The organism is Streptomyces sp. NPDC024698, from assembly GCF_055559015.1.
In genome coordinates, this window is the sequence record NZ_JBVHLK010000019.1 from 57,672 (window position 1) to 113,076 (window position 55,405).

Here is a 55,405-nt window from a genome sequence, read left to right on the forward strand (position 1 = left end):
CGGCTGCCCCCGCGTACGGGCTGATCCGGCGGTCGGCTCAGCGAGGATGGATCGCGCCGCTCCGCGCGCTCAGGGGCACGCCGGTGCCGCCCCGGCGCACCGCGACGATCTCCGCCGCGACGGACACGGCCACTTCCTCCGGCGTACGGGCTCCGAGGTCGAGGCCGACGGGGGAGCGCAGCCGGGACAGTCCGCTCTCCGGGACGCCGGCCGCGCGCAGCCGCTCCAGGCGGTCCTCGTGGGTGCGGCGGCTGCCCATCGCCCCGATGTAGGCGGCCGGGCGGCGCAGCGCCTCCTCCAGCAGGGGCACGTCGAACTTGGGGTCGTGGGTGAGCACGCAGACCACCGTGTGCTCGTCGGTCCTCGTACCGCTCAGATAGCGGTGCGGCCAGTCCACGACGACCTCCACGTCCTCCGGGAACCGCCTCGGGACGGCGAAGGCGGGGCGGGCGTCGCACACCGTGACCCGGTAGCCGAGGAAGGTGCCGACGCGGGCCACGGCGGCCGCGTGGTCGATCGCGCCGAAGACCAGCATGCGCGGCGGGGGCGCGAAGGAGTGCAGGAAGACGGCGACGCCGTCCGGCCCGTAGTGACGCCGCCCGGTGAACCCCCGCGCCGCCCCGCCGCACACGTCCGCCACGACGGCCCGATCCACCCCGGCCACCCCGAGCGACCCGAACACGTCACACTCCGTGCCGGTCGCCGGGCCGTCCGGGTCTGAGGGGTCGGTCGGACGGGGCGAGGCCGCCGGGCCTGCCAGGTCTGCGGGGCCGCCCGGATGGGGCGAGCCCGGGCCTGCCGTGTCCGGGCCTGCCGTGTCCGGGGGTGCCGTGTCCGGGGGTGCCGTGTCCGGGGGTGCCGGGGCGGACGCGAGGGGGACGAAGCCGTCCCCGGGCCGGTCCGGGCGAGGCCGTACGGCCAGGGTCGCTCCCCGTGGGGCCGGGCCGTCGACCACCGTCGCCAGTGTCACCGGGCGGCCCGCCGCCACCGCCCCGGCCACCGCCGGGAGTGCCCGATCGCCCGGAGCCGACACCCGGCGCACCAGCACGGTGATCTCTCCGCCGCAGGTCAGCCCCACGGCGAAGGTCTCGTCCTCGCTGTACCCGAACGTCTCCACCCGGGTCTCCCCGGAGGCGATCACCTCCCGGGCCAGTTCGAGGACCGCTCCCTCGACACAGCCGCCGGACACACTGCCCACGATCTCCCCGCCCGGCCCCACGGCCATGGCCGCACCCGGGTCGCGGGGCGCGCTGCCGCCCACCGCCACCACCGTGGCCAGCCCGAAGGGCGATCCGGCCGCATACCACGCGTGCAGCGCGGGGAGGATGTCGCGCATCGTCCGCTCCTCTCGCCGTCGGTCAGGCCCCACGAGGATCCGGTCACCTTCGAGGATCAGGATCCGGCCACCTTCAAGGATCCGCCCCGCGGCGAGATTTCGTTGAGCGTTAATACGTTGCCGTCCCGGGCGGCCCACTGCTGCACTGGCGGGAACACGTTCACCAGGACCGAGGAGCACCCCATGCGCGCACCGTTCATGTCCCCCCAGGAAGGAATCTCTCTCATCTCGAAGGACATGACACCCGGTGCATATGCTCAACCTGGGAATCCTGGCGCACGTAGACGCCGGTAAGACAAGCCTGACCGAACGGCTGCTGTACACGGCCGGGGTCATCGACGAGATCGGCAGCGTCGACGACGGGAACACCCGGACCGACTTCCTCGCGCTGGAGCGGCAGCGCGGCATCACCATCAGATCCGCCGTCGTCTCCTTCGCGGTCGGCGACCTCACCGTCAATCTCATCGACACCCCCGGTCACCCGGACTTCATCGCCGAGGTGGAACGGGTCCTCGGCGTGCTCGACGGCGTCGTCCTGGTCGTCTCGGCCGTCGAGGGCGTACAGGCGCAGACCCGCGTGCTGATGCGGACGCTCCAGCGGCTGCGCCTTCCCACGCTGATCTTCGTGAACAAGATCGACCGCCGTGGAGCCCGGCACGAGGAGATCCTGGAGAAGATCTCCGAGCGTCTCACGCCGGCGATCGTGCCGATGGGCGAGCCCGGCGAACCGGGCACGCCCGCCGCGTACTTCACCCCCTACTCCGCGGATCGGCTGCGACCGCGCCTCCTCGACCCGCTCGCCGGGCACGACGAGGAACTGCTGGCCGCGTACGTCGAGGACGGCGTGCCGGACGCGCGCCTGCGCGCCGCGCTCGTCCGGCAGACCGGGCAGGCCCTGGTGCACCCCGTGTTCTTCGGATCGGCCACGACGGGCGCGGGCGTCACCGAACTGATCGCCGGTATCCGCGAGTTGCTGCCCCCGGCGCAGGCGGACAGCGAGGGGCCGATGTCGGGCACCGTCTTCAAGGTCGAACGGGGAGCGGCCGGGGAGAAGATCGCGTACGCGCGGATGTTCTCGGGAACCCTGCGGACCCGTGACCGGATCGTCCTGCGCGACGGGGAGGAAGGGAAGGTCACCGCGATCAGCGTCTTCGACCAGGGGACGGCGGTCCGTGAGGCGTCCGTGACGGCCGGACGCATCGGCAGGCTGTGGGGGCTCGGCGCGATCCGGATCGGCGACACCATCGGCGCGCCGCGGCCCTCGGAGGCGGGCGGGCATCACTTCGCCCCGCCGACCCTGGAGACCGTCGTCTCGCCCGGCCGTCCGGCCGACAGGGGGGCGCTGCACACGGCGCTCACCCAACTCGCCGAGCAGGACCCGCTGATCGGCCTCCGGCACGACGAACGGCGGGGAGAGATCTCCGTATCGCTCTACGGGGAGGTGCAGAAGGAGGTGCTCCACGCGACCCTTGCCGACGAGTACGGCATCGACGTCCACTTCCGGGAGACGACTCCGCTGTGCGTCGAACGGCCCCTGGGCACGGGCGCGTCGGTCGCGTTCAACAAGAAGGACGCGCATCCCTTTCTCGCGACCGTCGGACTGCGGATCGACCCGGCGCCGGTCGGCTCCGGTGTGCGGTTCCGGCTGGAGGCCGAGCTCGGATCGATGCCGTACGCGTTCTTCAAGGCGGTCGAGGACACCGTCGAGGAGACCCTGGGGCAGGGACTGCACGGGTGGCAGGTCACCGACTGCGTGGTCACGATGACGCACTCGGGCTACTCGCCGCGCCAGAGCCATGCCCACCAGGGATTCGACAAGAGCATGTCCAGCACGGGCGCCGACTTCAGGGGCCTGACCCCGCTGGTGCTCACCGCGGCCCTGCGCGAGGCGGGCAGCCAGGTGTACGAGCCGATGCACCGCTTCCGGCTGGAGGCGCCCGCGGACACGCTCGGCGCCGTGCTGCCGGAGCTGGCCAGGCAGCGGGCCGTGCCGGGGACCACGAGGATCGACGGGTCCTCGTGTGTGCTGGAGGGGGTCCTGCCGGTGGCGCGGGCGCACGAACTGGAGCAGCGGCTGCCGGGGCTGACGCGCGGGGAGGGCGAGCTGGAGTGCGCCTTCGACCACTACGCGCCCGTGGCGCACGGATCGGTCCCGGACCGTCCGCGGACCGATCTGAACCCGCTGGACCGCAAGGAGTACCTGCTGAACCTCACCCGCAGGGTCGGCGGGTGAGGCGAAGGACGCGCCCGCGGCACCGCGGGCGAGGGCGGTGAAACGAGAAACTTACTCGGGAGTCAGAGGTGTTGACGCCTTCCGGCACCGGCAGGACTGTTGTGTACATGACGAAGTTACGTGCGCGTCTGCTCGGCGTCCTCGTACTCCTCACCGGATTCCTCACGGCTGCGGGCACCCGGCCCGCCGCCGCGGACGGACTCCCCGACTCCCTCTGGTTCGACCAGCCGGCCGCCGCCACCCTCACGGTCACGAACGGCCGCTTCCTCGACGGCCTCGGCCGGGAGGTCGTCCTGCGCGGTTACAACGTCTCCGGCGAGACCAAGCTGGAGGAGAACGGCGGACTGCCCTTCGCCTCGGTCGCCGACGCGGTGAAGTCCGCGACGGCGCTGCGCGCCCTGGGCGGCGGCAACTCCGTGCGCTTCCTGCTCTCCTGGGCGCACGCCGAACCGGTCCGCGGCCAGGTCGGCACCGCCTATCTCGCCGCGGCCACCGACCAGATGCGGGCCTTCCTCGACGCGGGAATCCGTGTGCTCCCCGACTTCCACCAGGACCTCTACTCCCGGTACCTGTTCAACACGGGCAGCTGGTACTCCGGCGACGGCGCCCCCAAGTGGGCCGTGACCGCGGGCGGTTACCCCCAGGAGTCCTGCGGCGTCTGTCTCCTCTGGGGCCAGAACATCACCCAGAACAACGCCGTCAAGGCGGCACAGTACGACTTCTGGCACAACTCCTACGGGCTCCAGGACGCCTTCCTGACCACGGCCCAGGCCACCATGACCTACGTCGCCCAGCACCTCACCCCCGCCGAGTTCGCGGGCGTCACCGGCTTCGACCCGTACAACGAGCCCTACGCGGGCAGTTACGACTCCGGCCAGACCAGCCGCACCTGGGAACGCGACCTTCTCTGGCCGTTCTACGGGAGGTTCCGGGCCCGCATGGACGCGGCAGGCTGGCAGGACAAGCCCGCCTTCGTGGAACCGAACCTCTTCTGGAACGCCAACATCAGCTCGCAGAAGCAGGAGGGCGGACTGCTCGACGCGGGCACGCTCGGCCCGCGCTACGTCCTCAACACCCATTTCTACGACCAGAAGGCCATCTCGGGCATCCTCATGTGGGGCAAGGCGGGAGACGGCCAGTACACCGGCGACCTCGGGACGCTGCGGGACCGGGCCGGCGCCGCCGGGACGGCGGCCGTCGTCTCCGAGTTCGGCCACCCGCTCTCCGGCACGGTCTCGGACAAGGCCCCCACCGTCGACAAGGCGATGTACCAGGCACTCGACTCCCGTCTCTCCGGCGCCGCCTGGTGGTCCGGGGCGGCCTCCTCCGGACCGGTCCTGTCGGGCGCCCAGTGGCAGTGGGACCTCTACAGCGGCCGTCACCACGAGCTGATGAACGACAACCCCGGCAAGGTCCTGACCTCGGGCGACGCCTGGAACGACGAGGACATGTCCGCCGTGCGCCTCGACGACACGGGCACGGCCGTCCTGCGCCAGGACGCCCGGCTCCTCGACCGGCTCTACCCCGCCGCCACCGCGGGCTCCACCCTGGCCTTCACCTACGAGGACCGCTCCCGGGACGGCTCCACCACGCTGACCTGGAACCCGGTTCCCCCGACCCTGCCCCAGGTCTCCCAGCTCGTGGGGACGGGACAGTACGGTCTGCTCGTCTGGCGCTCCGGCCCCGGCACCGCCCCGACCGAACTCCATCTGCCGGCCTCCTTCCCCACGGCGGCCACGACCGTGGTCTCCGACCTCGGGGCGATCCTCTCCCCACCCGCCTACACCCCGGCCACGCCCGTCGCCGTGGTTCCCGAACCGGGCGGCACCGGAAGCCGCCGCCTCCTGCTCACCGCCTCCGGCTCGGGAACCGTGCACTACGCGCTGGTCACGAACGGGGCGAGCGCCCCCTCCGCCGCCCTGCTGAACGGGGCCCGGACGGAACTCACCGCCTGGGCCGCCGCCCGGTTCAGCTGACAGGGCGTCAGCTTCCGCTCGGGCCGGTCCAGTTCGCCTGAACATGGCCGAGCCGGACCCGCTGGGGGTGATCGCCGACCGGCACCGACACCGTCTTCAGCCCCGTCTCGAAGTCGATGGCGGTGACCTGGTCGGCGCCGCTCTCGGAGACGACACAGTCCTTGCCGTCACCGCTGACGGTCGCCCAGTACGGCTTCGAGGCGGGGACCAGCGGCCCTTCCTGGAGGGTCGCGCGGTCGACGACCGTCGCGTAGTCGTCCATCGTCCCCGCGACGCACAGCTTGGTGCCCGAGGGGTTCATCGAAATGCCGTGGTGGCGCGAGTCGTTGACCCATGTCGTGCGGTCACTGCTGGTGGCGGGGTTCTTCGGGAGGGTCTTCACCCGGGTGATTCTGTCGGTGGCCACGTCGTACTCCAGGAAGCCGTTGAAGAACGACACCTGGAAGTACAGCTTGGACTCGTCCGGCGAGAAGACGGCCGGGCGGACGGCGTCGGAGAAGTCCCTGAGGCCGATCGCGTCGAGGCGCTGACGCATGTCGATCACCTTGACCTGCTTGAAGGTGGACGCGTCGACGACCGTGATCTTCCGGTCGCCCTTCGTCCAGTCCAGCCACGGGTCGTCGAGCGCGGTGGTGACGTCCCCGATGGCCATGTTCCAGATGTACTTGCCGTCACGGGTGAAGATGTTCTCGTGCGGCTTGTCTCCGGTGGTGAACGAGCCGAGCTGTCCGCCCGTCGCGATGTCGAGCACATGGACGGTGTTCGCGGTGGAGGCCGACACCGCGACCCGGGCGCCGTCGGGTGACACGGCCATGTGGTCCGAGCGGTAACCCGCCACGGGGAAACGCCAGTTGATCCGGCCGGTGGCGAGGTCGATCGAGACGACGTCGGCGAAGCTCGGCCGCGAGACCACCACCGACCTGCCGTCCGGCGTGGAGTACATGTCGTCGACGAACTGGTCGTGTCCCTCGCCGACGCCGTTGCGGATGCCCATGAAGTAGGCCCACTTGATGGGATCGGCGTTGATCGCGGCGAGCCGCGCGGCCTTGTCCGGGATGACGTCGATGCGGCCGACCTTCGCGAAGTCGCCGGAGGACCTGATGACGTCCGCCGTGCCTTCCCAGTTGTTGCCGACGAACATCACCTCCCGCAGATCGGTGGGCTGCGCCTGCGCGCCGACGGCGGAGGCGGCGGTCGCCGTACCGCCGAGGGTGAGCGTCAGGGCGGCGGCGAGCGTGCAGAGGTGTCTGACTCCGTGGACGGACATGAGCAGGTCCCTGTCGTAGTGGGGGAGTGCGGGTGGCGGCGCGGTGGACCAGGAGCGTGCTGTGTCGCGCTGTGCTGTTCGCGAGATGCGGAGAGGACAAATTAGTGTCAGGATCATGACAAGTCAAAATCTGAACACGCCCGCTTTCAAAGTGCACTTACTGGAAAGTAAGGACTGGGGGAGTCTCCGCACAAGGGGCGGTGCGCGAGAAAATCGCCGAAGGGGCGAACGCCGGTTCGTGCCGGCGGCGAGGGGAGGTAGGCGTGGCGGGCAGACTCAGACAGCCCACCGGGCGGTACGGCGGCAGGACGGCCGAGGAACGGCAGGCCGAGCGCCGCGCCCGCTTCCTCGACGCCGGGCTCCAGCTGTTCGGCGCGGGACCCGGCTACCGGTCCACGACCGTGGCGGCCCTCAGCGAGACGGCGGGACTGTCCACGCGCCAGTTCTACGAAGCCTTCCGCGGCCTGGAGGACGTACTGGCGGCCCTCCATCTCCAGGTGAACGACTGGGCCGAGCAAGCCGCGCTGGCCGCCCTCGCCGAGGCCCGTGACCTCCCGCTCGCCGAGCGGGCCACCGAGCTCTTCCGCGCCTACGCGGCGAACGTGACGAGCGATCCGCGCCGCATCCGCATCACCTTCGTCGAGATCATCGGCGTGAGCGCCCGGCTGGAGGAGCAGCGGCTGGCCCGCCGGGCCCGCTGGGTGCAGTTCATCTGCGGCGAGGCGGCGGGTGCCGTCGCCCGCGGAGAGGCCGCGCCGCGCGACTACCGGCTGGCCGCCACCGCCTTCATCGGCAGCGTGAACGGTCTGCTGCACGACTGGAACGCCGGCTGGGTGGACGCGACCCTGGACGAGGTGGTGGAGGAACTGGTCCGCCAACTGCTCGGAATGCTGCGCCCCGCCGCCGCCGGGGACTCGGAGGGGGCCGTGACCCCGTAGGCGTCGGGGACGGGGTCGTGACCCCGTTGGCGAATGAGCCCGCGAGGGGGCGGCACGCCCCCCGGGCGGGGGAGCTGCCGCGACCGCCGCTTCCGTCGGCGCGGAGCCCTCAGGGGCGTCCGGGGTGTCCGAGCCGGGCCAGTGTCTCCGCGACCGGGGGCACGCCGTCCTCGGTGCGCAGGCGTTCCGCCAGGATCCCCGCGTTCCGCCGGAACGCGGGTTCGGTGACCGCCCTGACCAGGGCCGGTGCCAGCCGTTCGGCGCGGAGCCCCCGGGGCGACAGGACGCCGGGCGCGACCCCGAGCGCCACCAGCCGTGCCGCCCAGAAGCCCTCGTCGAACTGGACCGGCAAGGGCACCGCCGGGACCCCGGCCCGCAGGCCCGCCGCCGTCGTACCCGCCCCGGCGTGGTGCACGACCGCCGCCACCCGGGGGAACAGGAGCGAGTGCGGCACCTCGCCGACCGTGAACATGTCGTCGCCGGTCGCGCGCAGCTCCCCCCATCCCCGCTGGATCACCCCGCGTAGCCCGGCGGCGCGCAGGGCGCGCACGATCTCGCCGCTCAGCCGGCCGGGATCGGGGACGGTCGCGCTGCCCAGGCCCACGTAGACCGGAGCCGGGCCCGCGTCCAGGAAGTCCGCCAGCGCGGAGGGGAGCCGGGCGTCCTCGCCGACGTAGGGCCACCAGTACCCGCGCACGGCGAGCCCCTGCCGCCAGTCCCGCGGCCGGGGCACCACCAGGGGGCTGAACCCGTGGTGCACCGGCCAGGCGCTCCGCTCCCGGGCGCGCCGGGCCGTGAGGGGCCCGAGGGGCGGCAGACCGAACTGCCCGCGCAGATCCCGCACCGTCCGGGCGAAGACCCGTTCGACGGCCAGATTCACCCCGTGCCCGGCCGCCCGGTTGACGGCGGGACCCCAGGACCGGACGCCGGCCACGGGCGGGGGGAACTCCCGCGTCGGCGCCAGCGGCTGGAGGTTCACTCCCATGCTGGGCAGGTCCAGGCACTCGGCGACACAGTGGCCGAGCGGACCCAGCGAACCGGACAGCAGGAGCGCGTCGCTGGAGCGGGCGGCCGCGATCATGTCGCCGGTCAGCCGCCCTGCGAGCGACCGGGCCAGTTCCGCAAGCCGGAAGATCTTTCCTGCTCCGGTCACGCTCCGGTGGAGGCTACGCCCTTGCTCGGACTCCAGTTCGGCCCGCGGATCGACGGGCAGCGCGTGGAAGTCCACCCCCGAGCCCGCGACCAGCTCCGCGAAGCATCCGTGCGTCACCAGGGTGACCTCGTGCCCCGCCCGCACCAGACCGTGGCCGAGACCGGTGAACGGCGCCACGTCGCCCCGCGAACCCGCGGTCATGATCGCTACTCGCACGGGGGCCAGTATGGCGGGGGTTCCCGGCCGGCGCCCCCGAGCTTCACCCGCGGGAGAGTGTTCCCCAATAAACCGGCCATGGCGCAACGTTGCTCTGGCTCGCCATCATGGCGAATGATCGAATCGGTGCTCGAACAGGGGAGTGGTGGGGGTGGGCTGCGTGCGAGCGAAGTCGTACAGGGAGCTGCACGGGGAGATGTCCGCGGACATCGAGGCGGAGCGGAAACGGGCGCTCGACCTGCTGGGTCCCGCGGCCCCGTCCGTCCGGGCCGCGGTCGCCGAACTCCTGGAGCACCGGACCTTCGCCTACCCCCACTCCGTGCTCCCGGTGATCGTCCACGCCGTGGAGACGGGGGCGCCCGGACCGGCCGTACCGCTGGCCGTCGTCCATGAACTGTGGTGGACCTCCGCGTGCTACCTGGACGACCTCGCCGACGGTCAGGCCGTCTTCGCCGCCGGCGGTCTTCGGGAGAGCGAGGCGCTGCTCGCCACGGTCATCGGCGGAATTCCCCTCCCGCTGCTCGTCGTTCAGTCCCCGCGGATCCCCGAGGAGGCGCGCGCCCCGCTGTCGGCGGAGGTCGTGAGGTGCTGGATCGGTGCCACCGAGGGGCAGTTGAGGGACCTTCGCGCGGACGTTGACACGGCCACACGCGACGCCGTGGTCGCGTCGTACCTCGGGAAGTCCGGCGCGCCGTACAGCATGGTCACGGCCATGGCGGCGCGGCTGGCCGGCCGTCCGGACGAACGTGTCGAGCTCTGGCGGGAGTTCGGCAATGTCTTCGGTGTCCTGTGGCAGCTGTTCAACGACCAGCAGGACATCCTGTCCGGCCGCAACGAGGACCTCGCGAACGGCACGGTGACCTACCTGCTGGCGTGCGCGCTGGAGAGCGCGGGCCGGGAGGCCGCGGTCCACGTCCTGGAACTGCACGCCGCCGCACGTCGTTCGCCCGACGCGGCGGCGGCGCTCATCGGCGTCCTTCTCGCACCGGACGTGCTGCGCCGCTACGCGGAGGGCATCGGTGCCTTCCGCGACAGGGCTCACGGTCTGCTGCGCGAACTCGGGGGCGACGCGGGCTATTCGGCGCTCCTGCACGACCTCGTCGACCGGGCCTCCCCGATGGTCCTGCGGGCGGCGGAACCCGTCTCGGGGGCCGTTCCGACCCAGCTCTGAAGGCGGCCCGGCCGTCGTCGAGCCGGCCCGGCCGTTCTCGAAGAGGGCTCGGCCGTCCCCGAACGCGGCGCGCGCCGGCCGGTGCGGCTCAACGGCGCCGGATCCGCAGCCTCCGGGGAGCGGGAGGAACCGGCGGGCGGGGACGCGTACGGGCGGTCCGCAGGATCGAGTCCAGCAGGGAGGCGGACGCGCGCAGACCCGCCGCGGAGACCGTGTGCCGCCGGGACCGGTCAGGACGGGACCTCCCCAACGCGGCCCCGGCCGAGAAGGTCCAGGTCACACGAGATGTGACCTGGACCTTCGGCCAGTTCCTCCCTACTCGTCCCATGCCTGTACCAGCGTCTGCTCGATGATCTTGCCGTCGCGCAACGACATCATCGACGTGCTCATCACCCGCACCCCGTCCCCGTACACGCAGGTCTCGGTGTAGGCGACGTGGTCGCCCTGGACGACGCACTGGTCCATCCTGTGCGTCATGTCCCGGCTGTAGACGTCGTTGAGCATCTCGGCGATCTCGGCACGGCCGTGCTTGACCATCGGGTGGCTGGGCTGGGTGTTGCGGTCCACGATGCGCAGTTCCGCGTCGTCCGCGTAGAGCGACAGCAGATCCGCCGCACTGTGTCCTTCGATGCCCCGGCGCAGCGCCTCGGTGTCGAAGGCGGGGGTTGTCGCTGTGCCCATGAGTGACCTCCTCGGGCGGTGTCCTCCTCAGGAAGGCGCGGGCCGGTCACGAGCCGGCCGCGAAACGCCTCAGTATCGAGCGTCCTCCGCCTCGCGGCCGACGGCAAACGCAGGCGCGCGATCCGCCTCTCGGGTGAGCGCGGGCGCCGGGCCGTGTCCGCCGCGGGGCCCGCGGCGTTGCTGATTGCATGATCTCAACACGACGTATCGTCGCCGCCGTTGGTCTCGCCGTCGGCGTCACCGGGCTCGCCGCGCCGATGGCGACGGCCGCGGGCTCCGAGGCCCACGACGCCGGGAAGCTGAACCCCATCACCACGCTGGACTCGCTGGCGACGAGCGACCTCCCCGCCGCCGCGCAGGCCCAGCTTCCGCGGCCCTCCTCCCAGCTCGCCGGTCTGAACCGGCTGAACGACCTGAACCAGTTGCACCAGGTGACCGACCTCGCCGCTCCCGTCACCGGACTGCTCCCGGGCATCCAGGGCTAGCGAAAGCCGAAAGCCGAGCCGAAAGCCGGATCAGTCCACCCGTCCGCGGACCGCCGTGCGGAACGCGATGGGTGGCTGTCCGGCCCGCTGGTGGAAGTACTTGGCGAAGTTCGTGGCGCTGGAGAAGCCCAGCCTGTCGGCGATGCGGGCGGCGGCCAGGTCGGTGTGGGCGAGCAGCCGCTTGGCCTCCAGGATCACCCGGCGGTCGATGAACTCCTTGGCGCCGATCCCCGCCGATTCGAGGGCGGCCCGGGACAGGGTGCGGGCCGAGTAGCCGAGGGTGAGCGCGTAATCGTCCACCCGGCGGGTGTGGGCGAAGTCCCGTTCGACGCTCGCCCGGAAGCGAAGAAAGGTTTCGCTGGGCAGGGTGGCCCGGACGCCGGCCCCGTCGAGATGGGTCAGTCGCAGGACCAGCACGTCCAGCAGATGACGCAGAACGGCACCGTGCGCCTCGCGCGGCAGCCGCCCCGGTGACCCGAACTCGTGCTCCAGATGCGCTGCCGCCACCCGCAGCGAGGTGGCGGCCTCGCCTCCCGGGGTGCGCAGCACCCGGGCGTGCGGATCGTCGAGCAGGGCCGCACGCACGGTGGCCGGGCCCGGGAAGTCCCGCTCGAAGGCGATCAGCGTCCCCTCGGCCCGGGCGAGGTCTCCCCACTGCACCACCTGCCCCGGGCGCGTCCACAGCCAGGAGTCCCGCCCGACCTCGTACCCGGTGAAGTCCACCGTCTGGCACAGGGTGCCGGAGGCGAGCGTGAGTATCTGGTGGAAGGCGGGACGCTGCGGCGCGCCGAGATCGGCGCCCCGGGCACGGGCTCGGGCGCGCAGTGCGGCCAGGGAGATCACTTCCAGGCCGGCGGGTGTGCCGACGGGGGCCGCGAAGATGATCCCGGGAACGGCCTGTCCGGCCGTGTGTCGGTCTTTGACCATGATCAGTCGCCTGTGGATCGGGTGGGACGTGCCTCGCCGCCCGGTCGGGGCCGGTCGCGTCTGGAAGACGACCGCCCCCGTGGCGGAAAGAAGGCATCACCTTAGAGGAGAGCCGGGCCCTCGCCAAGCAACCCTCGCGGGCTTTTTCGCCGGAGCGCGGTGCCCGCCCGCGGCCCCGGTGCCCGGCTCACCCCGCGGTCGCGAGGAACTGGGTGGCGGCCAGTTCGGCGTAGAGCGCGTCCGCCGAGACCAGTTCACGGTGGGTGCCGACCGCGCGGACACGGCCCGCGTCCATCACGACGATCCGGTCGGCCGAGGTGACGGTGGACAGCCGGTGCGCGACCACCAGAACCGTCGTCGTACGGGCCACTTCGGCCACCGTGTCACGCAGCGCGGCCTCGTTGACGGCGTCGAGCTGCGAGGTGGCTTCGTCCAGGAGCAGCAGCCGGGGGCGGCGCAGCAGGGCCCGCGCGATCGCGACGCGCTGGCGTTCGCCGCCGGACAGCTTGGTGCCCCGATGACCGACGAGCGTGTCCAGGCCGCCGGGCAGCCGGGCCACGAGGCCGTCGAGGCGCGTCGTCCCGAGCACCCCGGTCAGCTCGTCCTCGTCGGCCTGCGGGTTGCCGAGCAGCAGGTTGTCGCGCAGGGAGCCGGACAGTACCGGCGCGTCCTGCTCCACATAGCCGATGGAGGACCGGAGCCGGGGCAGCTCCCAGTCGTCGAGCGCGAGGCCGTCGACGCTGATGAGGCCCGCCTCGGGCTCGTAGAACCGCTCGATGAGCGAGAACACCGTGGTCTTGCCGGCGCCGGAGGGGCCGACGAACGCGGTCAGGCCCCGGGCGGGGACGGCGAACGTCACGCCCCGGTGCACATAGGGCAGGTCGTCGGCGTACCGGAAGCGGACGTCCTCGAAGGTGAGCGCCACGGGTTCCGCGTCCGGCGCCGGCAGCGGCGCGGGCAGGGCGGCCGGTTCGGCGGGCAGTCGCAGGGCCTCCTGGATACGGGCGAGCGCGGCGGCGCCGGTCTGGTACTGCGTGACCGCGCCGACGACCTGCTGGATCGGGGACATCAGATAGAACACGTACAGCAGGAAGGCGACCAGGGTGCCGACGTGGATGGCGCCGGTCGCGACCCGGGCGCCGCCCACCGCGAGGACCGTGATGAAGGCGATCTGCATCGCCAGACCGGCCGTGTTGCCCGCGGCAGCCGCCCATTTGGCCGCCCGCACGCTCTGCCGCCAGGATTCCTCGGCGGCCTCGTGCACGGTCCGCTCCTCACGGTGCTCGGCGCCCGACGCCTTGATCGTCCGCAGTGCGCCGAGGGTCCGCTCCAGTGAGGCACCCATCGCCCCGACGGCGTCCTGGGCGCGCCTGCTGGCCCGGTTGATGCGGGGCAGGATCAGAGCGAGCACCGTGCCCGCGGACAGCACCACGCCCAGCGTGACACCGAGCAGCACCACGTCGACCAGGCCCATCATCACCACCGTCGCGACGAGCGTGAGGCCGCCGGTGCCGAGGCCGACCAGGGAATCGGTCGTGACCTCGCGCAGCAGGGTCGTGTCGGAGGTGATGCGCGCCATCAGGTCGCCGGGCTCGGACCGGTCCACGGCGGGTATGCGCAGCCGCAGCAGATACGACGAGAGCGTGCGCCGCGCGCCCAGCACCACCGACTCCGCGGTGCGCCGCAGCACGTACGAACCCAGCGCTCCCAAGGCCGCGTTGGTCACCACGAGGGCCGCCATGCCGAGCAGGGCCCGCCCGATCGACTTGTCGTGCGACAGGTCGTCGATGAGCCCGCGTGCCACCAGGGGCAGCAGCAGTCCGGTGGCCCCGGTCGTGAGCGCCAGCAGCGCGCCCGCGAACAGGGCCCGGCGATGCGGTCGTACGTACCCGAGCAGCAGGCGCCACGCGGGCGCCTCGGGCGCGGTCTCGGTCAGGCTCACGGTGCTCCTTGCGGGAGTTGAGGCGGGGCGTTCAGGCTACGTCGGCGACCCGCCCGGACCCGCCCCGACCACCGTGCCGGCCCGGGGACTCAGGACACGCGCTCCTCAAGTGCCGCCAGCGTGGCGTCGAGGTCGGCCGCGCGGGGCCGGTTGTGCGGGAGCCTGCCGAGCAGCGCGGCCATGCCGCAGGTGTCGGTGAGCGCGGAGAAGACCAGCCCGCCCGCGACACCGGCGGAGACCAACCGCCAGGCGGGGCGCAGGAGTCCGAGGCCGAGGCCGGCGAGGACGACGGTGCCGGCGGTGAAGCGGACCTGGCGCTCCATGGACCAGCCGGCCCGGGTGCCGGTGGCCGGGCGGTGCAGTTCGAGTCCGCGTTCCGCCCAGGCGCCGGTGCCGCCGGTGAGCGTGGCGGCGTGCACCCCGTGTTCGGCCAGCAGGGCGCGGGCGTTCGCCGAACGGGCCCCGGAGCGGCAGACCAGGAGCAGTTCGGTACGGGCGTTCCCGAGCACGGGCAGCGCACGGTGCAGCCGGTCCAGCGGGATGTTCAGGGCGCCGGGCAGATGGCCGGAGGCGTACTCGCCGGGGGTGCGGACGTCGATGACGGTCAGCTCGCCGAGGCGGCCGTGGGCCTGGTCGGCGTCGAGGGCGGTCGGGGTGTGCATGGGGAGTGTCATCCTTGCTCTTCTGGGGTGCCCCACAGGGCGGAGTAGAATACCCCTAGGGGTATGAATGGAGGAGTGTTCGTGGAACTGGAACTCGCGGGTGCCGAGCTGAAGTCGGTGCTGAACCGGCTGCGCCGGGCGCAGGGACAGATCTCCGGAGTGATCCGGATGATCGAGGAGGGACGTGACTGCGAGGAGGTGGTCACCCAGCTCGCCGCCGCCTCCCGCGCCCTGGACCGGGCCGGCTTCGCGATCATCGCCACCGGGCTCCAGCAGTGTCTGACCGACGTCGAGAACGGCGCGGAGAACGGCGAGACCAGTGCACAGATGCGGGCCCGGCTGGAGAAGCTCTTCCTGTCGCTCGCCTGAGCCTCACAGCACGACGTCCAGGAGCATCAGCGCGGCCACGGCCAGCAGGGCCCAGGCGAAGATCCGCTGAAGCGTGCCGCCCGACACCCGGGCCGCCAGCCGCTTGCCGTCCCAGGCGCCGAGGACGGCGGCCCCGGCGAACGGCGCGACCACCGCCCAGTCCAGGCTCCGCGCCGTTCCCGCGCGGGCGGACAGTGCCGCGAGCGAGTTCGCCGTGATCACCAGCAGGCTGGTGCCGACCGCGGCCCGCATCCGCAGCCCGACGACGTTCACCAGGGCCGGTACGGCGAGAAAGCCGCCGCCCACGCCCAGGACCCCGGTCACCGCGCCGAGACCGGCGCCCGTTCCGGTGATCCGGCCGGCCCCCGCGGGCGCGCTCCCGGGCTCTCCTGCCGCAGGCCTGAGCATGCGGACCGCCGCGAGCCCCGCGATCAGCGAGAACGCGCCCGTCAGCACGGCGGGAGGCAGCTGCCCCGAGATCGCCCCGCCCAGTGCCGCCGGAATCAGCCCGGCCGCAGCGAACAGCGCACCGGCCCGCCAGCGGACCGCGCCTTCCCGGGCGTGCGCCGACAGCGCGGTCGCCGAGGTGAGGGTGACGATGACGAGACTGGCCGTGGTGGCCGCCGAGGGCGTGAAGCCGAGCAGGTAGATCAGGGCGGGCACGGTCAGGACACTGCCGCCGCCCCCCAGCGCCCCGAGCGCGAGCCCGGTCACGGCACCGGCGACCAGGGCGAGGACCAGGACGCTCACGCCGTGGTGCCCTGGGGAGCGCGACAGGCCGGATCGGAGGTCGTGGTGGTGGTCTGTGGCGCGGGCGTGCCGGAGGCTGCGGCGACGGCCTGTGGTGCGGGCGTGCCGGCAGTCGTGGTGGTGGTCTGTGGCGCGGGCGTGCCGGAGGCTGCGGCGACGGCCTGTGGTGCGGGCGTGCCGGGAGTCGTGGTGGTGGTCTGTGGCGCGGGCGTTCCCGGCGTCGCGGTGGTGTCTGGTGGCGCGGGGCTGCCGGGGGCCGCGGGGGCCGGGTGGGTCATGGGCAGGCCTGAGGCGGCCGCGGCGGCGAAGGAGTCGTCGACGGCCACGACGTCGCGGCCCGCCGCGTCGAGCAGCGAGGCGGCGATCGCAGCCCGCATGCCCCCGGCGCAGTGCACCCAGACGGTCCCGGCGGGTATCTCCCCGAGCCGGTCGCGCACCTGGTGGACGGGGATGTGCAGCGAACCCGCGACATGCCCCGTGGCACGCTCGGAGTCACGCCGGACGTCCAGGATCACGGTCCTGCCGGGGGAGGCGTACGCCTCGGCCAGTTCGGCGAACGAGGCACGGCGGAAGGCGCGCGGCCGTTCCCCCTCGCGCACCCAGTCGGCGGGCGAGCCGATCGCGGCGGCGGCCGGACGGTCCACCCCGACCTGCGCCAACTCGCGCTGTGCGTGCATGAGTTGTTCGGGGGAGTCGGCGAGCAGGGTGACCGGCCTGCCCCAGGGGAGCAGCCAGGCCAGATGGACGGCGAGCTGTCCGTCCGCCTCGAAGTTGACCGCTCCGGCGACATGCCCCGCCGCGAAGGCGAGCCGGCTGCGCAGGTCCACGACCCATTCGCCGGCCGCCAGCCGCGCGGCGATCTCCGCGGCGTCCGCGAGCGCGGGCGGGGTCAGATCGACGGGGGCCGGGCCCCGGGCGTTGGCGGGGCCCATGTGGGCGTAGTACGCGGGCACGTCGTCGAGCCCGGCGAGCAGATCCGCGACGAACGTGTCGACGTCCTTGACCAGGGCCTCGTTGCCCGCGCGTTCGCGCCCGATCGTGGTCGCGTCGCCCTCGGCGGTCCCGGCGGAGCAGAAGCTGCCGAAGCCGTGGGTGGGCAGGACGGCGGTGTCGTCGGGCAGCTCCGCGGCGAGCCGGTGCGCCGAGGCGTGCTGCGCCCGGGCCAGCTCCCCGGTCAGCCGCGGCTCCACCAGATCGGGCCGGCCGACGGTGCCGATGAGCAGGGAGCCGCCGGTGAAGGCGGCGACGGCCCGTCCGTGCTCGTCGAGGACGTACGAGGTGTGGTGCGGGGTGTGTCCTGGCGTGGCGAGCGCCCGCAGTGTCAGCCCGGTGTCCACCTCCACCGCGTCCCCGTCGGTCACGGGCACGCGCCGGAAGGCGACATGGGCTCCGGCCGGGACCAGGTAGGCGGCCCCGGTGAACCGGGCCAGCTCCAGGCCGCCGCTCACATAGTCGTTGTGCAGGTGCGTCTCGACGACGTACGCGATGCGCACGCCCCGCCGGGCCGCGGCCGCGACGACCCGCTCGACGTCTCTGGGCGGATCGACGGCGACGGCCGTGCGGGGGCCTCCGGCCAGATAGCTCCGGTTGCCCAGGCCCGTCACCTCGATGGTGTCGACGAAGAACACGGCTGCACTCCTCTCCCGCGGAAAGCCCGAGGGCTTCCCGGCTCGGTCCGGCTCGGTGAAATTACCCCCGGGGGTATCTCAACCGTAGCAGAGGTACCCCCGGGGGTATCCGAAGAAGGTGAAGGGTGCTGTCCGCGGGGGTGTGGCGGGGCTCTGAACCGTGCACGTCGTCGCCTCGGTCGCCGTGCCGTGCCCCGCGACCTGGACCGCCGCGGACCGGCTGGCCTTCTACCGGCCGGTCACACCGTAGGGTCGGTCGATGGAAGGTCCACCTAGGGAAGGGCTTACTCACATGCCGCAGGAAGTACGGGGCGTCATCGCGCCGGGCAAGAACGAGCCGGTGCGCGTCGAGACCATCGTCGTGCCCGATCCGGGGCCGGGCGAGGCCGTGGTGAAGATCCAGGCCTGCGGGGTCTGTCACACGGACCTGCACTACAAGCAGGGTGGCATCAACGACGACTTCCCGTTCCTGCTCGGCCACGAGGCGGCCGGAATCGTGGAGTCGGTCGGCGCCGGGGTCACGGACGTGGCACCCGGCGACTTCGTCGTCCTCAACTGGCGCGCCGTGTGCGGACAGTGCCGGGCCTGTCGGCGCGGACGCCCCTGGTACTGCTTCAACACCCACAACGCCCGGCAGAAGATGACCCTCAAGGACGGCACCGAACTCTCACCGGCCCTCGGCATCGGCGCCTTCGCCGAGAAGACGCTGGTCGCGGCCGGACAGTGCACCAAGGTCGACCCGGCGGTCTCCCCCGCGGTCGCCGGACTGCTCGGCTGCGGAGTGATGGCCGGCATCGGCGCCGCCATCAACACCGGCAACGTCGGCCGGGGCGACACCGTCGCCGTCATCGGCTGCGGCGGAGTCGGCGACGCGGCGATCGCGGGCTCCCGGCTCGCGGGCGCGGCGAAGATCATCGCCGTGGACATCGACGACCGCAAGCTCGCGACCGCCGAGAAGCTCGGCGCGACGCACACCGTCAACTCCAAGACGTCCGACCCCGTCGAGGCGATCCGCGAACTCACCGGCGGCTTCGGCGCCGACGTCGTCATCGAGGCCGTCGGCCGCCCCGAGACGTACACGCAGGCCTTCTACGCCCGCGACCTCGCCGGCACGGTCGTCCTCGTCGGCGTACCCACCCCCGACATGAAGCTCGAACTCCCGCTGATCGACGTCTTCGGCCGCGGTGGCGCCCTCAAGTCGTCCTGGTACGGCGACTGTCTGCCGTCCCGCGACTTCCCGATGCTGATCGACCTGCACCTCCAAGGACGCCTGGACCTGGGCGCGTTCGTGAGCGAGACGATCGCCCTCGACGGCATCGAGGCGGCCTTCGAGCGCATGCACCACGGCGACGTGCTGCGTTCGGTGGTGGTGTTCTGATGACCGCGCGTGTCGAACACCTCGTCACCTCGGGCACGTTCGAGCTCGACGGCGGCAGCTGGGAGGTCGACAACAACGTATGGATCGTGGGTGACGACCACGAGGCCGTCGTGATCGACGCCGCGCACGACGCCGCCGCCATCGCCGCGGTCGTGGGCGACCGCCGGCTGCGCGGGATCGTGTGCACCCACGCCCACAACGACCACATCGACGCCGCTCCCGCCCTGGCCGAGCTCACCGGGGCCACCATCTGGCTCCACCCCGACGACCTGCCGCTGTGGAAGCTCACCCACCCGGACCGCATGCCCGACGCCTGGCTCCAGGACGGCCAGGTGATCGAGGTCGCCGGCACCGACCTGACCGTGCTGCACACCCCGGGCCACGCTCCCGGCGCGGTCTGCCTCTACGACCCGGGCCTGGCCAGCCTCTTCTCCGGTGACACCCTCTTCCAGGGCGGCCCGGGGGCGACCGGCCGGTCCTACTCCCACTTCCCGACGATCATCGAATCCATCCGCGACCGGCTGCTCACCCTCCCGGCCGACACGGTCGTCCGTACCGGACACGGCGCCACCACCACGATCGGAGCGGAGGCACCCCATCTGGAGGCCTGGATCGATCGCGGCCACTGACCCGCCGCCGGGCCCGGCGACACGGCCGGGACGCCACACGGATACCTGACAGGAGATGTCCGGCTTCCAGGAGACGCTCGGAGCGACACGGGTGAGCGCCCGTGGACGCCACGAGCACGGAGGTCGGACATGTCAGGGCCGTCGGAAGGCACGCTGCGGGACAGGGTCGCGCTGGTCGCGGGCGCGACCCGCGGCGCGGGCCGCGGGATCGCGGTGGAACTCGGCGCGGCCGGTGCCACCGTCTACGTCACCGGCCGCACCACACGCGAGAAGCGCTCGGAGTACGACCGCCCGGAGACCGTCGAGGACACCGCGGACCTGGTCACCGCGGCGGGCGGGCTGGGCATCGCGGTCCCCACCGACCACCTCGTCCCTGCCGAGGTGGAGTCCCTCGTCACCCGGATCGCCGACGAACAGGGCCGGCTCGACGTCCTGGTCAACGACATCTGGGGCGCCGAGAAGCTCTTCGCATGGGACACACCCCTGTGGGAGCACGACCTCGACAACGGACGCAGGATGCTCCGGCTCGCCGTCGAGACCCACGCGATCACCAGCCACCACGCGCTGCCCCTGCTGCTTCGCCGCCCCGGCGGCCTGGTCGTCGAGATGACCGACGGCACCGCGGACTACAACCGCGACACCTACCGGGTCTCCTTCTTCTACGACCTCGCCAAGTCGTCGGTGCTGCGCATGGCGTTCGCCCTCGGACACGAACTGGGCCCACGCGGCGCCACCGCCGTGGCGCTCACCCCCGGCTGGATGCGCTCGGAGATCATGCTCGAGACCTTCGGCGTCACCGAGGCGAACTGGCACGACGCCGAGGAGCGCGAACCGCACTTCGCCATCTCCGAGACACCGTTCTACGTGGGGCGCGCGGTCGCCGCGCTGGCCGCCGACCCCGAACGCGCGCGCTGGAACGGGCAGTCCCTCTCCAGCGGACAGCTCGCCGGGGTGTACGGCTTCACCGACCGGGACGGCAGCCGCCCGGACGCCTGGCGCTATCTCGTCGAGGTGCAGGACAAGGGGAGACCCGCGGACGTGACGGGGTACCGCTGACCGGCGGCCCGTCCGGGCGGGGCAGGGCGCGGCGGGAAGGCGGAAACAGGAGGCGGGCGGGCGTCTGTCGCCGCGGCGATCATGGAGGTAGCTTCCCTGCCATGACTGCGATGAGACGCTTCGAGGGGTACGGGGTCCTGATCACCGGTGCGGCCCGCGGCATCGGCGCGGCGACCGCCCGCCGCCTGGCCGAGGAAGGAGCTCAGGTCCTCGTCACCGACGTGGACCCGGCCGAGGCCGGGAAGACCGCCGCCGCGCTGCGCGAACTCGGCGCTCGGGCCGAGGCGTTCGGCTGCGACGTGGGGCAGCGGTCAGAGGTCGAGGCCGCCGTGGCGTACGCGGTGGAGACCTTCGGCTCGCTCGACGTCCTGGTCAACAACGCCTACCGGTGCACCCCCGACGCCCCGCTCTTCGAGGAAGAAAGCGACGAGGACTGGGCCGCCGACCTCGACATCACCCTGACCGGCGCCTACCGCTGCGCCCGCGCGGCCCTCCCGTACCTCGTCGCCTCCGGCCGCGGGGCCATCGTCACCATCGGCTCCGTCAACGGCATCCAGGACTTCGGCAACCACGCCTACAGCGCGGCCAAGGCGGGACTGATGTCGCTCACCCGCACCCTCGCCGGCCACGCCGCCGGCCGGGGTGTGCGGGTCAACCTGGTCGCCCCGGGCACGATCCGCACCACGGCCTGGGAGGGCCGCGAGGACGATCTCGCCTCCGCGGCCCGGCTGTTGTATCCGCTCGGCCGGGTCGGCGAGCCGGAGGACATCGCGGCCGCCGTCGCCTTCCTCGCCTCCGCGGACGCCGCCTGGATCACCGGCACGACCCTGTGCGTCGACGGCGGCCTGCTGGGCGTGAACAAGGGGTTCCGGCAGGTGGTCGGGGGAGAGGACGGAAGCTGAGGCGGGCGGAGAGGACGGAAGCCGAGGCGGGCGGCGGGTGTGGTGCCGGTCCGTCCCGCGTCCTTCCTGGCAGGATGGCCGCATGGAACGTGTGCTGGGAATCGGCGGGTACTTCATCAAAGCGGCCGACCCCGCCGCCCTGGGCGCCTGGTACCGCGACTGCCTCGGCCTGGACGCCGACGACAACGGCCTGTGGCGGCCCGAGGCCGGGCCGACGGTGTTCGCCGCCTTCGAGTCCGGGAGCGACTACTTCGGGTCCCCGGCCCAGCGGACCATGCTCAACTTCCGGGTCCGTGACCTGGACGCCATGCTCGCGCAGTTGCGCGCCCGGGGAGCGGACGTGGCGGAGGACACCCAGGACATGGACGGTGTCGGCCGGTTCGGCTGGGTCACCGACCCGGAGGGCAACCGGGTCGAACTGTGGCAGCCCGCCTGACGCGCGGACCACGGGCCGTCACAGGCGCGGCTCCGCGCTGTGGCGTTCGACGGCCGCGAACACCCGGTCCGTGTCCGCCTCGGACGTACGCCAGTTGCTGAACGCGGCGCGCAGCCCGTGGGTACCGTCGTAGCACGTCGGTGTCAGGAAGGCCTCGCCCGAGGCGGCGACGGCGTCGGCCAGCGCGCGGACCCGCCGCTCCGTCGGATCCTCGGCCAGGGTGAAGCACACGACGTTCAGCCGCACCGGCGCGAGTAGCCGCAGCGCGGGGGCGCGGGCGATCCGCTCGCCCAGCCGCCGGGCGAGCGCGACGTTCCGCTCGACGATCTCGCGGTGCCCCTCGCGCCCGTAGGCGGCGAGCGAGAACCAGGCCGGGAGCGCGCGCAGCCGACGCGAGTTCTCCGGCGTCAGATGCAAGAAGTCCGGGTCGGCGCCGGGAAGTCCGAGATAGGGCGAGGCATTGTGGAATACCCGGACCTGGAGGTCCTGGCGGCGGGTGAACTGGACGGCCGCGTCGTAGGGGACGTTGAGCCACTTGTGCAGGTCGACGCAGAGGGAGTCGGCCTCGCCCAGACCGGCCACCCGTGAGGCGAACTCGGGCGAGAGCGCGGCGAACCCGCCGAACGCCGCGTCGACGTGCAGCCAGAAGTCATGGCGCTCCCTGAGCGCGGCGACGGCCCGCAGATCGTCGAAGTCGACGGTGTTCACGGTCCCCGCGTTCGCCACGACGACGGCAGGGCGCCCGCCCAGCGCGGTGAGCGCGGCGTCGAGGCGCTCGACGTCCACCGCCTCGCGGTTGCCGGGCAGCACCGGGACCCGGCGCAGACTGTCACGGCCCAGGCCGAGTACGGACAGGGCCTTGGCGATGCTCGAATGCGGGCTGGCGGACAGCACGGCCACCCGGCCGAGCGCGCCGGCGCCCTCGTCCGCGACCGTCACCCCGAGGCGCTCGCCGAGCCATTCCCGCGCGATGGCCAGCCCGACCGTGTTCGACACCGTCGCACCGCTCACGAACGCCCCGCGATGCTCCTCGCCCAGCCCGAACAGCTCGCGCAGCCAGGCCAGCGTCTCGTGCTCCAGCGCGCTCGCGAAGGATCCGGCGGCGCCCGAGACGTTCTGGTCGTAGGCGCCGGTCAGCCAGTCACCGGTGAGCGAGGCGGGCGTCGTGCCGCCGGTGACGAACCCGAGGTAGCGCGGGCCCGCCGAGCCGGAGAACCCGGGAGCCCAGCGTCCGGCGAACCGGGCCAGGGCGCCCTCGGCGCCCGCGCCCGCGGCCGGCAGCGGATCGGGGGCGGGCGCCTTGCCGAGCCGGGCGACGGGACGGTCGTCGAGGCCGGCCACCTCCCGGACGGCGAAGTCCCGTGCGGCTTGCAGGAGTTCGGGGAGGCGGTCGAGGTCGTCGGAGAGCGCGGGGTCCATGACGGCAGCCTAGAAGGAACGCCCGTCCCGCGAGCGGTCCACCTCACGGAAACCGGACCGGGCCCGCGAGGCGGGGAATGTCACGGTTTCGTCGCTGTTCCGCCGGCCGTGCAACGCAATACCCTCAAGGGCGGTCTAGCAGTCGGAGAAGACGACGGTCACAACAGGAAGGTCCGCCATGGGGGACATACGCAGAAGAGGAGCCGTCGCGCTCGGACTCACCGGGCTGGTGGCGCCGCTCACCCTCGCACTGGGCGCGGCACCCGCGCAGGCCGCGAGCTGCACGACGGCCGCCGGCCCGAACCAGAAGCAGGTGGAGAAGTTCCTCGGGCGGCCCGTCGACGGCCGGCAGTCCGCCGCCGACTGCAAGGCGATCCAGGCCTTCCAGAACAAGCACGGCATCACCCCGAACATCGGGTACGCGGGACCCGTCACCTGGGGCGTGATGGATCTCATGAACAAGCAGAAGGCCGTGGGCGGCAACCCCAACCGGGACGGCAAGTGCCCGGTGAACAAGGGCCGCATCGCCTGCGTCAACCTCACGCTCCAGCTCAGCTGGATCCAGGACGGCAGCCGCCTCGTCTACGGTCCGGTCCCGGTCCGCACGGGCAGGGACGGCTACGAGACCCGTACCGGCCTGAAGAAGATCTACTGGCGTGACATCGACCACGTGTCGACCATCTACAACGTGTCCATGCCCTACAGCCAGTTCTTCGACGGGGGCCAGGCCTTCCACTCGGTGGGCCTCAGCATGTGGAACCCGCCCGGTTCGCACGGCTGCGTCAACATGACCCCGACGACGGCCAAGAAGTACTGGTCGCTGCTCAAGAACGGTGACGACGTCGCCGTGTACGGACGCAAGCCCGGCACGTGAGCGAGTGACGAGCTTCACGGTCCGGTATGTCGCCCCGTGGGCCTTTACTCACATCATCTTCACGTCAAGGGCCGTATGCTTCACGGCATGTGCACCACTCTTGACAACGACACTCAGCGCTCCGCTGCCGAAGTCAACGAGGAGATCCGGGCTCTCTGGTTCCGGGCGGGTGGGTCGCTGAACATGGACGAGCGGCGCGAGTACCAGCGCCTCGTCCTGGAGTGGGCGAAGGCCGCCCCGTCGTCCTCGGCGACCCAGGCCGCCTGACCCTCCGTGTCCGGCAGGGCTCCCCGCCGGGGAGCCCCCGCCTCGGACCTCGGCACCGGCATTCCGGCGCCCCGGAGCCGGCTTCGGTCACCCGAACCCGGCTCCGACCATGACTCCCATGGCGGCCACGACTCCCGCGAGACGAACCGCTCAGCCCCAGCTCTGTGAATACTGCCGCCGGTAGGCGTTGCGGTCCTGCTCGGTGCGGATGAAGCGGGTCGCCACGAACGCGATGACGCTTCCCCCGATGACGAGCAGACCAGGGCCGACATTGTTCGGGTCGGTGAGCTCGGACACGAACGTCTGCGCCGCCCCCGACTCGCCCACCGTCTCCACCGCGCCCGGAGCCGCCGCACCCGGCGCTCCGCCCTGCGAGGCCATGGCGGACACCGTGGGGGCGGGCGACTGCGGGGCCGCGCCACCGGCCGAGCCCTGCGCCGGCTGACCCGCGAGCGTCACTCCCAGCGCCGTCAGCGCCTTGGTGACGGGCTGGAAGAACGTCGTACCACCGCTCTTGCAGTCCCCGTTGCCGCCCGAGGTCACGCCCAGCGCGATGCCTTCGGAGAACAACGGGCCGCCGCTGTCGCCCGGTTCGGCGCACACCGTGGTCTCGACCAGCCCGGTGACCGTTCCCTCCGGGTAGTTGACCGTCGCGTTGAGCGCCGTCACCTGGCCGTCGTGCAGTCCGCTGGTGCTGCCGCTGCGGAACACCCGCTGGCCCACGGTCGGATCGGCGGCGCCGGTGATCCGTACGCCGTTGCCGCCGCCGATGGCGACCACGTTGGTCCCGGCCCCGGCCTGCTGCGCGTTGTCGTACTGGATCAGCGAGAAGTCGTTGCCGGGGAAGGCGGTGGTGACCGTGCGGCCCACCTGCTGGCGGCCCGTGTTGTCGGAGAACCAGACCGATCCGGCGGGTCCGCAGTGCCCGGCCGTGAGGATGAACTCGCCCTGCGCGTTGCTCACGTTGAACCCGGCCGAGCAGCGCCCGCCCGTCGAGAAGATCGCCTGCGCGCCGTTCACCCGCGTGGTGAACGTGCCCTGGGTCCGCTGCATGCGCACCGAATCGCCGATGCCGTGGGCGAGTTCGGTCATGCGCTTCCAGTCGGTGGCGGAGACCGTGCTGTCGGCCTGCACCACCACCTCGTTCTTCTTGTAGTCGACCGCCCAGGCGGTGCCCGGCACCCGAGGCGCCGAACTGAGGTCGTGGGCAGCGGACTTGAGGTCCTGCATGCTGTGCTTCACGACCTTCGGCCGGGCCCCCGCCCGCTTCACGGCGTCCGCCGCGTCCGCGTCGGTGACCGCGACGACGGGACGGCCGTCGGCGGCTATCCAGTTGCCGGCCGTTCGTGTGGTACCCAGCCGGGACACCAGACCGGCACCCGTGTCCGACGCGGCCTGCGCCGAACTCGTCGTGATGGGCGCGGCGTCGGACGGTTCGCTCGCCATGGCGCGCGTCACCATGAACCCCCCGCAGAGCAGCCCGCCGACGGCCGCGAGACGCGCCCCCCGTCGGACGATCCGTCGTCGTGCGTGCCTCATGCATGGGCTCCCGAAGCCGTACGGGGCGGCGTGCCCGCCGCCGAAGGCCCCGGTCGAGGGCCCTCCCCTCATACGTGTGCTCCGGCCCGCGCGTTCACCGCGGGCCGGAGCACGGGCTGAGATGGCCTGTTCGCGCCGGGAGCGCGCGGCAGGACCTCGCCGCGCGAACGGGATTCGGCCCGCTCCCTAGGTCAGAGCGCGGGTCCTGGCGGTCACCTCGTCCGGCGTCAGATACACGTCCGTGCGCTCGAAGTCCCGCAGGGTTCCCTTGCGGTCCGCGAGGAAGCCGGTGCGGACGAAGTCGTCGCCCGCGACCGCGTTCAGCAGCCAGTTGGCACCCGTACGGAACCGGGCGGCGCCCGTGCGCAGGGCGAACAGGTGGTACCCGCGGGCCACGAGCTGCGCGGGCGCGCCCTTGAGGCCGATGCCCAGCGGCTTGGACACGGCGTCGTGGCCGCCGAGGTCCACGACCAGACCGAGGTCCTTGTGCCGGTACGGAAGGGTGGGCTGCCCGCGCAGATTCGCCGTCAGGACCTTGGCCGCGTGCCGGCCCTGCCGGGCCGCGTGCTGGGCGGTCGGCGGGCAGGGCGAGCCGTCGCCCTTGGCCAGATCGGGCACCGCGGCCGCGTCGCCGAGCGCGAACACCCCGTCGAGTCCCGGGACCCTGAAGTCGGGCTCGGTGACGAGCCGTCCGCGTACGGTCTCCGCGCCCAGCGAGTCCACCAGCGGGCTCGCCGCGACACCCGCGGTCCACACCAGCGTCCGCGACGGCAGCACCCGCCCGTCGGTGAGGGTGACCTCGTCCTTGGTGACCGAGGCGACGGAGGTGCCCAGCGAGATCTGGACCCCCCGGTCGCTGAGCGTCCGCAGCGCGTCGGCGCCCAGCCTGTCCCCGAGCTCGGGCAACAGCTTGGGGGCGACGTCGATCAGATGCCACTTGATGAGGCCGGGGTCGATGCGGGGGTGGTAGCGCCGTGCCGCCGCGGTGGTCAGACGCTGGAGGCAGGCCGCCGTCTCGGTGCCCGCGTATCCGCCGCCGACCACCACGAACTGGAGCCGTGAGGCCTGCTCGTCATGGTCCGACGTGGCCGCCGCCAGGTCGAGTTGGGCGATCACGTGGTCGCGCAGATAGGCGGCCTGGGCGAGCGTCTTCATACCGCGCGCCTCCTCCGCCAGACCGGGGATGTCGAAGGTGCGGGTCACGCTGCCCGGAGTGAGGACCAGATAGTCGTAGCGCAGATCGACGAGGTCTCCGGTGATCTTCCGGACCACGCACACCTTGGCCTGCGGATCGACACCGATCACACCGCCCGGCACCAGCGAGGTGCGGTTCAGGATCCGGCGCAGCGAGGGCGCCACGGACTGGGGTGTGACGACACCGGCGGCGACATGGGGCAACAGGGGCAGATAGAGCTGGTAGTCGGTAGGACTGATCAGGGTGATCCTGGCCTCGCCGGGGGTGAGCGTCCGCTCCAGGCTTCTGGCGGCCTCGACTCCGGCGAATCCCGCGCCGACGATGACGATGTTCGGTCCTTGCATCAAAGCAGCCTCTCTCAACTGGTCCCAGCCGCGAGCCCAGGCTCACACGGGTCGCGGACGTGTGCCACTGCACCGCCGCGTACCCCGAAGCGGGTGAACCACGATCTCTACCGATCGGTAACTACCTCTTCCCCTGCCGTACACGGGCTGCCAGGATCATTTCCGCCACGGCGACGGAGCCAGGCACCGCCGCCGTCTCGACGCGTGGGTTCGACCGACTCACGTATTCCTGCGGACACATGTGAAAAGGGGACAGGCATGACGAGACACGGTGTGGTGCGCCGGATGGGCGTGATGTCGGCGGCGGTGGCGTTCGGGATCGGGGGGACGGTCACCGCGGCCGGGTCCGCATCCGCGGCCCCGGTCCAGACGGTGGCGAGCACCTCGGCGACGGCCGCGGTCGACTACGCCACCTGGCAGAGCGACGTCCAGGCGGTCATCGACCAGGCGGTGCCGTACGTCGAGCAGCGCACCGCGAACGCGGGGGGCCATAAGCTCGCGGTCGTCTTCGACATCGACAACACCGCGCTGGAGACCGACTTCCACCCCTGGTACGCACTGCCCACACCGGCGGTCAAGGCCTCACTGGCACTCGCCCGCTACGCGCACTCCCGGGGCGTCGCCGTCTTCTTCGTGACGGCCCGTCCGGGCATCATCGCGAGCGAGACGAAGTGGAACCTCAAGACCGTCGGCTATCCGGTCGACGGGCTCTACGTGCGCGATCTGCCGGACCTCTTCGACGAGGTCAGCGCCTACAAGACCGGCAAGCGCGCGGAGATCGAGTCCCTCGGCTACACGATCATCGCCAACGTCGGCAACAACACGACGGACCTGACCGGCGGCCACGCGGAGCGCACGTTCAAGCTCCCCGACTACGACGGCCAGCTGTCCTGACCCGCGGGGCCCGGGCGCGCCGGGAGCGACGGACCGGCGCGCCTACACTTCGGCCATGGACGAGGTCACGCTGGACACGCTGGGATCGGGCAAGTATCTGCTGATCACCAGTTTCCGAAAGAACGGTACGGGGGTCGCCACGCCCGTGTGGGTGGTGCGGGACGGGGCGGCGCTGGGCGCCTGGACCGTGGCGGACAGCTGGAAGGTGAAGCGCATCCGCAACCGCGGCGATGTCCTCGTCGGCCCGTGCGACGTGCGCGGCAGACCGACGGGGGAATCCGTCCCGGCCACGGCGGAGATCCTCGGTGCCGAGGAGACCGCCCGTTACCGCAAACTCCTGGCCCGCAAGTACGGGGTGATGGGCCGTCTCACCCTGCTCGGCAGCCGTCTGCGCCGTGGCGAGAGCGGCACGGTCGGCATCCGCATCACGCTCTCCGCGTGACCTGACCTGACGTGGTCCGGCGGTTCGGCGCCGGGAGAGCCGGCGAACGGTCCGTCCGGGGCGGTGCGCCTCAGCCCCAGCCGCCGCCGTACGGGCCGTCGACGAGCTGGAACACGGGCTGTCGGCGCACCGGGTCCTGGGCCGTGGAGAGCTGGACCCGGTCGCCGCTGTGGATGGTGGCGGGCGCGCCCATGACCCGGCCCCGGACCGTGAAGCCCTCCGCCATCTCGATCAGGGAGACGTTGCGGGCCGCGGGGGTGTTGCGGTGGATCACCGTGGAGTGGCGCACGACGCCCGTCCCGGCGCTCGCCTCCGTACGCAGGTCGCTGCCCGCGCACACGGGACACAGAAGGCGGTTGTACATGGCGGTGCCGCACCAGTGGCACCGCTGGAAGAGCAGGACGTCCCCGGCGCGTTCCGCCGAGACGGTGTCGAGGCGGTCCACGGACCCCGCGTCGAGCATGTCCGCCGAGGCTTCGAGGCCCGGGTGAAGGGCGATTCCTGGGTGGTACACGATGTCATCTCCCTGCGCTCGGCCGGAATCTGATGTGCGCGGAGTGCCGTGCACGACCACAGGTTATGGCACTGAGTGTCACCCGTAAAGGCACTCCGTACCCTCAAATGAAGAAGAGCGTCCGCGGCCGGTCCCCGCTCAGTCCCGCGCGAAGGCCGACTCGATCTCCTGGACCACCCGCCACATGGGTGCTCCGCGCCGCGAGACGACGACCACGACGTCCTCCGGTTCGGTGTACGCCGGTTCGGCGGGCCCGGAGCCGAAGGTGTTCTGCACATATCCGAGAGCCTGGTCCACGGCCGCCTCGGCGTCCCCGGTCCCGTCCGAACGCAGCCAGGAGCGCAGGGCGTTGTTGTGGGCGGCGACCACGGCCGCGGCGACGACATCGGCCCGCAGGGTGTCCCGGCGGGCCCCGGCGGAGCGGCCGCGCAGATAGTCGGCGAGCGCGCGCTCGTAGCGCCAGACGACCGACAGTTCGTACGCGCGCAGGCCGGGCACCTTCTTGGTGAGCCGGTAGCGCTGGACGGAGAAGGTCGGGTTCTCGGCGTACATGCGCAGCACGAGCCGGGCGGCGTCGCACACGCGCTGCACCGGGTCCTGGGTGTCGGCCTCCTCGGCAAGGAAGGCCCTCATGTCGGCCAGGCAGCGCTCGTGGTCGGGGAAGACCACGTCCTCCTTGGACGGGAAATAGCGGAAGAACGACCGCCGGCCCACCCCGGCGAGCGTCACGATGTCGTCGACGGTGGTCTCCTCGTAGCCACGCTCCAGGAACAGCTGGAAAGCGGCTCCCACCAGGGCGTCCCGCATCGGCGGTTTGACGGTGGTCGCGTCGGCGGGTTCGCGGCGCCCCGGTGCCTCGTTCATGGTCGGAAACTAGCATCGAAGTCGAGACGGTGGCACTCGGTGCGCTCCGGCCAGGGAACTGAGTTCCCTGGCCGTCCCAGGCCGGACGACCCCGGTCCGGGACGGCCAGGGGCCTCCGGGCCGGACCTCGCAGCGCCGGGTTCCTCAAGTGGCCGATATGGGTGTGCTCGTGAACTGCCCCTGCACCGGGTGAAGTTGACAGTCCATCAGTGGTGATCGACTATGTGCCCGGGGCCGGCCCCGGGGTCCTCCCGGGGCCGGTGCGCCGTCACCGTCGCCGCCCGCCGCAGGCGGGTGACGGGCGCCCGCCCCTGACGCACCGCTGTCATCACCCCCCCGGATGACACGGTGAGAAGAGCCTCGGTACTCGTTCCCGCACGAGTGCCGAGGCTCGACGTCCTCCAGCCCGCGCCCGCCGACGGGGTCAGTGGTCGTTGCAGGTCGGCGAGAAGATGTCGTCGCCGGCCAGGTGCCCGTTCCGGTGGGCCTGGAGGGCGACGCTCACCAGGGTCAGCAGAAGGTCGATGTCCGAGTCGACTTCGAGACGGATGGTCACCCAGCGGGAACCGGGCACCATGCGGATGGCCGTCGAGGTCCTGAGGTGATCCTCGAAGCGGCGGATGGCCCGGTCGGTGAGGTGCAGGTCCACCTCGTGGTCCGAGTGGAAGTGGACGATCTCGCACTGCGCCGCGCACAGTGCGCGCCCCGTGCCGCAACTCGGCGGGGACTCCGCGAGGTCCGGCCAGACGGCCAGTCGCGTCATGGCTCTGGTGGCCAAGGTCATGCGCCCATCATGACGAGCACACCTCCCGGCCACCAGGACTTGGCGGGCACGCAATCCCTCGGCCGCCTGGGAATGTCCGGCTTTCGGCCGGTAACGGAAGGCGCCGAGGGCTGGGACGCCGTACGGCCCCGGACTCCGTCGAGTCCGGGGCCGTACGCGCGTACCGGGATCCGGCCGGGGCCGGTCCGGGTCATGCCATCCAGAAGAAGACGGCGGTCATCCGCTTGTCGTCCATCGTGGTTCCGCAGTAACCGGTGGCGCTGTGCATCAGGTTGGCGTTGTAGAGGAGCAGCCGGTTGTAGCGGTGCGGTACGCGGATGTCCTCGACGAAGGAGTCCGGCGGGACGAAGCGTGTCCCGAGTGCCTCGACCAGATTGCTGTGCGGTGCGACGACGACGTTGCCGCCCAGCCGCCCGCCGGGCAGGGCCTGGCGGAAGAAGGCCGTTCCGCATTCCTTGGACACGTTCGGGTTCAGATAGAGCACCGCCGCGTAACGGCACAGGGCGCGGGAATCGGTGTGCGGACGAGGCTCCCCTTCGTCCTTGCCGACGACCTGGACGCAGTTGTGGTTGAGCGTGGCGCCCGACGGAGTCGACTGCTGCCACAGCTTCTGAGCGCCGGTGGCCTTCCGTACGAGCCGCTCCACCCGGGCCAGTTCGTCCGGTTCGAGACCGGGCATCGTCCGCATGCCGGGCCAGCTCTCCGAGGTGTACGGATGGCCCTTGGCCCAGTCGTCCCGGCCGACACAGCGGGCCCGTACGGCATCAGGGTCGGGCAGCACGTCGTCGAAGACCCAGTAGTCCCGGTCACGGGTGGGTTTCCGGTAGGGGAGGACCGGCAACGCCGGTGACCTCGGGGGTTGTGGGGGCATGCGGCCGACCCTATAGACGCGTCCGTCAGCGATCTCCAGGGAATTGGTCAACCTTGCGCCAACTCGGTCCATGGAACGCCCAAGGCGGGCGGGTCCCGGCGCAGGCGAAGCACCGTGCGGGAGGGCCGATGGTCAACGGCCGCTCAGGGAGCCTCAGTTCATTGTCCGGCCACTGTCCGGTCCGGGACGCGGCGTCGGATGTCCCGCCGTGATCACCGGTGTGACGCAGCGGTGAACGTCCCGGCCCGCGCCCGCGTATCTGTGCACAGGACGGCGGGAGACCGCGTGCACGGAAGGAGAGCAGTGTGCCGACACGGCCCGAACGCGGGAGGTCCTCCGGGCGCTCCGTGATCGAACCCACGCACATCGAGCGCCGCCGTCGCTCCGAATCCCTCGCGGAGCTGCTCCGGCAGGTGCGCGAGAAGGAGGGGATGACCGACGCGGACGACGACTTCGAACCCCTCCTGGCGCCGGCAGCCCCGGTACGGCTCCTCCCCGTCCCGGAAGAGGACGAGACCGAGGAACTGCCCCCGGTCCCGGAGGAACTGCCCTCGGTCCCGAAGGGACTGCCCTCGGTCCTGGACGGCGAGGACTACACGGCCGACACCCCGCCGCCTCCTCGCACCGCCCCGGCCGACGCGCCACCCGCCATCGGCGGACCCCCGGCCTCGGACCGGCCCAAGGGTGCCCACGGCCCGGCGCGCGGTGCGGGACCACGCCGCGCCGCGATCGCTCTCGCCGTCGTCGCGGCCGGGCTGACCGGCTTCGCGCTGGCCCTGCTGGTGCCGGGCGCCGGGCGGGGCGAGGCCTCCACCGGGGCCGCGGGGCACGCCTCGACCGCACCGTCCGGCGCCGGTGCCCTTGATCCGGACGGAGCCGGCACCCTCCGCGTGGGAGACAGCGGCCCCGAGGTGACGGACCTTCAGCAGCGCCTGCTCCGTATCCCGAACGTGTACGCACACGGCAGCACCGACGGCACCTACGACGGCGCGCTCGCCGCGGCCGTCGCCCGCTTCCAGCTCTGGTACGGCATCCGGGGCGACGAGTCGGGCGTCTACGGCGACGACACCCGGGCCGACCTCGAATCCAGGACGGCGGCCCCCTGAGACCGGCCGGGGCGGTGGCGCGGTGACGGTCGCTCCCTCCGCCCCGGCCTCCCCACCCGCTCCCGGACACCCGCGACCCCGTGCGCCGGACCTCGCCCCAGCGCGTCCGGCCGGAGACGCGAACCGGGGTTCAGACCCCGCCGACCCGCTGCCCGACGACCGCCGGACCGACGACGAGGTCGGCGCGGTCCCGGGTCGCGGCGACCCGTTCGGCGTTGCGCCGGTCCGTGCCGAGCACCCATGCCACCGCCGATTCGTGGTCCTTCCCGAACTCCTCGTGCCGGGCGACCAGCCTGCGGACGCGCTCGGTCTCGTCGAGCTCGCAGAACCACACCTCGTCGAGCTGTGCACGGGCCCGCGGCCACGCATCCTCGTCGAGCAGCAGGTAGTTCCCCTCGGTGACGATCAGACGGGCGTCCCGGGGAACCGCGATGGCTCCCGCCAGCGGCTGTTCGAGGACCCGCTCGAATCCGGGGGCGTAGACGAGCTCCTCCTCGTCCTCGCGCAGCCGGCGCAGCAGTGCCGCGTACCCCGCCGCGTCGAAGGTGTCCGGAGCGCCCTTGCGGTCCCGGCGCCCCAGACGGTCCAGTTCCGCGTCCGCGAGATGGAACCCGTCCATCGGCACATGGGCGACGCGGGAAGGCCCGTCCTCGCCGAGTCGCCCGACCAGCCGCTCGGCGAGCGTCGTCTTGCCCGCGCCGGGGCTGCCGGCGATCCCGAGAAGGGCGCGACGGCCGGGCCGTACGAGTGCGGCGGCCCGCTCCACCAGTTCCTCGAAGGACACGCAGGCCTCGGTCATACGAGCCCGGACAAGGGCACGGGAACAGCGATCTCCATGCCTCCAGTATCGGCGAAGTCCCTGAGCCAGGGCGGTGATGTGGCGCTCGCCACCCGCTGGAGGCGGATACCGGGGGCAGACTCCTCGTATGACTGAGCTCGGCCTGCCGCAACAGATCCTGGCGTGTCTCTTCGACCTCGACGGGGTGATCACGAAGACCGCCGTCGTCCACGCGGCCGCCTGGAGGAAGACGTTCGACGACTTCCTGCGGGAACGCGACGGCGACGGATTCCGCCCCTTCGAGGACGCCGACTACTCCGCCTACGTCGACGGCATGCCCCGCGCCGACGGCGTACGGTCCTTCCTCGCCTCACGCGGCATCGAACTCTCCGAGGGAACCCCCGGCGACCCGCCGGACAGGGTCACCGTCAACGGACTGGGCAACCGCAAGAACGAGCTGCTGCTCGACATGATCCGCACCGACGGGGTCGAGGCCTACGACGGCACGCTGCGCTACATCGAGGCGGTACGGGCCCGCGGCCTGCGGACCGCCGTCGTCTCCTCCAGCGCCAACTGCCGCGACGTCCTGCGCTCGGTGGGCGCGGAGGACCTCTTCGACGTGCGGGTCGACGGTGTCGTCGCCGCCGAGCGCAGGCTGCCGGGCAAACCGCGCCCCGACACCTTCCTGGCCGCGGCGAAGGACCTCGGGGTCGATCCGTCCCGGGCGGCGGTGTTCGAGGACGCCCTGGCCGGCATGGACGCGGGCCGCTCCGGCCACTTCGGGTACGTCGTCGGCGTGGACCGCGTGGGCCAGGGCGACGCCCTGCGCGCCCACGGCGCCGACATCGTCGTACAGGATCTGGACGACCTGGGGGAGCGCGCGTGATCACGCACTCGTCGTACGGAGTCGAGCCCTGGGCGCTGCGCGAGAGCGAGCTGCACCTCGGACTGCTGCCGCAGAGCGAGTCCGTGTTCGCCCTCGCCAACGGTCACATCGGCTGGCGCGGCAACCTCGACGAGGGCGAGCCCCACGGCCTGCCCGGCTCCTACCTCGGCGGCGTCCACGAGACCCACCCGCTGCCCTACGCGGAGGCGGGCTACGGCTACCCGGAGTCCGGGCAGACCGTCATCAACGTCACCAACGGCAAGATCGTCCGGCTGCTCGTCGACGACGAACCCTTCGACCTGCGCTACGGACGGCTGCGCTCCCACGAGCGCGTCCTCGACCTGCGCACCGGGCTGCTCACCCGCACCTGCGAGTGGACCTCGCCGGCCGGCTCCACGGTCCGGGTGCGCTCCACCCGGCTCGTCTCCTTCACCCAGCGGGCGATCGCGGCCGTCGCCTACGAGGTCGAGGCCGTCGACAGCCGGATCAGGGTGGTCGTCCAGTCGGAACTGGTCGCCAACGAGCAACTGCCGGGCCACGACGGCGATCCGAGGGCGGCCGTCGCCCTCGACGCGCCTCTCGACGCGGAGGAACACTTCGCGGCGGGAGGCCGCCTGCGGCTCCTGCACCGCACCCGGCGCAGCGGCCTGCGGGTCGCGGCGGCCGCGGACCACACCGTCACGGGACCCGAGGGGACCGCCCTGAGCGGCGAGAGCGGCGACGACCTCGCCCGACTCACGGTCACCTCCGTGCTGGAACCGGGCAGCGCGCTGCGCCTGGAGAAGATCGTCTCCTACGGCTGGTCGGGCACCCGATCCCTGCCCGCCCTGCGCGACCAGGTCGACGCGGCCCTCGCCGCCGCCCGGCACAGCGGCTGGCGCCGGCTCGCCGACGAACAGCGCTCCTACCTCGACGACTTCTGGGCCCGCGCCGACGTCGAGGTGGACGGGGACGAGGAGATCCAGCAGGCCGTCCGCTTCGCCCTCTTCCACGTGCTCCAGGCGGGCGCCCGCGCGGAACAGCGCGCCATCCCCGCCAAGGGCCTGACCGGCTCCGGCTACGACGGCCACGCCTTCTGGGACACCGAGACCTTCGTCCTGCCGCTGCTCACCTACACCTCGCCCGGCGCCGTCGCCGAGGCGCTGCGCTGGCGCCGCAACACCCTTCCGGCCGCCCGCGAACGGGCCGTCCAACTCGGCCTGCACGGAGCCGCGTTCCCCTGGCGGACCATAGCCGGACCGGAGGGTTCGGCGTACTGGCCGGCCGGCACCGCCGCCTTCCATGTGAACGCCGACATAGCCGACGCCGTCGTCCGCTACACCGCCGCCACCGGCGACACACGGTTCGAGCGCGACACCGGCGTCGAGCTGCTGACCGAGACGGCCCGGCTGTGGCGCTCCCTGGGACACCACGACCACCGGGGCGGGTTCCACATCGACGGGGTGACGGGTCCCGACGAGTACAGCGCCGTCGCCGACGACAACACGTACACCAACCTGATGGCCCGCGCGAACCTGCTAGCCGCCGCCGACGCCGTCGAGCGGCACCCGCGGCGGGCCGCGGAACTCGGCGTCGACGAGGAGGAGAGCGCCGCCTGGCGCGACGCGGCCGAGGCCATGCACATCCCGTACAACGACGAACTGGGCGTCCACGAGCAGCACGCCGGCTTCACCCGCGGCCAGCGCTGGGACTTCACCGCCACCCGCCCCGACCAGTACCCGCTGATGCTGCACTTCCCCTACTTCGACATCTACCGCAAGCAGGTCGTCAAACAGGCCGACCTGGTCCTCGCCCTCTACAAGTGCAGCCCGTTCTTCGACGAGGAGCACAAGGCCCGCGACTTCGCCTACTACGAGCCCCTCACCGTCCGGGACTCCTCCCTGTCGGCGTGCTGCCAGGCCGTGATCGCCGCCGAGACCGGTCATTCCGGCCTCGCCTACGACTATCTGGTCGAGGCCGCGCTGATGGATCTGGAGGACCTGGAGCACAACACCCGCGACGGCCTGCACATCGCCTCGCTCGCCGGCACCTGGACGGCCCTGGTGGCCGGCTTCGGCGGCCTGCGCCACCACGGGGACACCCTGGAGTTCGCGCCCCGGCTGCCGGAACGCTTCAGCCGTCTGGCCTTCTCCCTGGAGATCCTCGGCCGCCGGCTGCGCGTGGAGATCGGGCAGGACGCCGCCACCTACTCGCTCGCGTCCGGCGACCCGCTGGAGATCCGCCACCACCGCGAACCCCTCACCGTCGACGCCGGCGAGCCCCGCAGCCTGCCCATCCCGCCGCAGCGGCCGCGCCCCGCCCCGGACCAGCCGCCGCACCGGCGGCCGAACACCCGGGGATGAGACGCGGCACGGGCCCGCGGCCCGTCAGTGGCGGGTGACGGAGGGCGCGATGTCCTCGTGGTCTTCCAGCGGTGCCGCGCCGGGTGCGGCGGTCCGCGCGGCGGACCTGGTCGCGGACGTGCCGCAGAACGCGGGCTCCAGGGTGCGGTACATGGTGTTGAGCACGGCGGTGTTGTTGGAGGTGTTGGCCAGCGCGGTGAGGCTGCGCCTGCCGTCCTTCGTGGTGAAGGCGTACGTGTAGTAGCCCTGCACGGTGCCGGTGTGTCCGTACACGGAGATCCCGCACGACAGGTCCCGGCGGCGCAGCCCGAGTCCGTAGGACGTGGTGCTGTTGACCCGCGTCCACTTCGTCATCTGGGTGAGCTGGGCGGCGGACATGAGCTTGCCGCGCAGCAGGGCGGAGAAGAAGGTGTCCAGGTCGTGCGGCGTGGAGATGATGGCACCCGCGCTCTGCGCCCAGGAGGCCGTCTGCTTCGTCGCGTCCACCGGCGCGGCCCCCGCCGTGTCGGACGTGAGGTACCCGTCGGCGTGGCGGCCCGGGATCGCGGTGGAGGGATGGACGTAGAAGGTGTCGTTCAGGCTCAGCGGGGTGAAGATGCGCTTCTGGTACTCGGTGGCGACGGTGTGTCCGGTCAGCTTCTCGATCAGCATGCCGGCGACGACGAAGTTGGTGTTCGAGTAGGAGTAGGCGGCCCCGGGCGCGTTGGTGCGCGGCTTCTGCAAGGACAGTCGCACCAGGTCGCGGTAGCTGAACACCTTGTTGCGGACGGCCTCGAAGCCAGAGACGGACCGGGCGAACATGTCGTTCGTGTAGTCGTACAGACCGCTGCGATGGCTCAGCACGTGCCGCACGGTGATCCGGTCGTCGGGCAGCAGACCCGGCAGATAGGTGTCGACAGGCTTGTCGAGCTTGAGCCTGCCCTCGTCGACCAGCTGGAGCAGCACCACGGTGGAGAAGGACTTGGTGACGCTGCCGACGCGGAAGCGGTCGTTCGTGCTGATGGTCCGGCCGGTGGCCCGGTCGTCGACCCCCGCGACCATCTGGTGGACCGTGCCGTTGTCGTCGATTCTCGCCATCGCGCCCGGTGCGCCCTGGCTGAGAGCCGTGCGCAGGATCGCCCGCAGCCCCGCGTCGTCGGGCGCGGCCGCGGACACCGCGGTCCGTCCCGTGCCGGTGTGTCCCGCGCCCGTGGGCGTCCCGGCCTGCGCCGGGGCCGCCAGCAGGGACACCATGACGGCGCCCAGCGCCGTCCCCGTAACCGCCGTTGCTGAGACCATCTGCTTCTCCCGAGTGCCATCTGCCGGCTCGACGTCCCGGCCCGGACCGCGCCGCGGATGCGGGCGACGGCACCATCTGTACGCGCTGGAGCGGTCCGCGGGTCGCATTGCGGAGGGTTGGAGCGGAAACGGCGGGCCGGAATCGGCGAATTGGCGGAAAGCAGCCGCACCGGGCCCGCCCCGCTCGGCACACGGCCGAGGACCGGCGCGGGGCTCCCGCCGAAGAGTCAGGGGACCTGCGCTCGGGAGCTGACGCCTGGGAGGCCGGGGACCGACGCGGGCTCAGCCGCCGAAGAGCTGGGTCCAGTACGTGCCCGCTCTGCTGCCGCCGGCCAGGCCGATGCCCAGGTGGGTGAAGTCCGGCTTGAGGATGTTGGCGCGATGGCCGGGACTGTCCATCCAGCCCTGGACGACCTCGGCGGGGGAGCGTTGTCCGCAGGCGATGTTCTCGCCGATGGCGCGCCGGGTGCAGCCGGCCGCCGCGGCGCGGTCCCACGGCCGGCTCCCCTCGGGGGAGACGTGCGCGTAGAAGTCGCGGGCCACCATGTCGGCGCTGTGGGCCTGGGCGGCGGCGGTGAGCGTCGGGTCGGTGCCGAGAGGGGGCAGCCCGGCCGCGGCCCGCTCGGTGTTGGTGAGCGCGACGACCTCGCGCGCCGTCCGCTCCAGGCCCGCCGGGCTGAACGGCCGTGCCCACAGCGCCGTCCAGTACACATCGCCCGTGCGGGGGTCGGGGACGCGGGCGAACCCCGCCTGGTCGAAGGCGGGATCGCACAGTGTGCGCCGGGGCTGCTCGGCGGAGAGGCAGTACTCGACGAACTCCCGCGGGGAGCGGGGCCCCGTGACCAGATGCTCGCCGATGGTCAGATACGGGTAGCCGGCCGAGACGACCCGGTGGTAGACGCTGACGCCTTCCGGGCTCTCCACGCCGAGCGCGCCGCGGGCCGCCATGGCACCGGCGTGCTCCCGCGCGGCGGCGGTCAGCCGGCCGTCGAGCCGGACGGGCGGGCAACCGGCGGTGGCGCGCGCGGAGTTCACGGGCCCCAGGAAGTCATCGAGTCCGGAGCCGGAGCCGGAGCCGGAGCGGGAACCGGAGCCCGGGACCGGGGCGGCCCACGGCGCTCGCGGGGATCCGCCCCGGGCGGCCGCGACGGGTCCGGCATCCCGCCGGGCGGCCGACGGCGCGCCGTCCTCGGTGACATCGACGCCGAAGTCCCGCGCGATGCCCGCCAGCCCGTCCGCGTACCCCTGCCCGAGCGCTCGGACCTTCCAGGCCGTGCCGCGTCGGTAGAGCTCGGCGAGGAGCAGCAGGGTCTCCCGCTGCGGCCGGGGCGGGGTGAACCGGGCGAGGGAGCGGCCGTCCGGCGCGGTGATCTGGACCGTGGGGGAGGGGAGCCGGCCGAGGGGCGTGGTGAGGTCGGCGGGACTGACGACGAGGGTGACCCGGGTCGCTCCGGGCCGCAGTCGGGGCGGATCGACGGTGAGCCGGTCGCCGTCGAGCCGGACGCCGGGCGCGGCCGGCTGGTTGTAGAAGACGAAGTCCCCGTCGCCGCGCACCGTGCCGCCGTCGTCGGTGATGAGCGCGGACAGGTCGAAGGGGCCCGGGACCCTGAAGGTCAGGACCCCGTCCGGCAGGGGCGCGTTGCCCCCGGGAACCAGCTCGCTCATGGCGCCGCCCGTCGGTGTCGTGATCCGTGCCCTCCCGCCGGGGGCGTGGAGCACGGGCCGTCGACCGCTCAACGGACCGCCCCCGCCCTACGGTTCCCGCGACCGGCGGGTGACCGGGCGGGGGCCGCGCAGGGCGGAGGCCGTCGCCCGAAGCGGCACGGGGGGTGCCGCCGCGCGCAGCGAGCGCAGGGCGAGCAGCATGACGCCGATGTCGTCCAGGTAGATGGGGTCGGGCAGCAGGTCGGTCGGCAGCAGGAGATAGGCGACGGCACCCCAGAACACCCAGCGGGGTCCGGTGGGCAGTCCGGCCCGCCGCAGATCACGGCGGGTGCGGACGAGCCGGCGCAGGAGTACGAGTGCCACCGCGAGCGCCGCGGCCGCGAGTACCGCGCCGATGACGAGGACCAGGGTCCACGAGGTCGAGTCCATGCGTCCGTCCAGAGAGGTCGTCGGGTGCGTCCGTCTTCCGTGTGCCCGCTCGCGCCCCGGCTATCGCTCCGGGCGGGGCCGTCCGGGCGCGCTCCCTCATTCCCGCATGTCGCGGCGGCAGATCACGAAGTCGTCGAAGACGTGCCTGCCGGGCAGCGGGCCGACGGTCCCGACGGCCCGGCGCAGGTCCAGCAGCTGATCCGTGGTCATCTGGAGCGGCGGCTCGTCGGGCTGGTAGGTGGTGCGCACCGGATAGTCCCGCCCCGGCTCCCGGGTCATCTCGATGTGGCAGCCCAGGACATGGGTGACGGGGCGGCGACCGCAGAAGTCGATCAGCCGGTCGACGGTGGTGGTGAAGGCCGGCCAGTCGTCGACGTACAGGCGTCCGGGGTAGACCGTGTCGCCGGTGAACAGGATGCCGGTCCAGGGGTCGTAGAAGGTCACCGAGGCCGCGTGGTGTCCGGGTGTGGCCAGGCATTCCAGCACCCGGCCGCCGAGCTCGACCCGGGCGACGGCTTCGGGATCGGCGTGGAAGCCGAAGAAGTCCCAGGCGCTGTCGAGGGCCGCGTCCACGACCTCGGTTCCGGGACGGCCGGCGAACTGGGCGTCCCCGGCGACGTGGTCGCCGTGCGGATGGGTGTGCAGCACCAGCAGCCCGTAGTCGTCACGGGGGTGCCCGGCCAGCCAGGATTCCATCAGCTCGTCGACGACCCGGCGCAGCGGGAAGTGGTCGGCCGAGGCCGTCGCGCCCGTGTCGATCAGGACGGCCCGCGCGCTCCCGAACAGCAGGAACATGAAGGGCGCCTCGTAGTCGACCGCCATGTTCTGGCGAAGGATCACCGTGTGCTCGTCGTGGGCGTGGACCTGGATGTCGGGGTCCGTGTTGTGCTTGGCCGAGGGGGAGCCGTGGATCCACCGCACGTCGAGCGGTGCGGCCGCCGCGGCTTCACCGCCTCCACGAACGTCGTCGGTCTGCTTGCCGGCACTGTCCACGCCGTCTCCCTGGGCTCGGTCCTGCCGGGCCACGGCAGGGCCCGGGACCTCAGTTTCGCTGGTGGGCGTGGTCCACGAGCGCCTGGGACACCGTACGGATGCTGCGGGCGATGTGCTGGAGCTGCATCACCTCGGCGGCGTACATCTTGATGGAGTGCTCGATCACACCCTCCTGGAGGCCCAGGCCGGGCAGCTCGGAGCGGGCGGTCTGGAGTGCCGTGCGGGCCACCCGTATCTCCTGCTGCACCTGGAGGTGCGCGTGGCGGGCGAGCAGGACGGGGTGCTTGTGCAGGACGGGATAGCTCGCGTAGCGGCTCGGTACCAGCTCGCGCAGCCATCTCACCGCCGAGCGCTCCCAGTCGAAGCTGCCGGGGGTCTTGACCTGGCACGGCCAGTCCGAGGTCATCGGTGAATACGTCAGGGCCATGTTCATCGCTTCCGGGGTACGTCGGCGGGGGACTCTGGGGGCGGCCCCGGCATAGGGGTACCGGGGCCGCCACCACGGGTCTCGCAGGCGAGACCCGCTCGAACACCCGGGACCCGTTGCGGGTAGGAGCGGACGGCCCCGGGCGCTCATGGGTCGTGACCTGGAAGCCTCCGGGGCACGATCCGAAAGAAGTATTTATATATGCGTCCGGAAGCGCAAGGGCATGAAAACATTCATGCGTGCTTTGTTGTGAATGATCCCGTGATGCCGTGGTGGGTGCGCGGAGGCGGACGCGTGCCGGAGCGGAGTCCGGTGGTGCCGGGCCCCTTCGCGTGATATCGCGGGTCCGGGCCGGGGTGGGTCCGGGTGGTGACCGGGCGGTGGCCGGGCCGGGTGTGGCTCGGGCCCGGGGTCAGTCCCGCAGGAAGAACTGGTGCTGCTCGGCGACCTGCTCGTACTCCTCCAGGCGCGCCTGTGTGCGCTCCGGATCGGCGTCGGTCATGGCCTGGAGCAGTGCCGCCGACAGCACCACAGGCGCCGCGTACGAGTCGAACACCAGGCGGGAACCGGTCCCGGTGGCGAAGGTCACGTCGGCCTCGTCGGCCAGCGGGCCGAGGCCGAGGTCGGTGACCAGCGCCACCCGGAGGCCCGCGCTGCGCGCGACCCGCATGGCCGTGAGCGTCTCGTGGGCGTGCCGGGGCATCCCGAAGGCCAGGACCCAGGTGCCGCCCGCCTCGCGCGACTGGAGCAGCGCGTCGTACGCGACCGAGCCGCCGCGCGTCACCACCCGCACATCCGGGTGGATGCGTCGGGCGGCGTACGCGAAGTACTCGGCCAGCGAGCCCGAGATCCGCAGCCCGAGGACCGTCAGCGGCGCCGACTGCGACAGTGCCCGGCCGACACGGATGATCTGGTCGGGATCGGCGAAGTCCCGCCGCAGGTTCTCCAGGTTCTCGATCTCGGCGTCCACCGCGGCCTGGAGCTCGTTGCTCGTGACCTCGGCCGGAGTGCCCGGTGTGCTGCCCAGGGTGCTGAGCGCGATGGCCTGGAGGCTCTCGCGCAGCGCGGGATAGCCGCTGAAGCCCACCGCCGCCGCGAAACGGGTCACGGAGGGCTGGCTCACGCCCACCCGCTCGGCGAGGTCGGTGATCGACAGGAAAGCGGCTTCGGTGATGTGCTCGATCAGATACTGGGCGATGCGCCGCTGGCCCGGAGAGAGCCGGGGGCCGTCGAACAGCTCCCTGAGCTGGGACGGGGGCGCCACGCCGGCCTCGGGCGCCGTCTTTCCCGAGGTGATCGCGGATGCCTGTGCGCGTGCCTGCTGCGGCGATGGCACCGGTGCGCGTCCTCCTTCATGTCCCACGAGAACTCAACATAGCTCACCGACCCTTCTGACCTGGGCCGGTATTGGCGCAAGCAAGGCCCGCGTTCCTCGTTTCACAGGTGATCGAGGGGTACTCGGACACCTGTCACGACGTGCTCGTCCGTGGGCGCGCCTTCCTGCTCGCCGACGTCAGGGAGAGGGTTTTCATGAGCGTGCAACAACTGCCCGCGTCAACGGTCCATGTGATGCTCGGGGACTGTTCCGCGGCCGATGCCAAAGCGGTGCTCGGTGTCCTGTGCGGCCGCTTCACCGCGGACCGCGAGAGGGCGGACGAGCCCCACGAGTCCGTGAGCGGCAGACCGACGGTGTGGACCGTCCTGTTCGACACCGCCGGTGATTCCGGGGGTGCCGCCGGGTCTGCGGTCGAACTTTCGGGGCAGCCGACCGTGGAGGCACAGGGTGGCCCGCTGGCGACACAGCTGCTGCGGGAGGCCCTCGGTGCCGCCTTTACCGTGCACGAACTGGGCACGGAGGCCGGTGACCAGGAGGTTCAGATGAAGCTGCGGCTGGATTCGGGTACGGCGCACGAGACGCGGGCCGTGTGAACGCCGGGACGGTGGCCCGGGGCGGGGAGACCGGCGCCCGCCGGGCGGCCACCGGCTCGGTCCGCGAAGGCGCGGCCCGCGCGGGGCTGATCGCCCGCGGGGTGATCTACGTCCTGGTCGGCCTGCTGGCCCTGCGCATCGCGTTCGGCGACAGCGGCGGGCGGCAGGCGGACCGGAGCGGAGCCCTTCAGGAGATCGCCACGAAGCCGTTCGGTTCGGTTCTGCTGTGGGCCCTGGGCGCCGGGCTCGTGGGCATGGCGCTGTGGCGCCTGTCCGAGGCGCTGTTCGGAGGCGCAGGACAGGACGGCGGCAAGGCCGGCAAGCGCCTGGCGGCCGCCGCCCGGTGCGTGTTCTACGGGTTCGTCGCCTATTCCGTGCTGGCCTTCGCGGCCGGCGCGCGCGGCAGCGGCTCGGGCGACCGGCAGTCCCGCGACGTCACGGCCAAGGCCCTGGGGGTGACCGGCGGCCAGTGGATCGTCGGCGCCGCCGGGGTGGGGCTGGTCGTCGCGGGCGGCTGGATCGCCGTACGGGCCGTGATGCGCAAGTACCACAAGCACCTCAAGCTCGGTGAGATGTCGCGGCGGGTCCGCAGGGCCGTCGACACGGCGGGCGTGGGCGGCGGCGCCGCGCGGGGTGTGGTGTTCGCGGGGGCGGGCGCCTTCGCGGTCCGCGCCGCCGTCGAATACCGGCCCGACCAGGCCAAGGGGATGGACGGCACACTGCGGTCCTTCGCCGGAGCGCCGATGGGGCCGTGGCTGCTGACCTGCGTCGCCGCCGGCCTCGTCCTGTTCGGACTGTTCTCGTTCGCGATGGCACGGTGGCGCAGGGTCTGAGACCGCGCCGCCGGGCGGCCGGTGCCGCGAGGGTGCCTCCCTCACGTCGGTGACGCAGGCACCCTCGCGCGCGGGGACCGTCAGGGCCGCGCGGTGAGGGCGAAGCTCTGCGCGGCCGACCCGTCACATCCGCGCTGGGTGAGCTGGACGCCGTTCGCGGCGGAGGCCGCCGCGCTCAGGCATCTGCCGCTGTGGCGCGCGACCAGGTGATAGCGCCCCGAGCCCTCCTTCACCGGCAGCCACTGCTGGTTCTGGCCGCCGGACCAACTCCACAGCTGGAGCGGGGCGTTGTCGGCCGTCGAGCGGTCGGTGACATCGACGACCTGCTGGGGAGCGGGCCGCAGCGCGATCCGTGTGTAGCCGCTGTCCGTCGCACGGAACTGGAACTGCTGCGCCTGGGTGCCGTTGCACGTGTACTGCTGGATCGCGGTCCCGTTCGCGGTCGCGGCCGAACGGGCGTCCACACAGGTGCCGTTGCCCCCGTTCGTCAGGGAGTACCAGGTGGTCTCCGGGATCGGGTCGGCCGGTGGCACCGACGGGTCGGCCCCGCCGAGCCACTTGAGCCCGTCCAGCAGGAAACGGTTCTGGGCCGCGCTCGCGAACGTCGACGACAGCGTGGTGTTCGTCGCGTAGTCCATCGCGTTGTGACCGAAGTTCGCGTACAGCATCCGGTACTTCGTGTTGGTCCACAGGACCGGGAAATAGCCGCTGTACCAGGTCTGGTTCGGATCCGTGCCCAGCGGGAAACTGCTGGGGTCGATCGAGGCGAGGATCCGGATGTCCGGGTTCTGTCGCAGGTCGTTGGACCAGCTGTACCACTCGCTGACCGACGAGGTGAAGGTCGCGGGCAGGTTCACCGTGGCGGGGTGTGTCCGGTCCTCGACCTTCAGGACCGCGGTGGTCGGCCCCCAGGTGTTGGACCTGAAGTCGCCGCTGCCGAGGAACTGGTCGTGGTACCAGGACCAGCTCCGGGCGTCCGTGGTGAAGGCCGAGACGTGGAAGCCCATCCAGCCGCCGCCCCCGCGCATGTACTGCTCGAAGCCCGCGCGTTGGGCCGCGGTCTGCGGCAGGTCGTCGAGGAACAGGACGACCTGGTACGCCTTCACGCCTCCGTCGCTGAGCAGGTCCCAGTCGTTGCTGGCCGTGTAGGTGAAGCCGTTCGCCGCCGCCTGCCGGGGGAACCAGTCGTTCGCCTCGTGGACGAAGCTGATGTGGGCCGCGTCGTAGGTGCCGTTGTAGAGGGCGAGCACCTTGAACGGGGCCGCCGCGGAGTTCGCGTGCGCGGCGGGTGGGGACGCGAGGCCGAGCAGGGCCGCCAGCAGGACGAGTACCCGCAGGACGAGGACCCGCGGGACACCGCGCGCCGGTGAGGATTCGCTGATGCGCATCCGGTTCTCCTTCCCGTACGTGTCGGAGGTGCTCAGGGGTAGCTGACGAGGTCGGCGACGTTGGTCGAGGAGTTGGACGGCCCGCCCCGGTCGTTGACGACGTGCCGGATGGTGCCGGTGCCGCCGAGCGAGACGGTCACCATGTCCTTGAAGCGCACGTTCGCGTTGTTCGGTGCTTCGATGGCGTGCTCTGCGGCGACGGCGGGGTTGGCGTTGAAGTAGCAGTAGCTCCCGAAGCCGTACACCTGATGGCTCGTCACGGAGGGCGCGACCTTGTAGGCCGCGTAACCCTGGGTCGAACCGTTCATCCACGCCGCCTGGTTGGGCGGGTCGTAGGGCATCTCGTTCTGGTAGAAGTACGTGCGGCCGCCGTTGCCGTTCCACACGGTCTGGTACTTCTGGTAGTGCTCGACGAACAGGCCGTACATGGTCACGTCGTCGCCGTTCACGACCAGCCCGGTGTCGGCCGTGTTGCTGGTCCAGCCGACCCCGCTGCCGTGGTCCGCGCGCCACAGCCACAGGTGGTCGCCGATCACGTCGTCGCTGTTGACGGTCAGACTGGTGGTCGCCCTGCCGACGCCCGCTCCACCGACGCGGAAGAACACGTCGTGCAGGGAGCTCGGGTCCGCGCTGTGGTCCGCCGACGAGCCGCTCGGGCCCATCTCCAGGAGTTGCGCGGAGTTGGTGGTGCCCGCGTCGATCAGCAGCCCGGCGAGCTGGACGCCGTTCACGTCCGCGACCGTCAGAGCGGTCACGCCGTTGTCGGGGACGAAGGTGGCGAGACCGAGTCCGAGGACCACGGTGTCGGCCCTGGTGACCCTGAGCGTCTGGTCGAGGTGGTAGACCCCGGGGGTCACCAGCAGGTTCTTGCCCTGGGCCAGCGCGTCGTTCAGCTGCGCCGCCGTCGCGCCGGGCTTGACCACGAAGAAGTCGGCCAGCGGCAGGGACGTACCCGCCGGAGTGCCCGAACTCCAGCTGGTTCCGGTGGAGTCGGTGCGTACGGAGGGCACGAAGACCTTCCAGGCGCCCGCCGCGTCCACGTACAGGAAGGGCTTCTCGCGGGAGACCGGCGTCTGGCTCACCGTCGTGTACGGAGGGTTCGGGAAGCTGTTCGCGGGGGCGTTCCTCGCGCCGACGAACACCATGTTCCAGTTGGACCCGGTCCAGTTCGACCATTCGGTGTTGCGCGACAGCCACTGCTGCTGCGAACCGGAGTTCACCTGGCCGTCGATCTTCGTGTCGGCCATGTAGCCGCCGCTGGACCAGCCGCCGTCGTCCAGCGTCAGGTTGCCGCGCAGATGCATACGCCGGTACGGCGCCGCCTGCGAGACCGCCCAGCGGTCCGATCCGGACGTGGGGGTCACCGACAGGTTCTCCGCCGAACGCCAGAAGTTCTGGGTCGCGTTGCCCTGGAACCAGTCGGCCTCCGCATGCACCGCGCCGCGGATGGTGACATCGTCGGGGGACAGGCCGAGGCCCGCGACCTGGGTGTAGAAGCCGACGTTCGCGTCGGCGGCGTAGGTGCCCGGCTTGAAGAGGAACGCCTTGCGGGCGGTGCCGAACTGGTTGGTCTCCTGCTGGGCGAACGCCGCGTCGAGGCTGCTCTGGATGGTCGTGGCCGGCGTCGACGGGTCGAAGACGGTGACGTTCGGGCCCAGGTCGGGTGTCCCGGGCGGCTGCTGCGCGTCGACCGCGTTCACGTAGAAGGACTGGGCCGCCGTGCCGTTGCAGGTGTACTGCTGGAGCTGCACGCCGTCGGAGGCGGAGGCGCCCGGAACGTCGAGGCACTTGCCGCTGTTGCGGTTCACGAAGTGGTAGGCGCCGCCGGTCTCCGCCACGGCCTGCCACTGCTGGTTCGCGCCGCCGCCGTACGCCCACAGCTGGATCGGCGCGCTGTCCGCGGCCGAGACGCCGGTGACGTCCCAGACCCTGGTGCCGTCGCCCCGGCCGCCGACCTGGGAGTACCCGCCCGACGTGGCCGAGAACCGCCACTGCTGGGCCTGGCTGCCGTTGCAGGCGTACTGCTGCACCGCCGTGCCGTCGGCCGTTCCGGCGGCGCGGGCGTCGACGCACCTGCCGCTGCCCGCGTTGACGACGGTGGCCCAGTCGGCCGGTACCGCGGCCGGCTGCGCGAGCGCGGCTCCGCGGGCGTCGGCGTTGCGCGCGGTGGCGCTCGGCGAGACGGCCGTCAGGCCCGACGCCGTCGTCGCCACGAGCGCGGTCACCGTCAGCAGCCTGGCCGTTCGACGGCGCCCGGACCCTCTGGGGAATCCGGACAGGGGGAATCTGGACATGCGGACACTCCTGAGTTCGTGGGGGGTTCACGTCCGTGAACGATGAACGCATTCATGGAGCCGTGGTGATCGGTGAACCTAAAGGTCTGCACCAAAGTCGTCAAGATGTGAAACAAAGAACCCCGCCAATTGGCGCGTACACGCGATGAGTTGAAGGATTCAGGACGCGTCGCGTCCTGAATGGGGCTTCTTGGCCGTGGTGTTGGCCGGCGTGGAGCCGACGTGGAGCGGCACCGGGTGTGTTGTTCCTTACAAGGTGATGACGTGACGGCGAACCGCACCCGCCCCACCCGCAGCACGAGGCACTCTGGTTCCGGGTCGGCGACCCCTGTCCTGGAGAGGCGAGGAAACCGCCGGCCACCGCGCCGACCGGCACCGCCGGTTCGTGTCCCGCGGCAAGGGAAGCGGCTGCCGCGGAACAGCGCCCCGGATCAGTTCCGGGGCGCTGTGCGTGCCGGCTCGTTGCTCCGCCGGAGGGACCCGGCTACTCCCAACGGCCGAGCGGGGCGGGTCCGCCGTCGCCGACCCCCGGCAGGAGTGATTGCCTCGGGTGCGGGGCCGCCGCACCCGAAGCCGCCCCGGGCGGCGCAGCGGCCCGTACCGACCTCCTTCACCGGCCCGGGACGGCCCCCGGACAACGGACCGCGGAGAACCGTCCGCCGGCCGCAACCACCGGCAGGGAGGCAGCCATGACGGAGAACCAGATCCTCCAGGGCCTCGGACTGATCGCCGTCCTGGCCGTCGGCTCCCAGCTCGTCGCGAGCCGGCTGCGCATCCCGGCCCTGATCGTCCTGCTGCCGGTCGGCTTCGCCGCGGGCGCGCTCACCGACATCGTCAACCCCGACAAGCTGCTGGGGGACGCCTTCTCGCCGATGGTCTCCCTGGCCGTCGCCGTGATCCTCTACGAAGCCGGACTCGGCCTGGACATCAGCAGGCTGCACGGACACATGCACCGGGTCGTGGCACGGCTCATCTGGATCGGGGTCCTGATCACCTGGGGCGCCACCGCCGTTCTCGCGGTACCGCTGCTGGGCATGTCGAAGAGCTCGGCGGTCATGCTCGGCGTGATCCTCGTCGTCTCGGGACCCACCGTCGTCGGCCCCCTGCTCCACTTCGTACGCCCCACCGAACGCCTCCAGCGCATCCTGATCTGGGAGGGCTCGCTGATCGACCCGGTCGGCGGCATCCTCGGAGCCCTCGTCTTCCACGCCGTCGTCGCGAGCGGCAGCAGCGACGTGCGCGGCAAGATCGGCCAGTTCGCCGCGAGTTCGGCCGTCGGACTGATCGGGGGCGCGGTGGGCGCCGCCGTCCTGTGGCTCCTCCTGAGCCGGCTGCACCTGGGCGAGGTCCTCGGCACCACGGTGCAACTCGCCGCCGCGGTCGGCGTGGCGGCCCTGTGCGACGCGATCCGGGACGACACCGGGCTCATCGCCGCGGTCGTGATGGGGATGGCCCTCGCCAATCTCCCGGGCGTCGCCCTCCCCGCCCGCCGCCCCTTCCTGGAGACCCTGGTCTCGCTGATCATCGGGCTGCTGTTCATCTCGATCTCGGCCACGGTCACCCCCGCGTCCCTCAGCCACATCGTCCTGCCCACGCTCGCCCTCGTCGCCGCCCTGGTCCTGGTGGTCAGACCCCTGGTCGCCCTGCTGTCGACCGTGCGCACCGATCTGCTCCGCGGCGAGCGGGCGTTCATCGGCTGGATGGCCCCCCGCGGAATCGTCGCCGCGTCCACCGCCTCGACCTTCTCCGCCACGCTCGTGGCCGATCACGTGGGCGGCGCCCAGAAGATCCTGCCCGCCACCTTCCTGGTGATCGTCGCCACGGTGACGCTCTACGGGCTGAGCGCGCGCTCCGTCGCCCGGCGCCTCGGCGCGCTGCGCCCCGCACGGGCCCGGCCGCTGCTCGTGGGCGGCGACCCCTGGGCCATCGACCTGGGCCGCGCGCTGCGCTCCGCCGGTCTCGACGTGCTGATGTGGGCCGGACGGGAGCGGCAGCGCGACCTGATCCGGGACGCGGGGCTCAGCCTGGCACCGGGCGAGCTGCTCGCCGCGGCCACCGGTGAGGGGGCCGAACTGGAGGGGATCACCGGCGTTCTGCTGCTCACCGAGGAGGACGACTTCAACGCGCTGGCTTCGGAGACCCTGCGCGGCACGTTCGAAGGGTTCGTCCACCGGCTGGGGCCGCCCGGTCTCAGCCATGGCGTGGTCGCCCCCTACACGAGCGGTGACACCCTGTTCGGGGCCGGGTTGAGCAGACCCGAACTGGCCCGCCGCTACGGGCACGGCGCCCGGATCGTCCCCCGCTCCACCGAGGACGGCATCCCGGACGGGCACGCGCTGCTGTTCCTCGTGCGCCCCGACGGGCGGCTCGACCCGGTCACCGACACCCGCACCCCGCGGCCGGGACCGCGCGACACCGCGATCCTGCTCGGTCCCGCCCGGTCACCGGACCCGGTGCGCGCGGGCTGACGGCGCCCGGCCCGGTGGCCCCCGGAGCCCGGGCGGGTCCCGCCGGCTCGTACGACACCAACGGTCGAGTGTGGATTGCGCTCCGCGCTCCGGCTGGATCTCATGGTTGTCATGCAGCGACAAGCTTCCGAGCCAGACGACCTCGTACCGCCGATGGAGCGCTCGCACTGGGTGGCCTTCGCCGGAGTCCTGCTGATGGTCAGCGCTCTGTTCAACCTCCTCACCGGATTCGTGGCGATCTTCAACCACGGCTACTACTCGAAGGTGTACTCCGGGGGCAACCGGTTGCTGATCCTCAACTACACCGCCTGGGGCTGGATCTTCGTCGTCATCGGCATCGTCATGGCCCTGCTGAGTCTCGGCGTGCTCGTGGGCTCCAGGGGCGCGCGGCTGGCGGGTGTCGGTCTGGCCGCGTTCTGCCTGATCGCGCAGATGATCTTCCTGCCGGTCTACCCGTGGTGGTCGCTGTTCACGATGCTCGTGTCCCTGCTGGTCATCTATGGGCTGCTGGCCGAGCCGAAGCATGTGCACGGGGCGCGGGTGTAGCGGAACCGGCGCCCCTGCGCGGCCGCTACGGCCGTGTCCGCGTCGCACCCGCCCGGGCGCGCTGCCGGTCGAGGGCCTCGTCCAGTGTGGTGGCGGCCATGATGAGCGACAGATGGGTGAACGCCTGCGGGAAGTTGCCCAGTTGCTCGCCGCTCGGGCCCACCCCGGGGTTACTGGAGGGGACCGTTCCCCGTCGACTGGGCGCGCACCGGTGTCCCGGGAGGTACCCGCATGGACCTGATCCATGTGCGCTTGGTGAGTCCCGCCGCGCTGACCGGCGCCGTGACCGCCCTGCTCGCGGCCGATCCCTGTGTCGTGAACCTCGTGGTGCAGCCCGGCGCCGCCCGGAAGCCGGACGGCGACGCCCTCGCCTGCGACGTGCTGACCGGCGGGGCGAACGGCGTCCTGCGCGGCCTGCGGGAGCTGCGTCTGGACGAGGTGGGCTCCGTCGTCATCGAGCCCGTGGACATGGCGTTCACCGGCCACACCGCGCGGGCGGGTGCCGACCGGCTCGGGGTGCTGGCCCGGGCACCGGTCTGGGAGGAGGTGGAGGCCCGTATCCGCGCACAGGGAACCTACGCGCCGAGCTTCTATCTCTACCTGGTGGTCGCCGGCCTCATCGGCGCGGTCGGCATCGTCACCAACTCGCAGATCCTCATCGTGGCGGCGATGGTCGTCGGGCCCGAGTACGGCGCCATCGTGAGCGTCGCGCTGGGCATCGACCGGCGCTCGGGGCGACGGGTCCGCGAAGGGCTGACCGCACTGACCGCAGGTTTCGCGCTGGCCATCGCCGTCACGTTCCTCTTCGCCCTGATGATCCGTGGCTTCGGCCTGGAGTCGCGGGCGTTCGACCTGAACATACGCCCGGTCTCCCGTCTCATCTCGACACCCGACTTCTTCTCGTTCGCGGTCGCCACGCTGGCCGGGATCGTCGGGGTCGTCTCCCTGAGCGAGGCCAGGACGAGCGCCCTGCTGGGTGTCTTCATCTCCGTCACCACGATCCCGGCCGCGGCCGACCTCAGCGTCTCCGCCGCCTTCGGCAGCTGGACCCAGGCGCGTGGGGCGTTCGTCCAACTCCTCATCAACGTGACCGTGTTGATCGTGGTGGGCGCGCTCACGCTGCGGGGCCAACGGGCCGTCTGGCGCGTGGTCGGCCGCCGGGGCCGCCGCCCGGCCCGCGCGTGACGGCCGCGCCGGTCCGCGAGGGCGCGCGGAGCGGGGACGTCCGGTTCGCTCCGGGGGAGGTGGCACACTGACGCCATGGACGAGCGCGCATTCGACAGGTCGGGCCAGCATGCTTCCGTCATCGGTCTCGGCACCTGGCAACTGGGAGCCGACTGGGGCGACGTGAGCGACAAGGAAGCCCTGGCCGTGCTGGAGACGGCGGCGGAGTCGGGAGTGACCTTCTTCGACACCGCCGACGTGTACGGCGACGGGCGGAGCGAGGAGACCATCGCCGGGTTCCTGCGCGGCCGGCCGGATCTGCACGTCATGGTCGCCACCAAGATGGGCCGCCGGGCCGACCAGGTCCCGGAGAACTACGTCCTCGACAACTTCCGTGCCTGGAACGACCGTTCACGCCGCAACCTCGGCGTCGACCGCCTCGACCTGGTGCAGCTGCACTGCCCGCCGACACCCGTGTACTCCTCGGACGCGGTGTACGACGCCCTCGACACGATGGTCGAGGAGGAGCGGATCGCGGCGTACGGCGTGAGCGTCGAGACGTGCGACGAGGCGCTGGCCGCCATCGCCCGCCCGAACGTGGCGAGCGTCCAGATCATCCTCAACCCCTTCCGTATGAAGCCCCTGCGCCAGGTGCTTCCGGCGGCCCGGGAGGCGGGCGTCGCCGTCATCGCGCGCGTCCCGCTGGCCTCGGGGCTGCTCTCCGGCAAGTACACGAAGGACACCGTCTTCGCCGCCGACGACCACCGGACGTACAACCGCCACGGCGAGGCCTTCGACCAGGGCGAGACCTTCTCCGGTGTCGACTTCGCGACCGGCGTGGAGGCGGCGGCCGAGTTCTCCGCCCTCGCTCCCGAGGGGTACACGCCGGCCCAGCTGGCGCTGCGGTGGATCATCGCGCAGCCCGGCGTGACCACGGTCATCCCGGGGGCCAGGTCGCCCCAGCAGGCCCACGCCAACGCGGAGGCCGCGAAGCTGCCGGAGCTGTCCCGCGCGACGCTGGACGCCATCGACGAGCTCTACGAGCGCCGGATCAAGGAGCAGGTCGAGAGCCGCTGGTGACAGCGGGCCCGACCCGGGCCGTCCGGCCTCGCCGGGCTCCTGACCGTCCCCCGCGGCGCCGGCCGTCCTCAGCTCCCTGAGGGCCGCGGCGCCGCGAGCGCGTCGAGCTGGCGGTCGTGCGCGCGGCCGAGCACCAGCACCGAGACGGTCGCGCCGATCAGGGCGCAGAACATGTCCCACTGGGTGTCCCACACATCGCCCTGCGTGGCCAGGAAGGCGTCCGCGCCATGGCCGCCGATCACCGCGGCCGCCCACTCGAACATCTCGAACAGGGCGCTGAACGCGAGGCACGCGCAGACCGTGAGCGGCGCCAGCCACCTGCTGCCGCGCAGCGGTGACGTCCTGCTCAGCACCTCCCGCACCAGGACGGCCGGCACGAAGCCCTGCATGAGATGTCCGAACCGGTCGTACGGATTGCGGTCGAGCCCGAACGTGTCGCGCACCCAGTCGCCCAACGGCACCTGCGCATAGGTGTAGTGGCCGCCCACCGCGAGGACGAGCGCGTGCGCCGCGAGCAGGCAGTACAGCAGGCTCGTGAGCGGGAACCGCCGCCTGTTGAGCACCACCAGCGGCAGCCCGACGAGCACCCACACGGTCTCCAGCAGCCAGGTCGTCCCGTCCTTGGCGTGCCACGCGGAGAGCGCCAACCCCGCGACGACCACCGCGAGGAGCACGGCCGGAAGGGCCTTGCGCGGGGCGCGCTTCGAGAGCGCGGGGAGCCGGCCGGGCGGGGCGAGGGCTGATCCGGGCATGGAGACCTCCTTGGTCCAGGTGGCCCCATCGTGGTGCAGCGCCGGGGGAGGCCGCATGAGTACGGGTACTCACCCGGGCCCTCACCCGGCCGCGCGGCGCGACCGGTTCACTCCCGGTCGGCCGCCCCCCGCAGCGCCGCGATGGCCGTGCCGATCGCCTGCTGGAGCTCCTCCAGACGCTGCACCATGTCGTCCTCGTAGATGTCGTCGGCGTCGTCGAAGGTCAGCTCCTCGAACACCTTCGTGGCCTTCTGGAGGCTGCTGTAGAACTTCGTGCGGCGTTCCTGGACGCGCAGTTCGGGGTCGGCCTCCACCGTCTCGACGACGAGGTTCCTCATCGTGTCGTACGCCTCCGTGGCCCACTCGCCCGCGTCCTCGTCCTCGTCGAGCTCGTCGAGGAGGGACAGATGCCGCTCGGCCTCGGAGCGCAGCTCGGCCGGAGCGTCCAGGGTCTGTCCGGCGGGCGTCCTGATCTGGCCCTTCTCCGCGATCTGGCGTACGTAGCCGATCCGGTCGGCCGCCCTGTTCTCGGTGGCGACGGCCTTCTTCAGCTCGTCCGTGCGGGCGATGTCACGGGCCAACTCGGTCTGGAGCGCCGGGTCTTCCTTCACGCGGTCCAGCAGGGCGGCGCGCGCGGCCTTCGCCGTGGAGGGGTCGGCGAGGATCGCGGCCCGCAGCGCGGTCGGGTTCTCGGCCACCTCCAGAGCCTTGGTGGGGCGGATTCCCTCGGCCTCGGCGGCCTCCGAGATGGCGGCGCCGCGCTCGGAGGCGGCGCTCGAACGTGCGGCGTAGTAGGCCGACCAGGCGTCCGCGTCCGGCAGTTCGGCGTCCGCGCCGGGCATCAGGGTCTCGAAATGGGGAACCAGTCCGTCGTCCGCCGCCCTGTCCCAGGCCTTGTAGTAGCG

At 72.1% G+C, this 55,405-nt stretch carries 51 protein-coding genes and 2 pseudogenes (2 of these 53 only partly in view); 25 read left to right on the forward strand and 28 right to left on the reverse strand.

Annotated features, from left to right (window positions below; all coding sequences use genetic code 11):
- On the forward strand, positions 1-24 hold the final stretch of the coding sequence (locus ACZ4AA_RS30400) for a metallophosphoesterase family protein (RefSeq protein ID WP_467609810.1). It extends 486 nt beyond the left edge of the window; 24 of the gene's 510 nt are visible here — the last part of the coding sequence; the start codon falls outside the window, past its left edge; the stop codon is at positions 22-24.
- A gap of 13 nt (positions 25-37) precedes the next feature.
- Here ACZ4AA_RS30400 and ACZ4AA_RS30405 read toward each other — a convergent pair whose 3' ends face one another.
- Positions 38-1,336 (reverse strand): XdhC family protein, encoded by a 1,299-nt coding sequence (locus tag ACZ4AA_RS30405; RefSeq protein WP_467609812.1) that lies wholly within the window; start codon positions 1,334-1,336, stop codon positions 38-40.
- A 253-nt stretch (positions 1,337-1,589) separates the two neighbouring features.
- On the opposite strand from ACZ4AA_RS30405, the gene ACZ4AA_RS30410 reads away from it, so the two are divergent.
- On the forward strand, positions 1,590-3,569 hold the full coding sequence (locus ACZ4AA_RS30410; RefSeq protein WP_467609981.1) for a GTP-binding protein: 1,980 nt from the start codon (positions 1,590-1,592) through the stop codon (positions 3,567-3,569).
- A gap of 107 nt (positions 3,570-3,676) precedes the next feature.
- Entirely contained in the window at positions 3,677-5,545 is a 1,869-nt protein-coding gene (locus tag ACZ4AA_RS30415; RefSeq protein WP_467609814.1) for an endoglycosylceramidase, read from the forward strand.
- Positions 5,546-5,552: 7 nt separating this feature from the next.
- On the opposite strand, the gene ACZ4AA_RS30420 is transcribed toward ACZ4AA_RS30415, so the two are convergent.
- Entirely contained in the window at positions 5,553-6,812 is a 1,260-nt protein-coding gene (locus ACZ4AA_RS30420) for a YncE family protein (RefSeq protein WP_467609817.1), read from the reverse strand.
- A 263-nt stretch (positions 6,813-7,075) separates the two neighbouring features.
- On the opposite strand from ACZ4AA_RS30420, the gene ACZ4AA_RS30425 reads away from it, so the two are divergent.
- Positions 7,076-7,750, forward strand: a complete 675-nt coding sequence (locus ACZ4AA_RS30425) for a TetR/AcrR family transcriptional regulator (RefSeq protein WP_467609819.1) — start codon at positions 7,076-7,078, stop codon at positions 7,748-7,750.
- A 109-nt stretch (positions 7,751-7,859) separates the two neighbouring features.
- Here ACZ4AA_RS30425 and ACZ4AA_RS30430 read toward each other — a convergent pair whose 3' ends face one another.
- On the reverse strand, positions 7,860-9,104 hold the full coding sequence (locus tag ACZ4AA_RS30430) for a glycosyltransferase (protein WP_467609983.1): 1,245 nt from the start codon (positions 9,102-9,104) through the stop codon (positions 7,860-7,862).
- A 175-nt stretch (positions 9,105-9,279) separates the two neighbouring features.
- Between ACZ4AA_RS30430 and ACZ4AA_RS30435 the strand changes: the two genes are divergently transcribed.
- Complete coding sequence (locus ACZ4AA_RS30435; protein WP_467609821.1) at positions 9,280-10,290, forward strand: polyprenyl synthetase family protein; 1,011 nt, start codon at positions 9,280-9,282, stop codon at positions 10,288-10,290.
- Positions 10,291-10,605: 315 nt separating this feature from the next.
- Here ACZ4AA_RS30435 and ACZ4AA_RS30440 read toward each other — a convergent pair whose 3' ends face one another.
- On the reverse strand, positions 10,606-10,971 hold the full coding sequence (locus ACZ4AA_RS30440; RefSeq protein WP_467609823.1) for a nuclear transport factor 2 family protein: 366 nt from the start codon (positions 10,969-10,971) through the stop codon (positions 10,606-10,608).
- 188 nt (positions 10,972-11,159) lie between these two features.
- Between ACZ4AA_RS30440 and ACZ4AA_RS30445 the strand changes: the two genes are divergently transcribed.
- Positions 11,160-11,456 carry a hypothetical protein gene (locus tag ACZ4AA_RS30445; protein ID WP_467609825.1) on the forward strand — a complete coding sequence of 99 codons (297 nt, stop codon included), beginning with the start codon at positions 11,160-11,162 and terminating at the stop codon, positions 11,454-11,456.
- A 30-nt stretch (positions 11,457-11,486) separates the two neighbouring features.
- On the opposite strand, the gene ACZ4AA_RS30450 is transcribed toward ACZ4AA_RS30445, so the two are convergent.
- From ACZ4AA_RS30450 to ACZ4AA_RS30460, 3 genes are all read right to left on the reverse strand, one after another.
- Positions 11,487-12,383 carry an AraC family transcriptional regulator gene (locus tag ACZ4AA_RS30450; RefSeq protein ID WP_467609826.1) on the reverse strand — a complete coding sequence of 299 codons (897 nt, stop codon included), beginning with the start codon at positions 12,381-12,383 and terminating at the stop codon, positions 11,487-11,489.
- A 187-nt stretch (positions 12,384-12,570) separates the two neighbouring features.
- Positions 12,571-14,325: an ABC transporter ATP-binding protein gene (locus ACZ4AA_RS30455; RefSeq protein ID WP_467609828.1), complete on the reverse strand. Its 1,755-nt coding sequence runs from the start codon at positions 14,323-14,325 to the stop codon at positions 12,571-12,573.
- Between the two features lie 89 nt (positions 14,326-14,414).
- Positions 14,415-14,987 (reverse strand): rhodanese-like domain-containing protein, encoded by a 573-nt coding sequence (locus tag ACZ4AA_RS30460; protein ID WP_467609830.1) that lies wholly within the window; start codon positions 14,985-14,987, stop codon positions 14,415-14,417.
- A gap of 81 nt (positions 14,988-15,068) precedes the next feature.
- Here ACZ4AA_RS30460 and ACZ4AA_RS30465 point away from each other — a divergent pair, with 81 nt between their 5' ends.
- Positions 15,069-15,356, forward strand: a complete 288-nt coding sequence (locus ACZ4AA_RS30465; protein ID WP_467609985.1) for a metal-sensitive transcriptional regulator — start codon at positions 15,069-15,071, stop codon at positions 15,354-15,356.
- A 3-nt stretch (positions 15,357-15,359) separates the two neighbouring features.
- Here the strand turns inward: ACZ4AA_RS30465 and ACZ4AA_RS30470 are convergent, their stop codons facing one another.
- Positions 15,360-16,106 (reverse strand): sulfite exporter TauE/SafE family protein, encoded by a 747-nt coding sequence (locus ACZ4AA_RS30470; RefSeq protein WP_467609833.1) that lies wholly within the window; start codon positions 16,104-16,106, stop codon positions 15,360-15,362.
- Positions 16,107-16,387: 281 nt separating this feature from the next.
- Positions 16,388-17,734: pseudogene (locus tag ACZ4AA_RS30475) on the reverse strand (rhodanese-like domain-containing protein); the annotation flags it as partial.
- A 292-nt stretch (positions 17,735-18,026) separates the two neighbouring features.
- On the opposite strand from ACZ4AA_RS30475, the gene ACZ4AA_RS30480 reads away from it, so the two are divergent.
- From ACZ4AA_RS30480 to ACZ4AA_RS30500, 5 genes are all read left to right on the forward strand, one after another.
- Positions 18,027-19,112, forward strand: a complete 1,086-nt coding sequence (locus ACZ4AA_RS30480; protein ID WP_467609835.1) for an S-(hydroxymethyl)mycothiol dehydrogenase — start codon at positions 18,027-18,029, stop codon at positions 19,110-19,112.
- Positions 19,112-19,741, forward strand: a complete 630-nt coding sequence (locus ACZ4AA_RS30485; RefSeq protein WP_467609837.1) for an MBL fold metallo-hydrolase — start codon at positions 19,112-19,114, stop codon at positions 19,739-19,741. Before ACZ4AA_RS30480 ends, ACZ4AA_RS30485 begins: the two co-directional genes overlap by 1 nt.
- 129 nt (positions 19,742-19,870) lie before the next feature.
- Entirely contained in the window at positions 19,871-20,797 is a 927-nt protein-coding gene (locus ACZ4AA_RS30490) for an SDR family oxidoreductase (RefSeq protein ID WP_467609839.1), read from the forward strand.
- Positions 20,798-20,898: 101 nt separating this feature from the next.
- On the forward strand, positions 20,899-21,699 hold the full coding sequence (locus tag ACZ4AA_RS30495; RefSeq protein ID WP_467609841.1) for an SDR family NAD(P)-dependent oxidoreductase: 801 nt from the start codon (positions 20,899-20,901) through the stop codon (positions 21,697-21,699).
- Between the two features lie 82 nt (positions 21,700-21,781).
- Positions 21,782-22,135 (forward strand): VOC family protein, encoded by a 354-nt coding sequence (locus ACZ4AA_RS30500; RefSeq protein WP_467609843.1) that lies wholly within the window; start codon positions 21,782-21,784, stop codon positions 22,133-22,135.
- Between the two features lie 18 nt (positions 22,136-22,153).
- Here the strand turns inward: ACZ4AA_RS30500 and ACZ4AA_RS30505 are convergent, their stop codons facing one another.
- Positions 22,154-23,554, reverse strand: a complete 1,401-nt coding sequence (locus ACZ4AA_RS30505; protein WP_467609846.1) for a pyridoxal phosphate-dependent decarboxylase family protein — start codon at positions 23,552-23,554, stop codon at positions 22,154-22,156.
- Between the two features lie 178 nt (positions 23,555-23,732).
- Between ACZ4AA_RS30505 and ACZ4AA_RS30510 the strand changes: the two genes are divergently transcribed.
- Together ACZ4AA_RS30510 and ACZ4AA_RS30515 are read left to right on the forward strand one after the other, a co-directional pair.
- Positions 23,733-24,428 carry a L,D-transpeptidase family protein gene (locus ACZ4AA_RS30510; RefSeq protein WP_467609848.1) on the forward strand — a complete coding sequence of 232 codons (696 nt, stop codon included), beginning with the start codon at positions 23,733-23,735 and terminating at the stop codon, positions 24,426-24,428.
- A gap of 75 nt (positions 24,429-24,503) precedes the next feature.
- Complete coding sequence (locus ACZ4AA_RS30515) at positions 24,504-24,695, forward strand: hypothetical protein (protein ID WP_451405800.1); 192 nt, start codon at positions 24,504-24,506, stop codon at positions 24,693-24,695.
- A gap of 150 nt (positions 24,696-24,845) precedes the next feature.
- Here the strand turns inward: ACZ4AA_RS30515 and ACZ4AA_RS30520 are convergent, their stop codons facing one another.
- Positions 24,846-26,234 (reverse strand): S1 family peptidase, encoded by a 1,389-nt coding sequence (locus tag ACZ4AA_RS30520; RefSeq protein WP_467609851.1) that lies wholly within the window; start codon positions 26,232-26,234, stop codon positions 24,846-24,848.
- 186 nt (positions 26,235-26,420) lie between these two features.
- On the reverse strand, positions 26,421-27,773 hold the full coding sequence (locus tag ACZ4AA_RS30525) for an NAD(P)/FAD-dependent oxidoreductase (RefSeq protein ID WP_467609853.1): 1,353 nt from the start codon (positions 27,771-27,773) through the stop codon (positions 26,421-26,423).
- 258 nt (positions 27,774-28,031) lie between these two features.
- Between ACZ4AA_RS30525 and ACZ4AA_RS30530 the strand changes: the two genes are divergently transcribed.
- Complete coding sequence (locus tag ACZ4AA_RS30530; RefSeq protein WP_467609855.1) at positions 28,032-28,667, forward strand: HAD family acid phosphatase; 636 nt, start codon at positions 28,032-28,034, stop codon at positions 28,665-28,667.
- A gap of 55 nt (positions 28,668-28,722) precedes the next feature.
- Positions 28,723-29,109: a PPOX class F420-dependent oxidoreductase gene (locus tag ACZ4AA_RS30535; protein ID WP_467609857.1), complete on the forward strand. Its 387-nt coding sequence runs from the start codon at positions 28,723-28,725 to the stop codon at positions 29,107-29,109.
- Between the two features lie 70 nt (positions 29,110-29,179).
- On the opposite strand, the gene ACZ4AA_RS30540 is transcribed toward ACZ4AA_RS30535, so the two are convergent.
- From ACZ4AA_RS30540 to ACZ4AA_RS30555, 4 genes are all read right to left on the reverse strand, one after another.
- Positions 29,180-29,572: a Zn-ribbon domain-containing OB-fold protein gene (locus ACZ4AA_RS30540; RefSeq protein WP_467609988.1), complete on the reverse strand. Its 393-nt coding sequence runs from the start codon at positions 29,570-29,572 to the stop codon at positions 29,180-29,182.
- Positions 29,573-29,761: 189 nt separating this feature from the next.
- The gene (locus ACZ4AA_RS30545; protein WP_467609990.1) at positions 29,762-30,430 is read right to left on the reverse strand and encodes a TetR family transcriptional regulator; all 669 of its coding nucleotides are present in this window, start codon (positions 30,428-30,430) and stop codon (positions 29,762-29,764) included.
- 481 nt (positions 30,431-30,911) lie between these two features.
- On the reverse strand, positions 30,912-31,271 hold the full coding sequence (locus ACZ4AA_RS30550) for a luciferase domain-containing protein (RefSeq protein ID WP_467609859.1): 360 nt from the start codon (positions 31,269-31,271) through the stop codon (positions 30,912-30,914).
- Positions 31,272-31,461: 190 nt separating this feature from the next.
- Positions 31,462-32,142 carry a DUF6445 family protein gene (locus ACZ4AA_RS30555; RefSeq protein ID WP_467609862.1) on the reverse strand — a complete coding sequence of 227 codons (681 nt, stop codon included), beginning with the start codon at positions 32,140-32,142 and terminating at the stop codon, positions 31,462-31,464.
- A gap of 305 nt (positions 32,143-32,447) precedes the next feature.
- On the opposite strand from ACZ4AA_RS30555, the gene ACZ4AA_RS30560 reads away from it, so the two are divergent.
- Positions 32,448-33,248 (forward strand): peptidoglycan-binding domain-containing protein, encoded by an 801-nt coding sequence (locus ACZ4AA_RS30560; protein ID WP_467609864.1) that lies wholly within the window; start codon positions 32,448-32,450, stop codon positions 33,246-33,248.
- Between the two features lie 130 nt (positions 33,249-33,378).
- On the opposite strand, the gene ACZ4AA_RS30565 is transcribed toward ACZ4AA_RS30560, so the two are convergent.
- Positions 33,379-34,239: a nucleoside/nucleotide kinase family protein gene (locus ACZ4AA_RS30565; protein WP_467609866.1), complete on the reverse strand. Its 861-nt coding sequence runs from the start codon at positions 34,237-34,239 to the stop codon at positions 33,379-33,381.
- On the opposite strand from ACZ4AA_RS30565, the gene ACZ4AA_RS30570 reads away from it, so the two are divergent.
- Positions 34,175-34,912, forward strand: coding sequence for a beta-phosphoglucomutase family hydrolase (locus ACZ4AA_RS30570; protein ID WP_467609868.1), 738 nt, complete (start codon positions 34,175-34,177; stop codon positions 34,910-34,912). The two genes, ACZ4AA_RS30565 and ACZ4AA_RS30570, sit on opposite strands and share 65 nt — an antisense overlap.
- Positions 34,909-37,254, forward strand: coding sequence for a glycoside hydrolase family 65 protein (locus ACZ4AA_RS30575; protein WP_467609870.1), 2,346 nt, complete (start codon positions 34,909-34,911; stop codon positions 37,252-37,254). Before ACZ4AA_RS30570 ends, ACZ4AA_RS30575 begins: the two co-directional genes overlap by 4 nt.
- A gap of 24 nt (positions 37,255-37,278) precedes the next feature.
- Here the strand turns inward: ACZ4AA_RS30575 and ACZ4AA_RS30580 are convergent, their stop codons facing one another.
- The 6 genes from ACZ4AA_RS30580 to ACZ4AA_RS30605 form a co-directional block, all read right to left on the reverse strand.
- Positions 37,279-38,532 (reverse strand): serine hydrolase domain-containing protein, encoded by a 1,254-nt coding sequence (locus ACZ4AA_RS30580; protein ID WP_467609872.1) that lies wholly within the window; start codon positions 38,530-38,532, stop codon positions 37,279-37,281.
- Between the two features lie 282 nt (positions 38,533-38,814).
- Complete coding sequence (locus tag ACZ4AA_RS30585) at positions 38,815-40,197, reverse strand: CAP domain-containing protein (RefSeq protein ID WP_467609874.1); 1,383 nt, start codon at positions 40,195-40,197, stop codon at positions 38,815-38,817.
- A gap of 87 nt (positions 40,198-40,284) precedes the next feature.
- Entirely contained in the window at positions 40,285-40,626 is a 342-nt protein-coding gene (locus ACZ4AA_RS30590) for a DUF1232 domain-containing protein (protein ID WP_467609876.1), read from the reverse strand.
- A 96-nt stretch (positions 40,627-40,722) separates the two neighbouring features.
- Positions 40,723-41,619 (reverse strand): MBL fold metallo-hydrolase, encoded by an 897-nt coding sequence (locus ACZ4AA_RS30595; RefSeq protein WP_467609878.1) that lies wholly within the window; start codon positions 41,617-41,619, stop codon positions 40,723-40,725.
- Positions 41,620-41,668: 49 nt separating this feature from the next.
- Entirely contained in the window at positions 41,669-42,052 is a 384-nt protein-coding gene (locus ACZ4AA_RS30600) for a hypothetical protein (RefSeq protein WP_467609880.1), read from the reverse strand.
- A 406-nt stretch (positions 42,053-42,458) separates the two neighbouring features.
- The gene (locus tag ACZ4AA_RS30605) at positions 42,459-43,382 is read right to left on the reverse strand and encodes a MurR/RpiR family transcriptional regulator (protein WP_467609882.1); all 924 of its coding nucleotides are present in this window, start codon (positions 43,380-43,382) and stop codon (positions 42,459-42,461) included.
- A 194-nt stretch (positions 43,383-43,576) separates the two neighbouring features.
- Between ACZ4AA_RS30605 and ACZ4AA_RS30610 the strand changes: the two genes are divergently transcribed.
- Positions 43,577-43,975 carry a hypothetical protein gene (locus tag ACZ4AA_RS30610; RefSeq protein ID WP_467609884.1) on the forward strand — a complete coding sequence of 133 codons (399 nt, stop codon included), beginning with the start codon at positions 43,577-43,579 and terminating at the stop codon, positions 43,973-43,975.
- A complete protein-coding gene (locus ACZ4AA_RS30615; protein ID WP_467609886.1) occupies positions 43,972-44,808 on the forward strand; it encodes a DUF1206 domain-containing protein in 837 nt (278 codons plus the stop codon). Before ACZ4AA_RS30610 ends, ACZ4AA_RS30615 begins: the two co-directional genes overlap by 4 nt.
- Positions 44,809-44,888: 80 nt before the next feature.
- Here the strand turns inward: ACZ4AA_RS30615 and ACZ4AA_RS30620 are convergent, their stop codons facing one another.
- The gene (locus ACZ4AA_RS30620) at positions 44,889-46,196 is read right to left on the reverse strand and encodes an RICIN domain-containing protein (protein ID WP_467609888.1); all 1,308 of its coding nucleotides are present in this window, start codon (positions 46,194-46,196) and stop codon (positions 44,889-44,891) included.
- Between the two features lie 32 nt (positions 46,197-46,228).
- A complete protein-coding gene (locus tag ACZ4AA_RS30625) occupies positions 46,229-48,490 on the reverse strand; it encodes an RICIN domain-containing protein (RefSeq protein WP_467609890.1) in 2,262 nt (753 codons plus the stop codon).
- Positions 48,491-49,179: 689 nt separating this feature from the next.
- On the opposite strand from ACZ4AA_RS30625, the gene ACZ4AA_RS30630 reads away from it, so the two are divergent.
- Together ACZ4AA_RS30630 and ACZ4AA_RS30635 are read left to right on the forward strand one after the other, a co-directional pair.
- The gene (locus ACZ4AA_RS30630) at positions 49,180-50,958 is read left to right on the forward strand and encodes a cation:proton antiporter (RefSeq protein ID WP_467609892.1); all 1,779 of its coding nucleotides are present in this window, start codon (positions 49,180-49,182) and stop codon (positions 50,956-50,958) included.
- Positions 50,959-51,069: 111 nt separating this feature from the next.
- Positions 51,070-51,504 (forward strand): DUF7144 family membrane protein, encoded by a 435-nt coding sequence (locus ACZ4AA_RS30635; protein ID WP_467609894.1) that lies wholly within the window; start codon positions 51,070-51,072, stop codon positions 51,502-51,504.
- A 25-nt stretch (positions 51,505-51,529) separates the two neighbouring features.
- On the opposite strand, the pseudogene ACZ4AA_RS30640 reads toward ACZ4AA_RS30635, so the two are convergent.
- Positions 51,530-51,667: pseudogene (locus ACZ4AA_RS30640) on the reverse strand (hypothetical protein); the annotation flags it as partial.
- A gap of 68 nt (positions 51,668-51,735) precedes the next feature.
- Between ACZ4AA_RS30640 and ACZ4AA_RS30645 the strand changes: the two are divergent.
- Positions 51,736-52,689, forward strand: a complete 954-nt coding sequence (locus ACZ4AA_RS30645) for a DUF389 domain-containing protein (protein ID WP_467609896.1) — start codon at positions 51,736-51,738, stop codon at positions 52,687-52,689.
- A 75-nt stretch (positions 52,690-52,764) separates the two neighbouring features.
- The gene (locus ACZ4AA_RS30650) at positions 52,765-53,748 is read left to right on the forward strand and encodes an aldo/keto reductase (protein WP_467609898.1); all 984 of its coding nucleotides are present in this window, start codon (positions 52,765-52,767) and stop codon (positions 53,746-53,748) included.
- Between the two features lie 68 nt (positions 53,749-53,816).
- Here ACZ4AA_RS30650 and ACZ4AA_RS30655 read toward each other — a convergent pair whose 3' ends face one another.
- Positions 53,817-54,500 carry a DUF2238 domain-containing protein gene (locus ACZ4AA_RS30655; RefSeq protein WP_467609900.1) on the reverse strand — a complete coding sequence of 228 codons (684 nt, stop codon included), beginning with the start codon at positions 54,498-54,500 and terminating at the stop codon, positions 53,817-53,819.
- Positions 54,501-54,607: 107 nt separating this feature from the next.
- Positions 54,608-55,405 carry the 3' portion of a hypothetical protein gene (locus ACZ4AA_RS30660; protein ID WP_467609902.1) on the reverse strand. The gene runs 231 nt beyond the window's last position, so 798 of the gene's 1,029 nt are visible here — the last part of the coding sequence; the start codon falls outside the window, past its right edge — the gene reads right to left on this strand; the stop codon is at positions 54,608-54,610.

What these genes read in the sequence shown, in the direction of transcription:
- ACZ4AA_RS30405 (WP_467609812.1), bottom strand. Translation starts at nt 1,336, where the DNA reads ATGCGCGACATCCTCCCCGCGCTGCACGCGTGGTATGCGGCCGGATCG.
- ACZ4AA_RS30410 (WP_467609981.1), top strand. Translation starts at nt 1,590, where the DNA reads ATGCTCAACCTGGGAATCCTGGCGCACGTAGACGCCGGTAAGACAAGC.
- ACZ4AA_RS30415 (WP_467609814.1), top strand. Translation starts at nt 3,677, where the DNA reads ATGACGAAGTTACGTGCGCGTCTGCTCGGCGTCCTCGTACTCCTCACC.
- ACZ4AA_RS30420 (WP_467609817.1), bottom strand. Translation starts at nt 6,812, where the DNA reads ATGTCCGTCCACGGAGTCAGACACCTCTGCACGCTCGCCGCCGCCCTG.
- ACZ4AA_RS30430 (WP_467609983.1), bottom strand. Translation starts at nt 9,104, where the DNA reads ATGACCGCGGGTTCGCGGGGCGACGTGGCGCCGTTCACCGGTCTCGGC.
- ACZ4AA_RS30440 (WP_467609823.1), bottom strand. Translation starts at nt 10,971, where the DNA reads ATGGGCACAGCGACAACCCCCGCCTTCGACACCGAGGCGCTGCGCCGG.
- ACZ4AA_RS30445 (WP_467609825.1), top strand. Translation starts at nt 11,160, where the DNA reads ATGATCTCAACACGACGTATCGTCGCCGCCGTTGGTCTCGCCGTCGGC.
- ACZ4AA_RS30450 (WP_467609826.1), bottom strand. Translation starts at nt 12,383, where the DNA reads ATGGTCAAAGACCGACACACGGCCGGACAGGCCGTTCCCGGGATCATC.
- ACZ4AA_RS30460 (WP_467609830.1), bottom strand. Translation starts at nt 14,987, where the DNA reads ATGCACACCCCGACCGCCCTCGACGCCGACCAGGCCCACGGCCGCCTC.
- ACZ4AA_RS30480 (WP_467609835.1), top strand. Translation starts at nt 18,027, where the DNA reads ATGCCGCAGGAAGTACGGGGCGTCATCGCGCCGGGCAAGAACGAGCCG.
- ACZ4AA_RS30485 (WP_467609837.1), top strand. Translation starts at nt 19,112, where the DNA reads ATGACCGCGCGTGTCGAACACCTCGTCACCTCGGGCACGTTCGAGCTC.
- ACZ4AA_RS30490 (WP_467609839.1), top strand. Translation starts at nt 19,871, where the DNA reads ATGTCAGGGCCGTCGGAAGGCACGCTGCGGGACAGGGTCGCGCTGGTC.
- ACZ4AA_RS30495 (WP_467609841.1), top strand. Translation starts at nt 20,899, where the DNA reads ATGACTGCGATGAGACGCTTCGAGGGGTACGGGGTCCTGATCACCGGT.
- ACZ4AA_RS30500 (WP_467609843.1), top strand. Translation starts at nt 21,782, where the DNA reads ATGGAACGTGTGCTGGGAATCGGCGGGTACTTCATCAAAGCGGCCGAC.
- ACZ4AA_RS30505 (WP_467609846.1), bottom strand. Translation starts at nt 23,554, where the DNA reads ATGGACCCCGCGCTCTCCGACGACCTCGACCGCCTCCCCGAACTCCTG.
- ACZ4AA_RS30510 (WP_467609848.1), top strand. Translation starts at nt 23,733, where the DNA reads ATGGGGGACATACGCAGAAGAGGAGCCGTCGCGCTCGGACTCACCGGG.
- ACZ4AA_RS30515 (WP_451405800.1), top strand. Translation starts at nt 24,504, where the DNA reads ATGCTTCACGGCATGTGCACCACTCTTGACAACGACACTCAGCGCTCC.
- ACZ4AA_RS30520 (WP_467609851.1), bottom strand. Translation starts at nt 26,234, where the DNA reads ATGAGGCACGCACGACGACGGATCGTCCGACGGGGGGCGCGTCTCGCG.
- ACZ4AA_RS30525 (WP_467609853.1), bottom strand. Translation starts at nt 27,773, where the DNA reads ATGCAAGGACCGAACATCGTCATCGTCGGCGCGGGATTCGCCGGAGTC.
- ACZ4AA_RS30530 (WP_467609855.1), top strand. Translation starts at nt 28,032, where the DNA reads ATGACGAGACACGGTGTGGTGCGCCGGATGGGCGTGATGTCGGCGGCG.
- ACZ4AA_RS30535 (WP_467609857.1), top strand. Translation starts at nt 28,723, where the DNA reads ATGGACGAGGTCACGCTGGACACGCTGGGATCGGGCAAGTATCTGCTG.
- ACZ4AA_RS30540 (WP_467609988.1), bottom strand. Translation starts at nt 29,572, where the DNA reads ATGCTCGACGCGGGGTCCGTGGACCGCCTCGACACCGTCTCGGCGGAA.
- ACZ4AA_RS30545 (WP_467609990.1), bottom strand. Translation starts at nt 30,430, where the DNA reads ATGCGGGACGCCCTGGTGGGAGCCGCTTTCCAGCTGTTCCTGGAGCGT.
- ACZ4AA_RS30550 (WP_467609859.1), bottom strand. Translation starts at nt 31,271, where the DNA reads ATGACCTTGGCCACCAGAGCCATGACGCGACTGGCCGTCTGGCCGGAC.
- ACZ4AA_RS30555 (WP_467609862.1), bottom strand. Translation starts at nt 32,142, where the DNA reads ATGCCCCCACAACCCCCGAGGTCACCGGCGTTGCCGGTCCTCCCCTAC.
- ACZ4AA_RS30570 (WP_467609868.1), top strand. Translation starts at nt 34,175, where the DNA reads ATGACTGAGCTCGGCCTGCCGCAACAGATCCTGGCGTGTCTCTTCGAC.
- ACZ4AA_RS30580 (WP_467609872.1), bottom strand. Translation starts at nt 38,532, where the DNA reads ATGGTCTCAGCAACGGCGGTTACGGGGACGGCGCTGGGCGCCGTCATG.
- ACZ4AA_RS30585 (WP_467609874.1), bottom strand. Translation starts at nt 40,197, where the DNA reads ATGAGCGAGCTGGTTCCCGGGGGCAACGCGCCCCTGCCGGACGGGGTC.
- ACZ4AA_RS30590 (WP_467609876.1), bottom strand. Translation starts at nt 40,626, where the DNA reads ATGGACTCGACCTCGTGGACCCTGGTCCTCGTCATCGGCGCGGTACTC.
- ACZ4AA_RS30600 (WP_467609880.1), bottom strand. Translation starts at nt 42,052, where the DNA reads ATGAACATGGCCCTGACGTATTCACCGATGACCTCGGACTGGCCGTGC.
- ACZ4AA_RS30610 (WP_467609884.1), top strand. Translation starts at nt 43,577, where the DNA reads ATGAGCGTGCAACAACTGCCCGCGTCAACGGTCCATGTGATGCTCGGG.
- ACZ4AA_RS30620 (WP_467609888.1), bottom strand. Translation starts at nt 46,196, where the DNA reads ATGCGCATCAGCGAATCCTCACCGGCGCGCGGTGTCCCGCGGGTCCTC.
- ACZ4AA_RS30625 (WP_467609890.1), bottom strand. Translation starts at nt 48,490, where the DNA reads ATGTCCAGATTCCCCCTGTCCGGATTCCCCAGAGGGTCCGGGCGCCGT.
- ACZ4AA_RS30630 (WP_467609892.1), top strand. Translation starts at nt 49,180, where the DNA reads ATGACGGAGAACCAGATCCTCCAGGGCCTCGGACTGATCGCCGTCCTG.
- ACZ4AA_RS30635 (WP_467609894.1), top strand. Translation starts at nt 51,070, where the DNA reads ATGCAGCGACAAGCTTCCGAGCCAGACGACCTCGTACCGCCGATGGAG.
- ACZ4AA_RS30645 (WP_467609896.1), top strand. Translation starts at nt 51,736, where the DNA reads ATGGACCTGATCCATGTGCGCTTGGTGAGTCCCGCCGCGCTGACCGGC.
- ACZ4AA_RS30650 (WP_467609898.1), top strand. Translation starts at nt 52,765, where the DNA reads ATGGACGAGCGCGCATTCGACAGGTCGGGCCAGCATGCTTCCGTCATC.
- ACZ4AA_RS30655 (WP_467609900.1), bottom strand. Translation starts at nt 54,500, where the DNA reads ATGCCCGGATCAGCCCTCGCCCCGCCCGGCCGGCTCCCCGCGCTCTCG.